The sequence below is a fragment of the Rhodococcus sp. 2H158 genome, assembly GCF_053764755.1.
Genome location: NZ_JBSNCE010000037.1, coordinates 1 through 55,506 on the forward strand (window position 1 = coordinate 1; position 55,506 = coordinate 55,506).

The window sequence follows — 55,506 nt, forward strand, 5'->3', positions numbered from 1 at the left end:
CCACCCACTCCCAGCTCACCGCCACCGAGCAACTCGCCGCCGGCGTCACCCCCGGCCAGGTCCGCCTCGCCGTGGGCATCGAAGGCATCGACGACATCCTCGCCGACATCACCACCGGCCTCGAGGCCGCCGGCGCTTGATCACGGCCGCACGCATCGATCCCGCCCCGGATGCCGGGGCGGGATCGCGCATTTCGGGACCGAGCGCTACCGCACGGCGGCCGGGGCGGACACTTCGCCGAGCGCCCGGAGCGCCGGCACCCCGACCGGTTCGGTCGCGAGCAGCGGCACGACCGCGTAGCGATCGGCGAGTTCGGTACGGACCTTGTCGATCTGCTCGAGCTCGGCGGCGGCGCGGCGGCGCAGCAGCGGCGCGGTGGGCGCGGCGGCGGCCACGGAGTTGTCGATCACCCACGCCCAGGGGTGAATACCGGCACGTTCGAGGTCGGCCTGGAGCCCGGCGGCCTCGAGCACGGGAGTGGTCTCGGCGAGGGTGATCAACAAGACCTTGGTCGAAGCCGGGTCCTGCAGGCGCATCATCGGGGTGACGGCGTGCAGGCCCGGGCCCAGCTGCCGGGTGACGTCGCGGTGGTAGGAGCCGGTGGCGTCGAGCAGCAGCAGGGTGTGGCCGGTGGGTGCGGTGTCGACGACGACGAACTTGCGCCGGGACTCCTGGATCACTCGCGAGAAGGCTTGGAAGACAGCCACTTCCTCGGTGCACGGGGAGCGCAGATCCTCGGCGAGGGTCGCACGGCCCTGCTCGTCGAGGTGTGCACCCTTGGTGGCCATCACCCGCTCGTGGTAGGCGCGAGTGGCCTCGGCGGGATCGATGCGCGAGACGTGGAGGTGTTCGACATCGCCGTGCAGGGTCTCGGTCAGGTGTGCGGCGGGGTCGGTGGTGGTCAGGTGGACCTCGTGCCCGCGTTCGGCCAGGGCCACGGCGACGGCCGCGGCGACCGTGGTCTTCCCGACCCCGCCCTTGCCCATGCACATCACGAGACCGTGCCCGTCCCGCTCGATCTCGTCGATCAGGGCGCGCAGCGGCGCATCCGCGACGTCCGACAGCGCGCCGGTCTCCGGCGGGGGGTCCGTGCGACCGTCGGCCGTCTCGAACAGCGTCCCGAGGGCATCGAGACCGATCATGTTCGCGGCCTTGAGCTCGATCAGGTCCAGCGGCAACGGCTTCAGCGCCGCCGGCATGCCCGCCAATGCGGCCTGTTCGCGACGGTGGATCGCGAGGGCGAGGGGGTCCGTGTCGCCGGACGGCGCCGGCAGGACGCCGTTGACGACGACGTGCTGGCGGCTCAGCCCGAGGGCGGCGAGTTCGCCGTGGGTGCGGTCGATCTCGGCGAGGGCGGAGCGGGTGGCGCGGGCGACGAGCACGAGCCGGGTGCGCTGCGGGTCCGCCAGTGCGCCGACCGCGGCGGCGTACATGGCCTTCTGCTTGTCGAGCCCGGCGAGCGGTCCGAGGCACGACGCGTCACCCTTGCCCGCCTCGAGGAACTCGGTCCAGTTCCCGGGCAGCTGCAGCAGCCGGATGGTGTGTCCGGTGGGGGCGGTGTCGAACAGCACGTGGTCGAACGAGGCGATCTCGCCGTCGGTGTCGGTCAGCAGCGAGGTGAACTCGTCGAAGGACGCGACCTCGGTGGTGCACGAACCGGAGAGCTGTTCGGTGATCGAGGCGATCTCCGCGTCGGGCAGCAAACCCCGCACCGGTCCGACGATGCGTTCACGATAGGCGTCGGCGGCCTGCTCGGGATCGATCTCGAGCGCCGACAGGCCCGGCACCGCGGGAATTGCGGTGAGGGCGTTGCCGATCGTGAGGCCGAAGACCTGGCCGACGTTCGAGGCGGGGTCCGTCGAGACCAGCAGCACCTTCTTCCCGGCGCGGGCGAGGCTCAGCGCGCTCGCACAGGCGATGGAGGTCTTGCCGACGCCGCCCTTGCCGGTGAAGAACACGAACCGCGGCGGGTCGGTCAGGAATGCGGGGGTGGTCATCCGGTGATCTCCTCGTCCTCGGGTCGACAGCTCAGCAGCAGGTGGAGTCGCCGGGTGTGCAGCAGGCATCGTCCGCGATATTCAGCATCGTCGCGCCGGCGGGCGCCTGCGCGGCATCGAGTCCCGCCCACGCGGCGAGCTGGGTCCGATCGGGGTAGCGGCCGGTGAGCACGGTGACGTCGTCGACGAGCACGAGCGGCAGACCGGCGGAGCCGGCGACCTCGAGGAACCGCTTGACGGCGGGATTGTGCGCGAAGGCCAGCGGATCGTTGGCGAGGTTGTGGCGGGTGATGGTGGCACCCTGATCCTTCAGCCACTGCATGTCGGCCGTGAAGGTGACGAGGTTCCGGTCCACGTCGTCGCCGCACACGCCGGTGTTGCAGCACAGGGCCGGCTCGAAGACTGCGATGGTGCTCATGAGTTTCTCCTGGATCGGTCGGATCAGCGGATGGGGGAAGCGGAGTCGAGCAGGCGGGCGGCGAGCGCGTCGACGCGGGCGGCGATGTCGTCCCGCACGAGGCGCATCCGTTCGATGCCGTCGATGCCACGCTCGGACGGCTCGTCGGTGTCCCAGTTCTCCACGTACGCCGCGTCGACACGGGCGTCGCGGCCGAGGGTGACGACGAGGTCGACCTCCCGCAGCAGCTGCGGATCGATCGGCTTGGGATACTCGCCGTCCACCGGTGCGCCGACCTCCTCGAGCGCCTGCACCGAGAGGGCGTTGAGCGCCGGACCCGGTGCCGTTCCGGCGGAATGCACGGCGATGCGGCCGCCGGCGGCCTTGCGCATCAGCGCGGCGGCCATCTGGGACTTGCCGCCGTTCTTCACGCAGACGAACAGCACCGAGGGTGTGCGCACGTGGGGGTTCCTTCCGACCGGACCGGCTGTCCGTTTGACGCCGTGTTTCGACAACCGTCAATATAGACGCATGCCGAATCAACCGCCGCGCGGGGACGAGCCCTGCTGCCCGCCGCTCAGCCGCGAGCCGCTCACCTCCGATTGGGCCGGTGACCTGGCCCGCATGTTCAAGGCCCTGGGCGATCCGGTGCGCTTGCGGATGCTGAGCCTGATCGCCAGCCACGAGGGTGGCGAGTGCTGCGTGTGCGACATCTCACCGTCCTTCGACCTGTCGCAACCGACCATCTCGCACCATCTGAAGGTGCTGCGGGAGGCCGGCCTCCTCGACTGCGAACGTCGCGGCACCTGGGTGCACTACCGGGTCGTCCCCTCCGCTCTGGCCCAGCTGTCCGCGGTGCTGTCCGTCGAATCCGGGATCGTCGCGAACTCGTCCTGCACGCCCGCCGTCACCCTCGAGGAGGTCGCCTCGTGACCACCACCAGCGACCACCCGGCCGTGGTCGGCAAGCTGTCCACTCTCGACCGGTTCCTGCCGGTGTGGATCGGCGTCGCCATGGTCGCCGGCCTGTTGCTCGGCCGCCTGATCCCGGGCCTAGGCGACATCATCTCCACCGTCGAGATCGACGGCATCTCGCTGCCGATCGCCCTCGGCCTGCTGATCATGATGTACCCGGTGCTCGCCAAGGTGCGCTACGACCGGCTCGACACCGTCACCGGCGACCGGCGGATGCTGATCGGCTCGCTGGTCCTGAACTGGATCGTCGGGCCGGCGTTGATGTTCGCCCTGGCCTGGCTGATGCTGCCCGACCTGCCCGAGTACCGCACCGGACTGATCATCGTCGGTCTGGCCCGCTGCATCGCCATGGTCATCATCTGGAACGACCTCGCCTGCGGCGACCGCGAGGCCGCCGCCGTGCTGGTCGCGCTGAACTCCGTCTTCCAGGTGATCATGTTCGCCGGCCTCGGCTGGTTCTATCTCTCGGTGCTGCCGGGCTGGCTCGGACTCGAGCAGACCACCCTCGACGTCTCGCCCTGGCAGATCGCCAAGTCGGTGCTCATCTTCCTCGGCATCCCGCTGCTCGCCGGCTTCCTCACCCGGCACTTCGGCGAGAAGGCCAAGGGCCGCACCTGGTACGAGCAGAAGTTCCTGCCCACGATCGGGCCGTGGGCCCTGTACGGGCTGCTGTTCACCATCGTGATGCTCTTCGCGCTGCAGGGCGAGCAGATCACCTCCCACCCATGGGACGTCGCCCGCATCGCCCTGCCGCTGCTGGCGTACTTCGCGATCATGTGGGGCGGCGGCTATCTCCTGGGCGCCGCGATGGGCCTGGGCTACGAGCGCACCACCACCCTCGCGTTCACCGCGGCCGGCAACAACTTCGAACTCGCCATCGCCGTGGCCATCGCCACCTTCGGCGTCACCTCCGGGCAGGCCCTCGCGGGCGTCGTCGGGCCGCTCATCGAGGTGCCCGTGCTCGTCGGCCTCGTCTACGTCTCGCTCGCCCTGCGCAAGCGCTTCACCCCCTCCGCCACCCCCGCTGCTTCGTGAAGCCCGAGAGCCAGGGAGACGACATGTCCGACCACTCCGACCGCCACCAGCCCGAACTGCTCATGCCGCAGGCGGTACTCCAGCGCGCCGCCGAGCACCTCGCCGACAAGTACGACGGAATCTTCTCCCCGCAGACCGTCGAACGGGTGGTGTTCGAGTCCTATGCGGCACTGCGCCGCACCGCCACCGTCTACACCCACCTGACCGCGCTCGCCCCGCGGTTCGCCGCCGAACGACTGACCGCCCTGGCACAGGCCGAAGGCGCCGTCGCCAAGGACGTTCCGGAGGTGCTGTTCGTCTGTGTGCACAACGCCGGCCGCTCCCAGATGGCTGCCGCCCTGCTCGACCACCACGCCGGTGGCCGCGTCCACGTCCGCTCCGCCGGCTCCGCGCCGATCGCGGCGATCAACCCGGTCGTGGTCGAGGCCATGGCCGAACTCGGACTCGATCTCGGCGCCGAGTTCCCCAAGCCGCTCACCGACGACGTCGTCGCCGCCGCGGACGTGGTCGTGACCATGGGCTGCGGCGACGCCTGCGCCGTCTACCCCGGCAAGCGCTACCTCGACTGGACCGTCCCCGACCCGGACGGACAATCCCTCGAGGTGGTCCGCACCCTCCGTGACGACCTCGACGCCCGGGTCCGCGCTCTGCTTGCCGACCTCACCGCCGTTCCCACCGTCTGACACCCGAAAGGTTCCCTCGATGACCACCACGCCGTCCGTGCTGTTCGTGTGCGTGCACAACGCCGGCCGCTCCCAGATGGCCGCCGGATTCCTCACCGCCCTCGCCGGCGACGCCGTCGAGGTCCGTTCCGCCGGCAGCGCCCCCGCCGATCAGGTCAACCCCGCCGCCGTCGAGGCCATGGCCGAGCTCGGCATCGACATCTCCACCCAATCCCCGAAGATCCTCACCACCGACGCCGTCGAAGCCTCCGACGTGGTGATCACCATGGGCTGCGGCGACACCTGCCCTGTCTTCCCCGGCAAGAGCTACCGCGACTGGGTGCTCGAGGACCCGGCCGGCAAGGGGGTCGACTCGGTCCGCCCCATCCGCGACGAGATCAAGACGCGGGTCGAGGCACTGATCGCCGAACTCGTCCCCGGCGCCGTCCGCAGCTGACCCGACCGCAGGGCGTGCCCCGGCCGGATCCGCCGGGACACGCCCTGCGGCCCGGCCGGGTCGGCCACACTGGAGCCCGGGGCGACTCCCACCTTCCCCGCGAACCGAGAAGGGGTGCGCGATGACGGCACTGCCCATCGTCTGGCAACGCCTGGTCAGCCAGGGCCAGACGTGCCGCCGCTGCGCCGGCACCGGTGAGCAGGTCCAGCACGCGGTCGGCACGCTCGAGCAGGTCCTGCGCCCGCTCGGCATCGCACCGCACCTCGAGGTCCGCGAACTCGACGACGCCGCCTTCGCCGCGAACCCGGCCGAATCCAACCGCATCTGGATCGCCGGCCGCCCGCTCGAGGACTGGCTCGACGCCGACGTCGGCAGCAGCCGCTGCTGCTCGGTGTGCGGCGACTCCCCGTGCCGGACCGTCGCACTCGGACCGGTCACGTTCGAGGAGATCCCCGAACGACTGATCGTCAAGGCCGCCCTGATCGCCGCGGCGAGCCTGCTCGACGCCCCGGCCATCCCTGACGGCTGAGATCGGCGATCCGCGCACGGCGGCGGGCCACGGGTGACGAGGGAGACGATGAGCGCGATCGAGGTGGACGTCGTGGTGATCGGGGGCGGGCAGGCCGGCCTGGCCGCCGGGTACTACCTGCGCCGGGCCGGGCACGAGTTCGTCATCCTCGACGACCGGTCCGCCCCGGGCGGCGCGTGGCCGCACACCTGGCCCTCGCTGCGGTTGTTCTCCCCGGCGGAGTACGCGTCGCTGCCGGGATGGCCGATGCCGCCGTGGCGGGACGGGTTCCCACCGGCTCGGCATGTGATCGAGTATCTGACCGCGTACGAGCGTCGCTACGGCCTGCCGGTGCGGCGGCCGGTGCGGGTGCGGGCGGTCACCCACGACGACGACCGGGAGCGGCTGCGGGTGGACACCGCGGAGCAGGTGTGGCGGGCGCGGCGGGTGATCAGTGCCACCGGCACCTGGCAGCAGCCGTTCTGGCCCGTCTATCCCGGGGCCCGCAGCTTCGCGGGCAGACAGTTGCACACCGTGCAGTACCGCACCCCGGGTGAATTCGCCGGTAAGGCGGTGGTGGTGGTCGGCGGCGGCAACTCCGGGGCCCAGCTGGTCGCCGAGATCTCGGAGGTCACCGGCACCACCTGGGTGACCACCCGGCCGCCGCGGTTCCTGCCGGACGACGTCGACGGACGCGTGTTGTTCGAGATGGCCTCGCGGCGAGCGATGGCGCTGGCGGCCGGGCGCCCCGATCCGGGCGGTATCACCGACCTCGGTGACATCGTGATGGTCCCGGAGGTCCTCGCGGCCCGGGACCGCGGCGCGCTGGATCCGCTGCCGATGTTCGACCGGCTGACCCGTGACGGCATCTTCTGGGACGACACCGGCGAGAGCCGGCGCGCGGAGGTAATCGTGTGGGCCACCGGTTTTCGACCCGCCCTGGCGCCTCTGCGGCCGCTGCACCTGCGTGGGCCAGACGGTTCGATCGCTGTGGCGGGCACCCAGGCGTTGAAGGAACCCAGGCTGCATCTGCTCGGCTACGGGGACTGGACCGGCCCCGGTTCGGCCACGCTGATCGGGGTCGGGCGCACCGCCAAGGCCGCCGTCGCCGGGCTGGCGATGGACCCCAGCTCCTGAGCCCCCGTCGTTGATTCGTATCGGATTCCCAACCGTTTCAGGACGTGACCCTGGTTTCGGAAATGGGCGTGTCGCCGACACCCTGGCTGCGCGCTGAGGACCGCGCCTTCGAGGCGATGCTGGACGGCTGACGAGCGCAGCAGTTGGCACGCGGGCTGACGGTGTCGCACATCGAGGCGTCGTGTCGATTGATCGGTCGGTCGCCTCGGTCACCGTGCGCACCACCGTGGCCAGGGACCCGGCCACGGTGCCGACGACCGGGGGCTGCGTGAGTCGAGCAGGGTCGGACCGAGCTGGGCGCCGACAGCATGCGCCCTACAGTCGGAATCAGACCTTCCGGCCCTGTCGAAGGAATAGCATCCCGCCCGCCCGGGTGTGGTGGACGACCGTCGACTCCGGTTCCGACCCGGGCCTCGCCGTCTCTTGTCACCGCCTACGACAGGCGTGGTGAGCGACGCACGAGAACGGCCCACCGCACCCGGACGCTGCTCGCGGTCCGCACCTCGCCGGTCTCGGTCACCGCGGGCGGTTCGGGTGTGCGCATCGGTTCTCGAGACTCCGGTGCACGGGGGTACGTCGCGTCGAGTGTGCGCGTGGCGGCCCGTTCGACCAGCAGGGGGACGAAGTCTCGGATGCGGCATCCGTCGAGCCGACCGAGCGTGGCCTCGATCAGGCCCCCGACCACCTCGGGGTCGAGGTCGGGGTAGCGCTGGCCGAGTCGGATTCGGACGACGTCGATGGCGTGCACTTCGCTGTCGTCCATGAGAAGTATTGTCCCGCAGAACAGGACGGGTAGGAACACGTTTCGATACCACTTCGATCTGCGCACCCGCGGCGGAATCAGGCCCCTCTGCACGAGGCCGGGGGGTTCTGTTCGGATCGTCGGCTGGCCCGAGGTCATGTCGAACGCCTGCGGCGGTGGGCACGGGCCGGCGGCGGGCCACTCGATGACGAGTCGATCGGGCCCGTCTCGTCGCTGTCGATAACGGCCATCGCAGAGCCTCTTCCACAGTGGTGAAACGCTCGAACCGACTCCCCCCGAGGCCCTATCCTCTGCACGGCGGGTCGTGTACGGGGCAGGAACCGGGTTCGTCGTTGACGGTGGCCCTGTGTGCCCACCTTCGGTGCGGTTTCCGCCCGGGGAAGGCACCTCGTGCAGCCGAGCGAAAGCACGTGAGACCATTTCCCGGACCACACCGTTCACCCCGGACGGTGAGGAAGATCAGCACTTTCCCCGAGGCGGGTGCGGGATCGGCGCATACTGCTGATGTCTCATCCAGCCGGTGAAGGGGACCGCCATGTCCGAGGATGTACGTCACGACCCGGGAAGCATCAGCGTCAAGCAGGGCATCGCGGCGGGCACGTCGGTGGGGGCGGCGGTCATCATGGCCACCGTCGGCATCGTCCAGTTGCTCCAGGGCATCGCCGCGGTGGCCGAGGACGAGTTGTTCGTCCAGGGCCAGGAGTACACGTTCAAGTTCGACTTCACCGCGTGGGGGTGGATCCACATCGTCCTCGGGGTGGTGTTGGTGGTCGTGGGCATCGCGTTGATCACCGGCGCAACGTGGGCGCGGGTAGCGGCGATCGTCGTCGCGGCACTGTCGATCCTGGCGAACTTCCTGTGGCTGCCGTACTACCCGTGGTGGTCGATCCTGATCATCGCCTTGGACGTGGTGGTCATCTGGGCGGTGTCGACCTGGAATCCGCGAGCCGACTACTAGGACGAACCGTGCCGTCGGACCGAGCTTCGCCCTCGGCAACGCGACGGCCGTCAGGCGCTGACGTCCTTCGGTCAGCCCCTGCAGGTCGATCAGATTTCGGAGGTTTGCACATGAGCAAGCACGAGCACGACATCCTGTACGTGAGCGCTGCGGCATACGACAGCGTCGACGACGCCGTAGCGGACTTCGAGGCACTCGAGCAGCTGTACCGCGAGATACGCACCTCCCACGACTTCGACGCGTCCGTCATCGCCAAGGACGAGAACGGGAAGGTCCACATCGTCAAGAAGCACGAACAACCCACCCGCCACGGGGCAGCGGTCGGCCTCGGCTGGGGACTGGCGGTGGGGGTGGTGGCGGCGCTGTTCCCGCCCGTGGGCATCGGTCTCGTCGGTGCCGCCGCCGGCGGGACGGCCCTCGGGGCCGTGGTGGGGCACGCCAGCGACCGGATGAAACGCAGCGACGTCAAAGAACTCGGTGAGACCCTCGACGAGGGCCAGGCCGGCGTGATCGTGGTGTACGAAACCAACCTCGCCGATCAGATCGTCGCAAACATCAAAGCCGCCAACCGGATCGTCTCCAGAGCTACCGACATGGCCGCCGACCAACTCGCCATCGACCTCAGGAACGCCGAGCAGAATCGATAACCTCCGGAACGCTCGCATCGCCCCCTGAGCGCGGCGTTCGAGCGCGTCCGCACACGGCCGCATACCTGCCGCTCAGGCCGGCCATCCCGGCGTCGTGCCCAGCCCGCGCCACTCGCTGTCCCAGGCCGCCCCTCGGCGATGCTCGGCCCACTGGTGCAGCCCGTACAGCCCCGCGCCTGCCGCCGCCGCCGTCACCGTCCACACCGTCAGGGCCCCGACGACGGCGGTGGCGGCACTGTCCGCCCCGCTCCGCGGAGGGGCGACCGGAGCGCCGGTCACATCGACCCATTCGATCCGGTCGTACCGGCGCATCAAGGGACTGTGGCTCCACGGGGCCCGACGCCACAGGCGAACGGTCCGGGACGGTCCGGTCTCCATCACCTTCACCCCGCACGTCTTCGGCCCGATGTCACGGCCGGCGCAGGCGGTCCCCGCACCGGCACCTCGTGCAGTCGCTCGTCAGCGACGGGGCATGCTGTCGCGGCCGGCGGTGCCCTGCCCGGCGGTATTCTGCCCCACCGCCTTGTCCTTGAGCTGCACGAACTCCGCGGGGGTGATCGCACCCGAGTCGAGCAGGGCCTTCGCGTCGGCGATCTGCCCGGCCGGAGATCTGCCGGCCGTCACCTGCCGGATGTACTCGTCGGTGGTCTGCCTGGCCGCGAGCTGCGCCTGCCCAGCCCGGATGGCCATCCCCTGGCCGCGCACCACGAGGTAGATCAAGGCGCTGAAGAACGGGACCACGATCAGCACCACCACCCAGAAGGCCTTGGCCACGCCGGAGACGGTGTGGTCCCGGAACAGATCGATCAGGATCTGGAACAGCACGATCAGATACGCCGCGAACACGAACACGACGATCGTGTACCACAGGAAATCCCAGAACGACTCCATGATGTGCACCTCCTCGACCGGACCTCCTCGACCGCCGCAGCGGCGTCGACGCCGCGGCTACGGCACCGCAAACTGCCCGGACTCGACCGGATCGAGCAGGCGCCGCCGGGCGAATCGTTCGACCAGCTCGGGGCAGGTCCGGCACCGGAACCCCCGCAAGTCCTCGACGCCGGCGCCACGACCGCCTCCACCCAATGCAGCGGGAGACGGCCGTCGAACTCGGCGACGAGGCGCTCCACCGCTCCGCGGTGGGGGGAACCGCACCCGCCTCGGTCATGCTCGTCTCGAATCACGCAGTCCCGGTGTGCTCCGCCGGAAAGGACTGCCTCGAGTGTATGTCCGGCCACCGCCCCAGCACCCGGGATCGCCCAGCCGACGGGAAGAAGTGCATCATTGCCCCGTACGACCGGCTGCCCGAGTGTCGGTGCCGACGTGCCGGCCGCCGACCTGCGCCGTCCAGGCGATCGTGTCGCCCCGGGCGGCCACGGGAAAGCGTCCGAGGTGGCCCGGCGTCATCCAACCGAACAACGAGGTGCCTGATCAATCGGTTGGTGACCAGCGCAATCCGCTTCCATCGGGTGAGGTGTTCGACCCCGACCTCGAGGTCCTCCCACGCCGCGCCGAGATCCCTCGGCTTCGAAGCGGTCGGCCGGCTCCACCCCTCCTCGGCCGGTCTGTCCCGCGGTCAGCCCCGGGATGCCGGGCGTCCCGGGTCATCCGCACCGGTCGGCGCGTCCTGCTTCGTCATCGCTGGGCGCGGTCCCGTCGAAAAATCCCGCCAGCCGACGAGCACCGTGTGCACGGCCTCGGCGCCGTGCAGCGGTTCGGGCGGGGCGGGCAGGTGGGCGGGGTAGACGAGAAACGGGGTGCTCTGCGGTCCGCCCATGCCGCCGTGCGAGCCGACCTGCTCCTCGAACGCCGCGACCTCGTCGGTGTCGGGCCAGTACGCGCCGCCGACCATGATGTCGGCAACGTTGTCGAAGGTGTCGGTGCGGCGCACCTTCGCCAGCGCGTCGGGGCCCATCACCGCCAGCGGGTTCCGGCCGGTGACTTTCCCCGTCGTCACGTCGACCTGACCGTGAGGCCCGAGCACCACGGACCCGCCGGGAGCGGCCACGAGCAGGAAGCCGATCCCGGGATGCTCGCGCAGCCCGGTGAGCAGACCGGGGTGGGCGGCCTCGATGGCGTGGACGTCGGCGCGTCCGGACATGTGCGGGAAGTAGACCAGGCCGAGGTTGCCCGAGCCGAGCACGATCGGCTCACCTGGGCAGGCGTGCGCCTCCTCGCCGGCGGCCGGCGAGTGCACGCTGGCCGCGGCGTAGGCGCGCCCCTCCGCCCCGGGCTGGGCGGAGACGTCGGATTCGCGCTCGTACCAGTGACGTTTCGCCGGTTCGCGCCGGGTGGCCAGCCGGATGACCAACTGCCCCAAGGTTTCCCCGTAGCGTTGCAGAAAGGTCGCGCCCTGACTCTGCCCGTGATCGGACAGCACGACGACGCGGTAGGGCCGATCGGCCTGCGCCACCACGGCGAGCAGCATCTCGACGACGTCGTCGAGTTTGGTCAGCACCGCGAGGGTCTCGGGCCGGGAGATGCCGGAGTGGTGCGACACCTCGTCGTAGCCGATCAGGTCGACGTAGACGACGCTGCGCCCCTTGATCAGATCGCCGACCACCGCCGCGACGGCGACGTCGGTGGCGAGCACGGTCGCGAACGCCCGCACGAACGGATAGAGCCCGCCCCGCGGCACCCGCGGCTGGATGTCCTTCCGCTTCTGCCGCAGCGACTGGCGTAGTTCTCGTTGCAGTTCCGCGAGCATCCGGATGAACGTGCGCAGCGCGCTCGCCGGGTCGGCGAAATAGTCGCTGTAGCCGGCACCGCCGCCGAGGCGGGCACCGCGCATGCGGCTGACGACGAGCACGTTGTCGTGCGCGCCGCCGGTGAACAGGTTGCCCCGGCTCGTACCGTCGTGCCCCAGCAGGCCGGGGATGTGGGTGCGTTCGAGTTCGCGTTGCTCGTTGTCGACCGGGTTGCTGAACACCGAGACGTGCTCGGTGGTCTTGTCGTACCAGCGGAACGCCGGCACGTTGTGGTTGGAGCCGTGCAGCACGCCCAGCTGGGTCGCACCGGTCTGACTGCTCCAGTCGGTGTGCCACGGCATCAGCCGGTGGGTCTCGCGCACCAACTTCGCCAGCGCCGGGGTCACACCGTCGGCGATCGCGCGACGCAGCACGTCGTAACCGAGGCCGTCGATCTGGATGCACAACAGCCCCGGGGACGCGTCCACGAGTGCGGTGTTGCGACGCAGCCGGAACCGCTGTCGGCGCACCTGCATCAGCCGGTACGCGGTATCGGAGCGGGACGCGATGGCGCCCGAGACGACGGAGGTGAACAGCGAGAGCAGCGCCGCGAGGTAGAACGCATCCCGGCGCTGGTCCACCGCCGCGACCGGTACCAGGTACAGCGTCAACAGCATGATCACACCGCCGGCCACAAACACCCCGACGAACAGCAGCACCGGGCCGATCCACGACATCAACCGCATCATCACCGGCCACAGCGCCGCGTTGAGCAGGCCGAACACCAACGCGAGCACCAGCGCGGCCGGAAGCGTGGGTAGCGGAGTGAAGCCCGACGGGTCCAGGGTGATGCCGCCGAGGATGCGGTCGAGCACGATGAGCGCGAGCGCCGACGACCCCCACAGCACGAGGAACTCGACAAGCACCCGCACCATGCCGCCCACCGTGCGCATCGCGGCCCCTTCCCTCGTCTGGAATCGTAAGGGTCGTGAGCGCGCTACCGGGTCCGGATGCCGCCACATCCGGTGTGCGCTGGCTCGGACATGCCAGCGCGCTGATCATGGACCGCGGGACGGTCGTCCTGACCGATCCGGTGCTGACCGACCGCGTCGCGCATCTGCGCCGCCGCCGGGGGCCCACCCCGAGCGGGCCGCACGTGCACAACCCGGACGCCGTCCTGCTCTCGCACCTGCACGCCGACCACACCCACCTGCCGTCGCTGCGGCTGCTCGACCCGGACGTTCCGATCGTGGCCCCGTGGCGGGCGATCGACGGCCTGCCCGCGCTGCGCCAGTTCGCCGACCGCCTGGTGCCGCTGCGGCCCGGCGACGAGACACGGATCGGCAAGCTCACCGTGCGCGCCGTGCCCGCCCAACACGACGGCCGGCGCTGGCGACGCGGCCCGGAGCTCGCCCCGGCGATCGGGTACGTCGTCGAGGGGGACCGGCGGACCTACTTCGCCGGCGACACCGACCTGTACCCGGACCTCGCCGACCACGTTGGCCCGGTGGACCTCGCGCTGCTACCCGTCGGCGGCTGGGGTCCGACCCTCGGCAACGGCCACCTCGACCCAGCGCGGGCCGCGGTCGTCGCGCGGCTGGTGGCGGCGGGCCTGGCAGTGCCTATCCACTACGGCACGCTGTGGCCGATCGGTCTCGACGCCGTGCGCCCCCGGTTGTTCTTCGGCCCCGGCGCCGAGTTCGTCCACCACGCCGAGCGCGAGGGGATCGTCGCGGTGGAATTGCCCCCGGGTGGCGCACTCGGCGCACCGGGCGCCGGCCCCGGTGCGCCGGGACCGTACCGCGTATGAATTCGGCCACCTCGGCTCACGGGATGCCGTAGGCGCGGTGGTCGGCCTCGCGCAGCGCGCTCACATAGTCGCCGCGTCCGCGGCCGGTCCCGTCCGCGCCGGGCGGCACGGCGAGCATCCCCCGGAACTCGTCGACGCTGCGATACCCCTTGCGGCGCATCCACTCGCACATACCGTCGAGCAGGACGGCGGCGTACTCGGGACCGTGGCGCAGCAACGCCGAGGCGGACTGCACGACGTCCGCGCCGGCGAGCAGGTACTTGATCACGTCGGTGGCGTCCTCGACGCCGGTGGTCGCGGCCAGGTCGGCACGCACCCGTCCACGCAGCAACGCGATCCAGGTCTGCGGCAGCCGGGTCTCCGCGGGGGTCGAGAGGGTCACGGCAGGCACCACGGTGAGGGTTTCGGGATCGATGTCGGGCTGCAGGAACCGATTGAACAGCACCAGCCCGTCGGCCCCGGCCTCGTCGAGGCGAAGCGCCATCTCGGCGATCGAACTGAACTGGGGGCTCACCTTGACCGCCACCGGCACGGTGACGGCGTCCGCGACCCGGGCCAGGACGTCGAGGTGCCGTTGTTCGACGTCCCGGCCGCTGATGTGCGGATCACCGGGCAGGTAGTAGATGTTCAGCTCGATCGCGGCCGCACCGGCGTCCTGCATCGACCGTGCGTAGCCCGCCCACCCGCCCGGGGTGACGCCGTTCAGGCTGCCGATCACCGGGACGGCGACCGCCTGCACGGCGCGTTCGAGCAGACTCAGGTAGCGGCGCGGTCCGTGGTCCTCGACGGCTTCCTCCGGAAAGTACGACAGGGACTCGGCGTAGCTCTGCGAACCGTGCTCGGTCAGTGCCGCATTGCGCTCCGCTTCGCGCAGCAGCTGCTCTTCGAACAGCGAATAGAGCACCACCGCACCGACGCCTGCCTCTGCGAGCCGTCGGACACCGTCGACCGTGCGTGACAGTGGGGAAGCCGCCGCCACCAGTGGGTTCGGCAGGGCCAGGCCCAGATACCGCGTCGACAGGTCCATCAGCTGTCCTTGCGGGCGTCTGCGGTGAAGTGGTGCGACCCTTGCGACGCCATGTCCTCGTACCGGTCCCAGCGCTGAGCGATCGCCTCCCCGGAGAGGCCGAGGAGCCGGTCGTATTCCGCCGGATCGGTGTTGGCGAGCGCGCGGTACCGCAGTTCGCGGCTGCGGTAGTCCTCGAGCGGAATCCTCGGCCGGTGCGAATCGAGCAGGAACGGATTCTGCCCGGCCGCCCGCAACACCGGGTCGTAGCGGATCAGCGGCCAGTGCCCGCTGGCCACCGCGCGGTACTGCTGGTCCATCCCGTGACGCATGTCGATGCCGTGCGCGATGCACTGACTGTAGGCGATCACGAGCGAGGGTCCCTCGTAGGCTTCGGCTTCCCGCATCGCCTGCAACGTGTGCTGCGGATCGGCGCCCATCGCGACCCGGGCGACGTAGACGTTGCCGTAGGCGATGGCCTGCAACGCGAGATCCTTCATCGGGACCGTCTTCCCGCCGGCGGCGAACTTCGCGACCGCCCCGAGCGGGGTGGCCTTGGACATCTGCCCCCCGGTGTTGGAATACACCTCGGTGTCGAGGACCAGGACATTGACGTTGCGGCCGCTGGCCAGGACGTGGTCGAGGCCCCCGGCACCGATGTCGTAGGCCCAGCCGTCGCCGCCGACGATCCACACGCTGCGCCGCACCAGGTGGTCGAGCACACTGCGCAGGTCGGCGGTCACGGCGGGATCCAGCTCTGCGAGAAGGGTTTCGAGTTCGGCCACCCGCTCCCGCTGGGCGCGCAGCTCGGACTCGCGCAGCTGCGGCGCCGTCAGGATGTCGTCGACGAGGTCGGCACCGATCGCCTCGCGCAGTTCGGTCAGGCGCCGCCGGGCGAGCCGGGTGTGCTCGTCGGCGGCCAGCCGGAACCCGAGCCCGAATTCGGCGTTGTCCTCGAACAGGGAGTTGGACCAGGCGGGGCCGCGTCCGTCCGCGTTGGTCGTCCAGGGGGTGGTGGGCAGATTGCCGCCGTAGATCGACGAGCAGCCCGTGGCGTTCGCGATCATCAACCGGTCGCCGAACAGCTGGGAGAGCAGCTTGAGATACGGGGTCTCCCCGCAGCCCGCGCAGGCGCCGGGAAACTCGAACAGCGGCTCGAGGAACTGCGTTCCGCGGACGGTGCCGAAGTCCACCCGGGCCCGGTCGGCCGTCGGCAGCGTCTCGAAGAAGGTGATGTTCTCGCGTTCGGGGGCCACCCGCGGTTCGCGGGGGGCGAGGTTGATGGCCTTGGTCACCGTCGCGCCGGGGGCCACGGCAGGACAGGCCTCGACGCACAGCCCGCATCCGGTGCAGTCCTCGGCGTAGACCTGCAGGGTGTACCGGGCATCCGGCAGGCCCACAGCGCCCAATGCCGCCGAGCCGAACTGCTCCGGGGCACCGTCCAAGTGGGACTTGTCGTAGAACTTGGTACGGATCACGCTGTGTGGACAGACGAAACTGCAGTTTCCGCACTGGATGCAGGTGTCCGGGTCCCACACCGCGACCAGTTCCGAAATGTTGCGCTTCTCGTAGGCGGTGGTGCCGCTCGGATAGGTGCCGTCCACGGGAAACGCGCTGACCGGCAAGGCGTCCCCGCGCCCGGCCATCATCTCCGCGGTGACGGTGCGGACGAACTCGGGCGCGTACTCGGGCACGATCGGCGCCGGCACCCGCGCGGTGGTCACCCGGTCGGGCACATCGATCCGGTGCAGCTCTTCCAATGCCCGGTCCACCGCGGCCAGTTCGCGCCGCAGCACGTCGGCTCCGCGGTTGCCGTAGGTCTTCTCCACCGACTTCTTGATCCGGGCGACGGCCTGCTCGCGCGGCAGCACATCCGAGATCGCGAAGAAGCAGGTCTGCAGCACGACATTGATCCGCCCGGCGAGCCCGACCTCACGAGCGATCCGGCCCGCGTCGACCGCATACAGCGTGATCCGTTTGTCGAGGATCTGTTCCTGGACCCGGCGGGGCAGCGCGTCCCAGACCTCGTCCGGCCGGTGTCTGCAGTTCAGCAGGAGGGTCGCTCCCGGCGCGGCCGGCCCCAGGACGTCGATCTTGTCGAGGAATCGGAACTGATGGCAGCCGACGAGGTCCGCGCGGCTCACCAGATACGGTGCGCGGATGGGCCGCGGCCCGAAGCGCAGGTGCGAGACGGTCTGCGAGCCGGACTTCTTCGAGTCGTAGACGAAGTAGCCCTGCGCGTGCAGGTGCTCCTCGTCGCCGAGGATCTTGATGGTGTTCTTGTTGGCCCCGACCGTGCCGTCCGAGCCCAGGCCGTAGAAGATCGCCCGCACGGTGTCGGAGGATTCGATGTCGAAGGACGGATCGTAGGTGATGCTGGTGCCGGACACGTCGTCGTCGATGCCGACGGTGAACCGGCGCCGGGGCCGCTCGCGGGCGAGCTCGGTGAAGACGCCGGCGACCATGCCGGGCGTGAATTCCTTCGACGACAGGCCGTAGCGTCCGCCGCAGACCCGGGGCATGACGGCCCGCTCACCGTCGGCATGTGCCTCGGCGAGGGCCGCGACGACGTCGAGATACAGCGGCTCGCCGAGCGAACCCGGTTCCTTGGTGCGGTCCAGCACGCCGATCGTGCGCACCGTCGCCGGCAGCGCAGCCGACAGCGCCTCGGCGGGGAAGGGCCGATACAGCCGCACCTGCACCACCCCGACCCGCTCACCGCGGGCGGTGAGCGCGGCAGCGGTTTCGGCCGCGGTGTGCGCACCGGATCCCATCAGCACCAGCACCCGTTCCGCCTCGGGATGCCCGGTGTACTCGACGATGCGCATATCGCGGCCGGTACGCTCCCCCAACCGCGCCATCAACTCGTCCACCACGGCCGGAACCCGGGCGTAGAACGGGTTGACCGTCTCACGCGCCTGGAAGTAGGTGTCCGGGTTCTGCGCGGTGCCCCGGATGAACGGCCGCTCCGGCGACAACGCGCGTCCGCGGTGCTCGCGGATCAGCTCCTCGGGCACCAGGGCCCGCAGGTCGTCGTCGGCCAGCGTCTCGATGGTGTTGAGCTCGTGCGAGGTGCGGAAGCCGTCGAAGAAGTGCACGAACGGCACCCGCGTCCGCAGGGTGGCGGCCTGCGCCACCAGCGCCAGATCGTGCGCCTCCTGCACCGAGGCCGAGGCGAGCAACGCGAACCCGGTCTGGCGCACCGCCATCACGTCCGAATGGTCACCGAAGATCGACAGTCCCTGCGCGGCCAGGGACCGGGCGGCGACGTGCATGACCGCCGAGGTCAGCTCGCCGGCGATCTTGTACATGTTCGGGATCATCAGCAGCAGCCCCTGCGACGCGGTGAACGTCGTCGCCAGTGCCCCGCCCTGCAGCGCGCCGTGCAGCGCGCCCGCCGCGCCGCCCTCGCTCTGCATCTCCACCACACTCGGCACGGTGCCCCACACGTTCGGCCGGTGCCGGCTGGACCATTCGTCGGCCAGTTCGGCCATCGCCGACGACGGGGTGATCGGATAGATGCAGCACACTTCGTTGAGCCGGTAGGCAACCGACACGGCCGCCTCGTTGCCGTCCACCGTGGCACGCGTCATGTCGGCTCCGGAAACATCTCGATGGCGTGGACCGGGCACTGCTCGAAGCACTCTGCGCAGCCGGTGCACTTGTCGTAGTCGTATCGGTAGCCGTGGCCGGCACCCAGCTTGACGATCGCGTCCTCCGGGCACGCGCCGAGACAGCCGTCGCACTCGAAGCAGTTGCCGCACGACAGGCACCGGCCCGCCTCGAATGTCGCCGCCTCGGCCGACACCCCGCCGACCACCTCGTCGAACCCGGAAACGCGCTGCTCGACGGGCAGTTCGGGCTGTACCCGCCGATCCGCGTCGGCGAAGTACCACAGGTGCAGCTGGTCGAACGTCGCGATCGGATGCTTGGCGGGCCGCTCGTCGGACACTCGGCGCAGCCAGGCGTCGATGTGGTGCGCCGCCTTCTTCCCGTGCCCCACCCCCACCGTCACGGTGCGCTCGCCGGGCACCATGTCGCCGCCTGCGAACACCCCGGGGCAACCGGTCATCAGCGACCCGTCTACCCGGACGCTGCCGTCGCGCTCGAACTCGACTCCGGGCAGCGTGCGCATGAACGCCGACTCGGTCTCCTGGCCGATCGCCATGATCAGCGTGTCCGCGGCCAGGGTCTCGAAACGTCCGGTCGGCCGCGGACGACCGGACTCGTCGAGTTCCATGACCTCGACCTGCAGTTCGGGACCGTCGAAGGCGGTGACCGTGCGCAGCCAGTTGATCCGTACGCCTTCGCGTTCGGCGTCCTCGGCTTCCTCCTCGTGGGCGGGCATCTGCTCGCGGGTGCGGCGATAGACGATGACCGCGTCCTCGGCCCCGAGCCGGCGGGCCACCCGGGCCGCGTCCATCGCCGTGTTGCCGCCGCCGTAGACGGCAACGTGCCGCCCGACGGCCGGGGGTTCCCCGGCGGCGACACCGCGCAGGAACGACACCGCGTCGATCATCGTGCCCGCGTCGCAGACCGGGATGTCGACCCGTTTGGCCAGATGCGCGCCGACCGCGACGAACACCGCGTCGAAACCACCCTCCGCGCGTTCCGCCGCGAGGTCCTCGACCCGGTGGTTGCAGGTCAGCTCCACGCCCAGCGCCGCGACCCGCTCCAGTTCCACCTCGAGCACGTCGCGCGGAAGCCGGTAGTTCGGGATGCCGTAACGCATCATCCCGCCGGGCTCGGCGCCGGCGTCACGAATCTCGACGTCGTGGCCGCGGCGAGCGAGGTGACAGGCAGCGGACAGCCCGCTCGGTCCGGCACCGATCACCAGTACCCGCTTGCCGCTGCGGGCGGGCGGCGGCTCGAACATCCAGCCCTGCTCGCGCGCCCGGTCCCCGAGAAACCGCTCCACCGAATGGATGGACACGGCGCTGTCCAGAGTGGCGCGATTGCAGACGGATTCGCAGGGGTGGTAGCACACCCGGCCGTGGATGGCGGCGAACGGATTGTCGGCGACCAGCTGCCGCCAGGCCTGCTCGTACCGGCCGGCCTTCGCGTGCGCCAGCCAGGCCTGGATGTTCTCCCCGGCGGGGCACCGGGCGTTGCACGGCGGCAACAGGTCCACATACACGGGCCGACGCCGGCGCACCGGCCCCGCGCGGGGACGGCCGTGCACCAGATCCGGCAGCGGCGTGAGCTCCTCCGACGGCCGGGCCGGACGCCCACCCGTCGCCCCGCCACTGCGCTCGTCGGCAGTCATCCCCTCACGATAGGGCTCCGGCCGGGTGTCCGGCACCGTATTGCGGCGGTACGGACATGCCGACGACGCGTCTCCGACGGATCGGGCCCGCTACGGACGAGCCTCCGAAGCGGGCCCGCGGGTGTCGCTCAGCAGCACGTCGTCGCGGCCGGCGCCTTCTCGGTGCCGGTCGCCGGTTCCTGCTCGGCGGCGGAGCCGCAGCACACTCCCTCCGAGTTCTCGCCCTGGTCGAGCAGCTTCGGGCTCGTGCCGAAGGTCTCGCTGTCGGCGAGGACGGTGTAGACCTCCCACTTCTCCCCCGCCGGTCCGGTGACCCACACCTTGTCCTGGGTGGCGAAGCAGCACGTGGTGCCGATCTCCTCGTCCGTGAACAGCCCTTCGTCCGTGAGGCGGGCGATCTCGGAGTGCACCTTCTCGCTCGACTCCACCTCCACCCCGAGGTGGTTGATCGAGCCGCCCTTGCCCGCGTTCTCGATCAGGACGAGCTTCAGCGGCGGCTCGGCGATCGCGAAGTTCGCGTAGCCGGGCTTCACCTTCGCCGGCTCGGTGCCGAACAGTTTCGAGTAGAACGTCACGGCCTCCTGCAGATCGTCGACGTTGAGGGCGAGCTGAACGCGGGACATGATGACCTCCACCTGTGAGACATACATCGAATTAGTACGCCCACTGTCACCCCCTTTTTGACATATGTCAAGAGGGGTGGATGATGGGGACATGCCCAAGGCGCTCCCGGTCATCGACGTCTCCGCCCCCATCTGCTGCGCGCCGGTCTCGGCCGCACCGATGAGCGAGGCAGCCGCCCTCGAGGTGGCGCTGCGGCTCAAGGCGCTCGCCGACCCGACCCGGATCCAGCTGATGTCGATCCTGCTCACCACGCGGGAGGACGACGTCTGCACGTGCGACCTGGCGTCGGCCGTGGGGCTGACGGAGTCGACCGTCAGTCACCACCTCGGCCAGCTCCGGAAGGCCGGGATGGTGCAGTCCACGCGCCGCGGCATGAACGTCCACCATCGCGCCTGCAACGAGGCCCTGCAGGCACTGCGTCTCGTCCTCGATCCCAACTGCTGCACGTGAGGGGGGCCGAATGTCACACCGGTTCGATCACATCGAACCGGTGTGACATTCGGCCAGACAGCCCCCGGCTCACACCGCGCCGAACAAGACCTGTGCGTTGTCCCAGCACACCGCGCGGACCCATTCGCTGCCGAGACCGAGCCGTTCGACCGCCTCGAGCTGATGGACGTACGGGTACGGGATGTTCGGGAAGTCGCTGCCGAACAGCACCTTCGAACCCAGTGCCTGCAGCCGCGGCAGCTCGTCCCCCGGGAACGGCATCGACTCCTGCGTGAAGTCGGTGAACGCCATGGTGGTGTCCAGGTGCACCCGCGGGTACTTCTCCGCCAGATCGAGGAACTGGCGGTACTCCGGCATGCCCATGTGCGCGACGATCAGCGCCAGCCGCGGGAACCGTTCCAGCAGCGCGGCGATCGGTCCGGGCCCGGTGTGCGCCCCCGGAGCCGGTCCCGATCCGCAGTGGATCACGATCGGCACGCCGGCATCCTCGAGCAGGCCCCACACCGGGTCGAGCAGCGGGTCGTTGGGGTCGTAGTCGCCGACCTGGATGTGCGACTTGAACACCCGTGCCCCGTGCTCGAGTGCCGCGGCCACGTAGCCGGCGGCGTCGGGTTCGGGATAGAACGTGGCGGTGTGCAGGCAATCGGGGGTGCGGGCCGCGAAGTCCACCGCCCACGCGTTCAGCCACGCGGCCATCGCGGGCTTGTGCGGATAGAGCATCGCCGTGAACCGGCGGACACCGAAACCCCGCAGCCGCTCGACGCGCTCCTCCTCGGCGTGCCGGTAGGTGATGGGCCACGCCCGGCCTACCAGCGGCCCGGCGGAGTCGAAGTAGCTCCACACCTTGTCCATCACGTTCGACGGCATGAAGTGGGTGTGCACGTCGATCAGGCCACTGAGGCCGTGCCGGGCCCGGAAGTCGGCCACCTGCTGCGCTTCGTCCATCACCCGAAGGTAGCGACCCCGTCGCCGGTGCGTCTTTTGGGCTGCCCCAGCCGCCCGAAGGACACACCGGCGCCGGAGGCGCCTCAGAAGTACACGGCGATGCGACGGCCGTCGATCTCGTGCACGGCGATGTCCATGTCGTACACCTTGCGCAGCACCTCGGGCTGCAGGATCTCGTCGACGTCCCCGTCCGCGACGACGGCGCCGTCGCGCATCGCGACGATGCGATCCGAGTGGCACGACGCGAAGTTGATGTCGTGGATCACCAGGATCACGGTCTTACCCATCTCGCGGGCCATGCGTCGCAACAGCTGCATCATGTGCTGCGAGTGCTTCATGTCCAGGTTGTTGAGCGGTTCGTCGAGCAGCACATAGTCGGTGTCCTGCGCGAGCACCATCGCGACGAACGCGCGCTGCCGCTGTCCGCCGGAGAGCTGGTCGAGGAAGCGGTGCTCGAACCCGCCCAGGCCGGTGTACTCGAGGGCGCGGTCGACCGCGTCGTGGCAGGCCGCCGAGAGCCGGCCCTTCGAATGCGGGAAGCGCCCGAACTCGACGAGTTCGCGCACCGACAACCGCACCGCGGTGGTGTTGTCCTGGCGCAGCACCGACAGCTTCTTCGCCAGCACGTCCGAGGGGGTGGCCCGCAGGTCGAGCCCGTCGATGCTGACCGATCCGGCGTCGGAGTCGAGCAGCCGCGCGACGATGGTCAGCAGTGTCGACTTGCCGGCGCCGTTGGCACCGATGATCGACGTGAGGCCGCCGCGCGGGACGTCGAGATCGACGGGCCCGAGCACGGTGGTGCCGGCGTAGTTCTTGGCGAGGTCCCGAACGGTGATCACAGGCGTGCACCCCTCACGAGCAGGGAGATGAAGTAGATGCCGCCGACGAAGTTGACGACGACGATGAGGCTCGAGTTGTAGTCGAGCAGCCGGGCGAGGACGAACTGCCCGCCGACCAGGGCGACGATCGCGACAAGCGTCGCGGCGGGCACCGTCCAGCGGTGCCGGAACGTGCCGACGAGTTCCCGGGCCAGGTTCGCCACCAGCAGCCCGAGGAACGTGATGGGCCCGACGAGCGCAGTGGACACCGACACCAGCACCGCGACGACGATCAGCGCGCGGGTGACGACGCGCCGGTGGTCGACGCCGAGGCCGATCGCGTGCTCGCGGCCCAGTGCGACGACGTCGAGCTGACGCAGCAGCGGCACCGAGAACGCCGTCGCCGCGACGACGAGCAGGGCCGACACGGCGAGCAGGTCGACCTGCACGTTGTTGAAGCTGGCGAACAGCACGTCCTGCAGGGTCATGAAGTCGTTGGGGTCGATCAGCCGCGACACCAGCGACGACAGCCCACCGAACAGGGCGCCGAGCACGATCCCGACGAGCACCAGCACGTACAGGTCGCGGGATCCGCGGTCGAAGAGCCATCGGAACAGCACGAGCGCGAAGCCGACCATGGCGAGCACCTCGACCCCGAACTTCAGGCGCGGATCCAGTGTCGCGAGGGCGCCCGCGCCGAACAGGAACACTACGAGGGTCTGCAGCAGCATGAACAGGCTGTCGAAACCCATCACGCCCGGGGTGAGGATGCGGTTGTTGGTGACCGTCTGGAAGATCACCGCGGCGAAGGCGGTGGCGTAGCCGACGAGCACCATCGACAGCACCTGCCGGCCGCGGATCTTCATGGCGAAGTCCCACGAGCCGGTGACGAAGAGGAACAGGTAGGCGCACACCGCCAGTGCGGCGACGACGGCGAGCACGACGAGCACGCGGGCAGGGTTCCGGCGACGGGTCGCGGGGGGTGCGGCGACGGCCGGGCTCATCGCACACCTCGCCGGGTGCGCAGGATCAGCGCGATGAACACGACGGCGCCGACGACGCTCGCGACGGTGCCGACCGGGATCTCGTACGGGTAGCGGATGACGCGGCCGACGACGTCGCACGCGAGCACGAATCCGGCGCCGGCGAGCGCGGTGATCGGCAGGACGCGGCGCAGGTTGTCGCCGAGCGCCAGGGTGACGAGGTTGGGCACGACGAGGCCGAGGAACGGGATGGCGCCGACGACGACGGTGACGACGGCGGTGGTGACGGCGACGACGACCATCCCGATGTTGATCACCAGCTGGTACGAGACGCCGAGGTTCTTCGCGAAGCCCTCGCCGAGGCCGGCCACGGTGAAGCGGTCGGCGTACAGATAGGCGACGGCCATGACGGCGACGACGACCCAGATGATCTCGTAGCGGCCGCGCAGGATGCCGGAGAAGTCGCCGCTGGTCCACGTGTTCAGGGCCTGCATCAGTTCGAGCCGGTAGGCGAAGAACGTGGTGACGGCCATGACGACGCCGCCGAACATGAGGCCGACGAGCGGCACGACGATCATGTCGGTGAACCGGACGCGGCGCAGGAGCCGCAGGAACAGGAAGGTGCCGACGAGGGAGAAGGCGACGGCGACGAGCATCTTGCCGAGCACGGACTGTCCGCCGAGGAACAGGGTGGCGACGAGGATGCCGAGCAGGGCCCATTCGACGGTGCCGGCGGTGTCCGGCGCCACGAACCGGTTGCGGGTCAGGTGCTGCATGATCAGGCCGGACACGCTCAGGGCGGCGCCGGCGAGCAGGATCGCGATCAGGCGGGGCACGCGCGAGACAAAGAACACCTCGAGGGTCGCGGTGTCGCCGCGCAGCAGGTCGGCGGGGGTGACGTCGGCGACGCCGACGAACAGGGACGCGAAGGCGGCGACGGCGAGCAGCGCCGCGCCGATCAGGACGGGACGCACACGCGCGGCGGGGCCGGCGGCCGCACGCGGGGTGCGGTCGCCGGCCCTGCCGGTCGTTACCGGGGAGCTCACGGGCGGGAGGAGGTCATGCCGCCGCGGCCTTGCCGACGGCCTGCCCGACGACGTCGATCTGCGACTGGACGGAGCTCAGCGCGCTCGGCGCCATGTACCAGGTGTACAGGTCGAGGTAGGTGATCCGGCCTTCCTTCGCGGCGGTGGTGCCGCCGACGAGCGGGTTGTCGAGGACTCGGGACGCGTTGGGGCCGGTGGTGTCGCCGAGGGGTGCCTCGCGGTCCTGGACGAACATCAGGTCGGGGTCTGCCTGGGCGATGTACTCGAAGGACACGGCGTCACCGTGGGCGACGTCGTCGGCGAAGGTCTCCGACACGGGCTTGACGCCGAGGTCGTGGATGATCCCGTACCGGGATCCGGGTCCGTACGCGGTGACCTCGGCGGCCTCGACGCGCGTGATGAGCCCGCGCAGGTTCGCCTGTGCGGCGGCCGCGGACACCGCGTCGAACGACGCCTCGATGCCGGCGAACTTCTCCTCGAACGCGCCCTCGGCGCCGAAGATGGTGGCGAGGTTGCGGTTCTGCTTCTCGACGCTGGCGAGGAAGTCCTTGGCGTCGACGGAGAGGTCGACGGTCGGGGCGATCTCGCTGAGCGCGTCGTAGCTGGTGGCCGACCGGGCGGCGACGATGATGAGGTCGGGCTCGAGGGCGTTGACGGCCTCGAAGTCGGGCTCGAACAGCGAGCCGACCTTGGCGACGTCGTCGCCCCGGTAACGCGCGAACGATTCGGGCCAATTCGTGAGCGCGGGGACGCCGACGGCGTCGGGCAGGTCGAGGTCGATCATGGACTGCAGCACGCTCTGGTCGAAGACCACGACCCGTTGGGGATCGACGGGCACCTCGGTATCGCCCTGGGCGTGACTGACGACGACGGTCTCGCCGGTTTCCGCCGCGGTGTCGGAGGAGGTGTCGGAGGAGCAGGCGGAAAGCCCGAGCGAGGCGGCCGCGACTAACGCGACGGCGGCGGACAACCGGATACGCATGGGCAATCTCCTTGAAAATTGAACTTCCGAGGTAGACGGAGCCACTCGTGCAGCCCCACCCACCGCCTCGAACTCAGCCAAGCATTGCCTAACTTAGCATGCCTTTACTTACCATTGGCAAGGGTCGTGTCGCCCCACGGACGAGCGCGCCGCCACTACGGTCGGACCCATGACCTCCACCACGTTCTCCGCCTGGGTCGCGCGCGAACGCGACGGCGCGGTCGACTTCGCCCCCGAGACCGTCGACGAGACGATGCTGCCCGACGACGGCATCACCGTCCGCGTCCTGCATTCGAGCGTCAACTACAAAGACGCCCTCGCCGTCGTCCCGCGCGGCGGCGTGGTCCGCAACTACCCGATCATTCCCGGCATCGACCTCGCCGGTGAGGTCGTCACCTCCGATCACCCCGACTTCGCGCCCGGGGACCGGGTCCTCGCGCACGGCTACGAGATCGGCACCGGCCGCCACGGCGGCTACGCCGAGTACGCCCGCGTCCCCGCCGACCAGCTCGTCCGGCTCGGCGAGCTCTCCACAGCCGACGCCGCCGCCATCGGCACCGCCGGCTTCACCGCGGCGCTGAGCGTGCAGGCCCTGCTGCGGCACGGCCTGACCCCGGACGACGGGCCCGTCGTCGTCACCGGCGCCTCCGGCGGCGTGGGCACCGTCAGCGTCGACCTGCTCGCCGCCGCCGGATTCGAGGTGGTCGCCTCGACCGGCAAGCCGGAAGCCCACGACCTGCTCACCGAACTGGGCGCCGCCTCGGTGATCGGGCGGCTGCCCGAGGACCCCGACGCGAAGCCGCGACCGCTCGGCAAGGCGATCTGGGCCGGGGCCGTGGATTGCGTCGGCGGCGCCACACTCGCCCACGTCCTCAGCACCGTCCAGTGGGGCGGCGCGGTCGCCGCCAGCGGACTCACCGGCGGCGCCGCCCTGCAGACCACGGTGATGCCCTTCATCCTGCGCAGCGTCGCACTGCTGGGCATCGACTCGGTGCAGCTGCCCATCGGTCCGCGCCGGGCGCTGTGGGAACGCCTCGCGGGCGACCTGCGGCCCCGGCACCTGGCCGACATCACCCGCCACATCCCCGCGCGAGAGCTGGTGCCCGCGCTCGACCTCGTGCGGGCCGGCAAGTTCACCGGCCGCGCGGTGATCGAGGTTGCCGGCGGATTCTGACGGCTCGTCAGAAGAGGGTGAACTCGACCTCCTCGACCACCTTCACCGTCCGGCGCACCGCCTTCTTCGCCCGCGCAGGCGCGGCGGTCGGCTCGGGCCGCGCAGACGCGGCGGTCGGCTCGGGCCCGGCCGGTTCGGGGACGGGCGGCTTCGGGGCGGGCGGGGCCGCCGCCTGCGCGCGCGCCGCCTCGCCCGCGAGGGTGTCGGCGAGTTCGTTGAAGTGGTTGCCGACGTGCCCGCGCACCCACCGGAACCGCACCGGCCCGGACCGCTCGGCGAGGACGCGGTCGATGGCCTGGACCAGGTCGAGGTTCTTCACCGGCGCGCCGGTCGCCGTCTTCCAGCCCTTGCGCTTCCAGCCGGGCAACCATTCCGAGGCGCACTTGATGGCGTACTGCGAGTCGGATTCGATGATCATCGGTTCCGGACCGGGATGAGCCTTCAGCGCCTCGAGCAGCGCCCGCAGCTCGGCGATCTGATTGGTGCCCGAGTGCTCCCCGCCCGAGCGGCTCGGCCCCTCGTGATTGACCCACGCCCATCCGATGGCGCCGCCCGGATTGCGAAGGCAGGAACCGTCGGTGCTCACGATGATCATGTGCCAGACCATATCCCGTGGCAGGGGCGACGTCGCGCCCGAGGCGCCGACGCGCCGCGGCTGTGCAGAAATCGCGGCGCCCATCGGCGTGTCGGCACGAGAAGCGCACGCTCGGCGGAGTCGCCGCCTTCGATCCGCACCTCGTCGCACGGTCACCTCGTCGCACGGTCACCTCGTCGCACAGTACGGTGGACCGGTGCCCGCCCCCGCTCCACCCAGCACCGGCGCGCTCGTCGTGCGCGCCGAGCTGCCCCGGCCGGTGGACGTCGCACTGACGCTGCAACCCCTACAGCGCGGGCCCTACGACCCTTGCCATCGCCGCGACGGGCAGGCCGTGTGGCGCACGTCCCGGTTGGCGTCGGGGCCGGTCACCTACCGGCTCGTGCAGGACGGTCCGCGCGGCGTGCGCTGCCACGCGTGGGGTGCCGGGGCCGAGGAACTGTCGGCACACCTTCCCACCCTTCTCGGTGCCGAGGACGACCCGACCGGGTTCCGGCCCGAGCATCCGAGCCTGGCCGAGGCCCATCGCCGCCTGCCGGCCCTGCGGATCCCGCGCACCGGCCGCGTGCTCGAGGCCCTGGTCCCGGCGATCCTCGAGCAGCGGGTGCACAGCGTCGCCGCGTTCGCGTCGTGGCGGCGGCTCGTCACGTGGTTCGGCGACGACGCGCCCGGTCCGGCTCCGGAGGGGATGCGGGTGCCCCCGGCCGCCGAGACATGGCGCCGCGTCCCGTCGTGGGAGTTCCACCGCGCCAACGTCGACCCCGGCCGGGCCCGGACCGTCGTGCGCTGCGCCCAGCTGGCCGACCGCCTCGAGCGGCTCGTCGACCTCGCGCCCGCCGAGGCGCAGCGGAAGCTGCGCTCGATCCCGGGCGTGGGCGTATGGACCGCCGCCGAGGTCGCGCAGCGCGCCTTCGGCGACGCGGACGCGCTGTCGGTGGGCGACTACCACCTCGCGACGATCGTCGGCTGGTCGCTGCTGGGCGCACCACTCGACGACGCCGGCATGGTGAAGTATTTGGAACCGCTTCGGCCGCACCGTTATCGAGCCGTGCGGCTGATCATGGCGACCGGCGGAGCGGGGCGGGTCCCGAGACGGGGACCCCGCACGCCGATCACCGATCACCGCGGGCACTGAGGCGCGTCGAACAAGGACCTGGCCACCCGGCTGGGTACGACGCCACATGCGTTGGACGGTGACGTTCCCGATTCCTCGAGCACCGGATCGCGGGCCTCGGGGACATGCCGCGGTCCAGTGGGCCGCAGTCGGTGACCGACGCTCAGTGGTGAGCAACTCGCTCCACACCACACCGAAGGACACGACGCACGGGTCTACGCGGGCGATGGCCGGTCGCAGTCGACGCGTCTCGCGGATCCGGCTGCAGGAGTCCGATCCCGCATCTCGGTCGGTCGCCACGAACGGGTGGACAATGATCGACGAGGAAGTCCGGTCCGGACGCCTCTGTGGAGACCTCTCCCGACGCCGAGGGGACGAGCAGCAGCATGACTGTGGAGCACCCGGGTCTGCCCGCACGACCCGTCTATCTGGACTACAACGCGACCACACCCGTGGATCCCCGAGTCGTCGAGGCCCTGCTACCGGCACTCCGGGAGAACTTCGGCAATCCCTCGAGCGACCACGCATTCGGCGCCGCCCCCAAGGCGGCACTGCGACTGGCACGCGAACAGGTCGCCGCGTTCGTGGGTTCTTCCCCACAGGAAATTGTCTTCACGGGCAGCGGCTCGGAGGCGGACGCCCTCGCCATCCGGGGCGTCGTCCTGGCCGCGATGACCGGCGGCCAGGACAAAGCGCACGTGATCACGCAGGTCACCGAGCACCCCGCGGTCCTCGCCGCGTGCCGGGCGCTGCACGATCTCCACGGTGTGGAGATCACGTACCTTCCTGTCGACGGCCACGGAATCCTCGACCCCACCGACGTCGAGGCGGCGATCACCTCTCGGACTGTCCTGGTCACGGTCATGCATGCGAACAACGAGACCGGCACGGTCCAGCCGATCCGGGAGATCGCTGACGTGACCAGGCGCCACGGAGTCTTCCTGCACTCCGACGCCGCCCAGAGTGCCGGGAAGATCACCCTCGATGTCGGGGCCTTCGGCGTCGACCTGCTCACCGTCGTCGGGCACAAGATGTACGCCCCGAAAGGAATTGCGGCCCTGTATGTTCGCGATGGAGTGTCGATGGTGCCGCTCATCGGCGGCGGGGGGCAAGAGCGCGGTGTGCGGGCCGGGACGGAGAACGTCGCGTTCGCCATGGCGCTCGGGATCGCCGGCGAGCTGGCCGCCACGGCATTGGTCGAGAGCGAGCCGCACCGGCTGGCGGTGCTGCGCGACCGCCTCGTCGCAATGCTGTCCGAGTCCCTGCCAGGCCGGGTTCATCTGCACGGTCATCCGAGCCGGCGCCTGCCCAACACCGCCAACCTGCGCATCGACGGCGCCGAGGGGCCCGCGGTCCTCGCCGCGGCACCGGACATCGCCGCGTCCACCGGGTCGGCCTGTCATTCCGGGACTCACGAACCCTCCCCCGTCCTGCGGGCGATGGGCATCGAGCACGACGCCGCGCTCGGCGCCATCCGGCTCTCCCTGGGCCGCTGGACGCGGGAGACGGACGTGGTGGTCGCTGCCGAAGCCATCTCCCGTGCATGCGCCACCGTGCGAAGAACCTCCGGGGGAGAGTGAACCGGTGAAGGAGAGTGGATCAGTGCTGCTCGCGGACGGTCGCCGCGCCGAGGTTCCGCGCCGGTCGCCGCCGCCTGGACCCGAGCCGCGATGGACGAGCTGACTGCCGCCCGGGCCCGGGGGTACGACCGGTGGTTCGACACGTCCTGGGGCGCTCATGCGTGGGCTGTGGAGCGGGCCGCGGTCGACGAGGCACTATCCGATCCCGCCGACCTGACGGTGGTCGAAGTCGGCTGCGGCACCGGCAGGCTCGTCCACCACCTGGCCGGTCGAGGGGCCAGAGTGCTCGGCGTGGACCGGTCGGCCGGGATGCTCGCGGTAGCGGCCGACCGTGCCGCCGGTCGACTCCTACGCGCCGACGCCTGCCGCCTGCCTCTGCCGGACGACATCGCGGACGCCGCCGTCACGATCGCGATGCTCGAGTTCACCGACCCCGGAGCGGTCCTGGCCGAGTTGGCGCGCATCACCCGTCCGGGCGGCCGCATCGTCGTGCTCACGCTCAACCCGACCAGCCCCTGGGGCCTGCTCGACAAACCCACCCACCGCGCACCGTTCTCGAGTGGCACCTACCTCACCCCGGGTGAGCTGCGGCGCCTCGGCCGCCGCCATGGGCGGGCAACCGTGCAGGGCCGGCTGTTCACCGCCGCGCACCCCTGGTTCCTACACCACTTCGAGCCCCTCGCAGCACTGCTGGGCCGCATCGTCCCACGTCTGGGCGCCGTCCAAGTCCTCATCGTCGACAGGCCGAGGTGAGCCCCTCGCACCCGCCCACGGTGGCATCAGCGTCGGCCGTGCCCCCACCACGCCGCTGTCCCATCCGGCCGGCCCGCACCATCGAAGGAACACGACACGAACGTCACCAACTACCCCGCCACCGGCATGACCTGCACGCATTGCGCCCCTGCCGGCATGCAGATACGAGCCCACACCACCGCCGGAACGATCGACAGGCTGTTGGCGTCCGCCCGACCGGGGCGCGAGAGTACGGACCGGTGCCGGAGTCGTCGGCCCGGTACGGCGGGAACTGTGCTGCCGCGGCGCCGACGGCTGACGCGGTTTTCCGGCCGTCGGACCGTACCCTGGTGGCATGTCCGACCCAGACATTTCGACCGCGCCCACGAGGCTCGAGCGGCTCCCGAGCTGGCTGCTGACCCAATCCGCCCGCCACGTGCACCGTGTGGTGGTCGACCGGCTCGGCCAGGCCGACGCCCGCGGCTACCACTACCGCGCGCTCGCGGCGCTCGAGGAGTACGGCTCGCTGTGTCAGACGGATCTCGGCCGTCGCGCGGGGATGGACCGCAGCGACATCGTCGCCACCGTCAACGAGCTCGCCGACCGGCGGCTCGTCGACCGCAGCCCCGATCCCACCGATCGGCGCCGCAACATCATCAGCGTCACCCGCCGCGGGCGGCAGCACCTGCGCACCCTCGACGACGTACTCGTCGCGGCGCAGGACGAGGCGTTCGCGCCGCTCGACCCGACCGAGCGCGACCAGCTCGCCGTCCTGCTCGCGAAAGTGCTGGCCCACCACACCCGGCAGGCCGGCAGGTGAAGGGTTCCTCGCGGGAACCCTCCACCCGGGGCGGGCTCAGAGGGAGCGGGCGATGATCTGCTTCATCACCTCGTTGGCGCCTGCGTAGATCCGCTGCACGCGGGCGTCCTCGTACATCCGCGCGATCAGGTACTCGCGCATGTAGCCGTAGCCGCCGTGCAGCTGCACGCAGCGGTCGATCACCTCGCACTGCTTGTCGGTCAGCCAGTACTTGACCATCGCGGCGTCCGCGTCGTCGAGTTCACCCTCGAGGTGCTGCTCGATGCAGTGATCCAGGAACACCTGGCACGTCCGGGCGATGGTCCGGCACTCCGCCAGCTCGAATGCGGTGTTCTGGAACTCGAACAGGCTGTGCCCGAACGCCTGCCGCTCCTTCGTGTAGCGGACGGTCTCCTCGACCGCGCGCTCCATCGCGCCGGCGGCCTGCGCGCCGATGATCAGCCGCTCCTGCACCAGCTGCGCCATCAGCTGCGCGAAGCCCTGCCCCTCGCTCTCGCCGAGCAGGTTCGACACCGGCACCCGCACGTCGGTGAACGACAGCTCGGAGGTGTCGGCGCCGTGCTGGCCGACCTTGTCCAGCACCCGCCCGACCGCGAAGCCGGGGCAGTCGCGCAGGTCGACGATGAGCAGGGACACGCCCTTGGCGCCGGCCTTGGGGTCGGTCTTGACGGCGAGCACGATGACGTCCGCCGACGAGCCGTTGGTGATGAAGGTCTTCGAGCCGTTGACCACGTACGTGTCGCCGTCGCGGATCGCGGTGGTCTTGATGGCCTTGAGGTCCGAACCGGCGCCCGGTTCGGTCATGCCGATCGCGCCGAGGATCTCCCCGGTTGCCATGCCGGGCAACCAGGTCCGCTTCTGCTCCTCGCTGCCGTACTCGAGGATGTAGTGCGCGACGATGCCGCTGTGCACCGAGATGCCCAGTGCAAGGTCACCCGAGTAGCCCTGCGCCTCGAAGACGGCCAGATCGTGGGCGAAGGTGCCGCCCCCGCCGCCGTACTCCTCCGGCACCGAGCACAGCAGCAGCCCGAGCTTGCCTGCGGCGAGCCACACGTCGCGATCGATGCGTCGCTGCGCGTCCCACTTCTCGGCGCGGGCCATCACCTCGCGCTCGAAGAAGTCGCGGGCGAGTTCGGAGACCGCCTGCACCTCGTCGTCGTGCCAGGACGGCACGTGCTTCTTGACCATCGGTGTCCTTCAGCCTTCCGTCGCGTGTGACCGAATGTCACACCGCTTCACTTCGATCGAACTCATGTGACATTCGGTCACGTGGTGCGCAGCTCGCGCTTGAGCAGCTTGCCACTCTGGTTGCGCGGCAACGTGTCCACGAACCGGACGAGCTTCGGCACCTTGAACGGCGCGAGCCGCTGCTTGACGTGGTCGATCAGCTCGCGCTCGTCGACATCCGCGCCGTCGCGCAGCACGACGACGGCGGTGACGGCCTCGATCCACTTCTCGTCGGGCGTGCCGATGACCGCCACCTCGGCGACGGCCTCGTGGGTGTAGAGCGCGTCCTCCACCTCGCGGGAGGCGACGAGGATGCCGCCGGTGTTGATGACGTCCTTGATGCGGTCGACGACGGTGATGTAGCCCTCGGCGTCGCGCGTGACGAGGTCGCCGGAGTGGAACCAGCCGTCGCGGAACGCTTCCGCGGTGGCCTCCGGGTTGTCCCAATACCCCAGGCACAGCTGCGGCGACCGGTACAGCACCTCGCCGGACTCACCGTCGGGCACGTCGTTGCCGTCGGCGTCGACGACGCGGGTCTCGACGAACAGCACCGCCTTCCCGCACGACGACGGCCGGTCCTCGTGCTCCTCCGGGCGCAGAACCGTTGCCAGCGGACCGATCTCGGATTGACCGAAACAGTTGTAGAACCCCAGGCCGGGGTAGCGCCCGCGGAGCCGGTTCAGCACGGTGACGGGCATGATCGACGCGCCGTACTGGGCCTTGCGCAGCGACGACAGATCGCGGGTCTCGAGGTCGGGGTGGTTCGCCAGCGGCACCCACACCGTGGGGGCGAGGAACAACGAGCCGATGCGCTCGGACTCGACGAGCCGGAGGATCTCCGGGATGTCGGGGGCGGGCAGCAGCGTGATCGTGGCGCCGACGGCCAGGTACGGCATCATGAACACGTGCATGCCGGCCGAGTGGTAGAGCGGCATGCAGACCAGCGGGTTGTCGTCCGCAGCCAGGTCCAGCGCGACGATCGACGAGGTGTACTCGTGCACCAGCGCCCGGTGGGGCATCATGGCGCCCTTGGGCTTCGACGTGGTGCCGGAGGTGTAGAGGAGCTGCACGAGGTCGGCGTCGGAGACGGTCACGTCGAGTTCCGGAACCTCGCCCGCGCACGCGGCGGTGAGCAGCGAGTCGTCGGCGTCGCGCAGCGGCAGGACGTGTTCGGCCGGGACGTCGGCGAGCACCTGCTCGAGGTTGCCGGCCAGGGCGGGGTCGACGAGGACGGCACGCGCCCCGGACTGACCGAGCAGGTAGCTCAGCTCTTCGCCGCGCAGCGCGTAGTTGATCGGCACGTGCACCAGGCCGGCCCGGGCGACGGCGAGGTACCCGACGACGTAGGCGTCGGAGTTGGTGCCGTACGCGGCGACGCGATCGCCCTGGTCCAGGCCCAGCGCGCGCAGCCGCGCGGCCGCCCGGGTAACCGCGTCGTCGAGTTCACGGTAGGTGAGGGTGCGGTCGCCGAACCGCAGGGCGGTGCGGTGGGGGAAGCGGGCGGCGCTGCGGTGCAGCACGCCGTCGACGGTGTTCGCGCGCGGGTCTGAGCTCATGATCGGACACGTTATAGGACGTCCAACCAATGGTCCAGACTGAACGCTCGATAAGCCTAGCGGCCCTGCCACACGGGCCGGCGCTTCTCCACGAACGCGGTCATGCCCTCCTGTGCGTCGCAGATCATCGCGTTGGTCGCCATGGTCTCGGCCATCGCCTCGTAGGCCTGCTCCTGCGGCAGCTCGATCTGCCGGTAGAAGGCCTCCTTGCCGATCCGCACCGTCGCCGGCGACGCCGAGACGATCTTCGCGGCCAGCGCGGCGGTCTCGGTTTCCAGCGCCGCCGGGTCGACGACGAAGTTGACCAGCCCCCAGTCCGCGGCCGTCTCCGCATCGATGGTTTCGCCCGTGAGCAGCATCTGCATGGCCCGCTTGCGCCCCACCGCGCGGCTGAGCGCGACCATCGGCGTGGAGCAGAACAGGCCGATCTTCACCCCCGGGGTCCCGAACACCGCGTCCGACGACGCGACCGCCAGGTCGCACGACGCCACCAGCTGGCACCCGGCCGCGACGGCCGCACCCTGCACCGACGCGATCACCGGCTGCGGCACCGACTGCACGGTCTGCATCATGTCGGTGCAGGTGTCGAAGATGACCCGCTCGTCCTCGAGGGTGCGGCCGATCATCTCGCGCAGGTCGTGACCGGCGGAGAACACCGGTCCCTCGGCGCGGATCACGATCACCCGGGTCGCGGACTCCGCGGACAGCGCGCGCAGTCCCATCGTGACTTCGCGCATCGCCGCCGCGGACAACGGGTTTCGCTGATCGGGACGGTTCAGGGTGAGCAGGCCGATGCCGGACGCCTCGTCGACGGCGATGAGAACGGCGGCGGGCTGGTCGGTGCGCGTGTCGGTCATGTGCTCCTGCCTACACGACCCCGACGGGGGTGGCCACCCCCCGAACGTGGGTGAGCAATCGCAGCAGCGCGGCCGCCACCTCGTCGGCGCGCTCGACGATGAGCGAGTGCCCCGCGCCGTCGACCCGCACCAGTTCGGCAGCCGGCAGCCGCGCGGCGATGGCCCGTGAATGCGCGAACGGGGTCAGCTCGTCGGCCGACCCGCCGACCACCAGGACCGGGATCGCCGCCAGCACGGCCAGCGCCGCCGACTCGTCCAGCACCGCGAACGCCGCCAGGAAACGCGAGAGCGTCACGATCGACGTCTCGTTCGTCAGGGTCGTCGCCAGCGAACGCGCCCACGAGTCCGTGGCGCCGCGACGGACCACCGGCGCGCACATCCGCCCGCCGACGCGCATCGATCCCTGCATCACCCGCGGCGCCCGTCGCACCGCGCGGTGCAGCACGGACACCGCCGGGTGCCGCAGGTAGCGGCCGAGCCCCAGGTCGGCCAAGCCGCTCGCCGCGGTCGCGACGAGCGCGGCGGCGACGACGCGGCTGCCGATCGTCTCCGGGTACAGCCGCGCGTAGGCCATCGCCACCATCCCGCCCATCGAGTGCCCCGCCAGCACCACGGGCCCGCGGGGCACGACGGTGCGCAGCACGGCGGCGAGGTCGTGGGCGAGCTGCTCGATGGTGTACGTCTCGGGAGCGCCGACCCCCGACCGGCCGTGACCGCGCTGGTCGTAGGCGACGATGCGGACCGCCGCGCCGGCCTGCCCGGCAAGCCGCTCGCGCACCGCCGACCAGCTGTCGGTGCGCAGGCAGTGCCCGTGCACCAGCACAACCGTGACGGGCGCGTCGGCGGGTCCGTGCACCCGCACAGACAGGGGTAGGCCGTCGTCGGCGGCGACGGTCACCCGACGCAGATCCGGTCCAGGCATCGCGGCCTCCCAGCGGTCGATCTGCCCGGAATGTCGTCGGTGCCCGACGGGCACGTTACCGCCGCGACCGAATCGTGACGATGCTCGGCGCCGAACCGATCGGCACGGAACAGCCGGACGGTTCCCGGACAGTGGCGCGCTCGATTCGCGGTCGACCGCCCGGCGCGGATCCGGCACTCAGCGTGGGGCGAGGGCCCGGATCATCTCCGTAGGATCGCCCGCGGTGGTCATCGCGATCACGGGGGTGGTCACACCCGCCTCGACGTACCGTTCGATGTGCTCCCGGCACGCCTCCGGCGGCCCGTGCACGACCAGCTGGTCCACCACGTGATCCGGGATCGCGGCGAGGGCCGCCGACCGCTCCCCCTCCCCCCACAACCGCCACATGCTCTCGAAATCCTCGCTGCGGCCCAGGAATTCATGGAAGGCGCGGTAGACGGGGACGTTCATGTAGGCGGCGATCATGCGACGGCCGATGCTGCGGGCGGTCTCGGGGTCGAAGCCGGGCAGCACGAAGATGCGGGCGACGATCTCCTTGCCCGCTCCGCCCTCGTGCACATACGGCGCGACGGTGCGCACGTCGTCGGCCGAGAGCCAGTTGACGATCGCACCATCGGCCTCCCGTCCGGCGAGCCGCAGCATGCCGGGCCGCAGGGCGGCGAGCAGCAGGGGCGGGGCGGGATCGGGGACGAGGCCGGCCCGGAACCCGCTGACCTCGAACGTGTCGTACTTGTGGGTGACCTTCTCACCGGCGAGCGCGGCGCGCAGGAACTGCAGCGTGTCGCGGGCCCGCTTGAACGGCTCCTCGAACGGGGTGCTGTTCCACTTCTCGACGATCACGTTGGACGAGGTGCCCACGCCGAGGACGAAGCGGCCCGGGGCGGCGGCGGCGAGGGTGGCCGCGGAGATCGCCAGGGTGGCCGGGCCGCGCGTGAACACCGGGACGATCGCGGTGCCCAGGCGCAGCGTCGGTGCCCACACGCTCGCCAGCGCCAGGGGTGTGAAGGCGTCGGCCACGCTGCTCTCGGACGACCACACGTCGGTGTAGCCGAGGTCGGGCAGTTCGGCGATCAGGTTTCGCTGATCCGGCAGGGAAATGCCGTCGAGGGGGATAGTCAGGCCCCAACGGCGCGGCGTCGCATCATCGCTCATACGCCACACCTTAGGCTGCGCCGGTGTGTCCTTCGGGCTGCCACGACCGCCCGAAGGACACACCGGTCCGTATGCTGGCCCGTTGTGCAGGTCTCTCAGCTCTGGCGTTACCCGGTCAAGTCGTTCGGCGGCGAGCAACTGCAGTCGGCGACAATCGAGTCCGACGGGCTGCGCGGCGACCACATGTGGGCGGTGATCGACGCCGAGACCGGCACCGTCGCGTCAGCGAAGAAGGTGCGGGCCTGGTCGCGGTTGCTCGAATGCCGTGCCCGCCTGCTCGACGACGCCGACCCGTCGGATCCGTCCGTCCTCGAGATCACGCTGCCCGACGGCCGGTGCACCCGCGGCGACGACCCGCGCACCCCCGGGCTGCTGTCCGAACTGACCGGGCGTGCGCTGACCCTGGAGGCCCGCCCCCGCACCTACGACGACGCGCCGCTGCACCTGCTGACGACGGCCGCCGTGGAGGCGCTCGGCACGGACGAGCCGGCGGGCGTCGCGCTGCGCCGCTTCCGGCCCAACGTCGTGGTCTCGACCGGCGGCACCGGGTTCGTCGAGGACGACTGGCTGGGCCGGCGTGTCGAGGCCGGTTCCGTCGCGCTCGTGCCGACCCAGCGCACGGCGCGGTGTGTGATGGTGACGCTGCCGCACCAGGAGGTGCCGGCCCGGCGCGACATGCTGCGCACCGTCACCGACCGCAACCGCGTCCCGAACCGGGCGGGCGGCAAGCCCGCCCCCTGCATCGGCGTCTACGCCGACGTGGCATCGGACGGCATTCTGTCCGTGGGTGACTCGTTGATCGTCCGCTGAAACGGATCCGCGCGCCGACCGGACGTCGACGCGCGGAATGCACCGCGCCGCTGTCGAACCGGCGCGCGGATCCGGGGAGAGTCGGCTCAGTGGCCGGCGTCCTTCGCGGGCAGGATGCGGGTGCGGACCTCGCCGAAGCCGATGCGGGTGCCGTCCGGACCCGGCGCGGTCGCGGAGATCGCGATCTCGTCGCCGTCCTCGAGGAAGGTGCGGGTCTCGTCGCCGACCTGAACCGGTTCCTTACCGCCCCAGGTGAGTTCGATGAACGCGCCGCGCTGGTCCTTCTCCGGCCCGGAGATGGTGCCGGAACCGAACAGGTCGCCGGTGCGGGTGGCGGCACCGTTGACGGACGTGTGCGCGAGCATCTGCGCCGGCGACCAGTACATCTGGGCGTACGGCGGACGCGAGACGACGTGGCCGTTCCATTCGACCTCGAGATCGATGTCCAGGCCCCACTTCTCGGTGCCCTTCAGGTACGGCAGCGGCTCCGGGTCCTGCACCGGGGTGTCGACGCGGGCGGCCTCGAGCGCGGCCAGCGGCACGACCCATGGGGAGATGGAGGTCGCGAAGGACTTGCCGAGGTTCGGGCCGAGCGGCACGTACTCCCACGCCTGGATGTCGCGGGCCGACCAGTCGTTGAGGATGACGGCCCCGAAGCAGTGGTCGGCGAACTCGTCCGGGGTGATCGACGATCCCATCGGCGAGCCGATACCGACGACGAAGCCCATCTCGGCCTCGATGTCGAGACGGATCGACGGACCGAAGACGGGCGCCGGGTCGTTCGGGCCCTTGCGCTGGCCACACGGGCGCACGATGTCCACGCCGGAAACGACGACGGTGCTCGACCGGCCGTGGTAGCCGACCGGCAGGTGCTTCCAGTTCGGCATCAGCGGCGACGGGTTGTCGGGCCGGAACAGCCGTCCGAGGTTCGACGCGTGGTTCTCCGACGCGTAGAAGTCGACGTAGTCGGCGACCTCGATCGGCAGGTGCAGCTCGACCTCCGCGACGGCGTGCACGGCCTCGGCGGGCACGTCCCCGGTGACCAGGCTCTGCAGCGCGGCGCGCACCTCGTCCCAGCGGGCGCGGCCCCGCGCCATGAAGGCGTTGAGGGTGGGCTCGGCGAAGGCGGGGTCGTCGAACACGACGGACAGATCGAGAACGGAGTCACCGACGCGCACACCGACGCGGGGCTGCGTTCCGGCCGTGGAGAACACACCGTAGGGCAGGTTGTTCGCGCCGAAGAGCGAACCTTCCGGGATGTCGATGACGGTCATGCAAGGGATCCTTCGGTGATCGGGGACATCGTCGACGGGGCCAGGCCGACCTCGACGAGATCGGCGAGCGGCTCCGCGATGCTGCAGGTTCCGAACGAGCGGAAGCGGTTGCGGACCTGGGTGATGCGCGCGGGGGTCAGCGAGCCCAGCCGTGCGGCGAGGCGGTCGCCGTCCCGGTCGGCGAGCACGGCCGCCAGGTCCGGGATGTCCGCACCGTCGAGCGCGGCGTCGACGGCGGCGAGCACGTTGAGGAATCCGTGCTGCTCGAATCCGGTCTGTGGGTCGGTGTTGCGGACCGCGTGGTGCAGACCGGCCGTGGCCTTGAACGGCACCTTCGTGCGCACCACGGTCGCGACGGCCTCGGCGAGTTCCTGCTCGTCGGGGTACGCCTCGGCGACCACACCGCCGGTGCGGAACTTCGCCGCGTAGCGCGATCCCACGAGACCCTGGAGGATCTCGGTGCGGCGCTCGTCGCGCGGAATCTCCACGAACAGAGCCACTCCCGGGTACTCGGCGGCGAGCACATCGAGGGCGACGAGAAGACCGGTGGGGGGCTCGTCGGCCGGAACGGCGATCTCGAGCGCCGCCACGGCGACGCCGTCGAGGCCGCGCAGGCTCTCCATCGCGGGAACGACCGCGGCGGGACCGCCGGGAACGGTCAGGCTCAGGGTCAGCTCACCGCCGAGCGGTCGCTGCCCGAGCGCCTCGAGCAGCTCCGGAATCCGCGGCGCCGGGAACACGAACGTGCCTACCAGCTCGGCGTGGTCGGCGACGCGGTGCGCGGCGTGGGCCGGCAGCGCGAGGTCGAGCGGGGCGTTGCCCGGTGGGAAGAGCGCCGCGTCGTCACACAGGCCGGCGAGCAGGAGTCCGAGGGTGCTCACTTGCCGAGGCCTCGATTCCAGCTACCGGCGTAGGCCGGGTCCTCGCACGCGAGCGCGCCCTCGCCGAGTTCGAGCGGGCGGAAGGTGTCCACCATGACGGCGAGCTCGTCGAAGAAGTCGACGCCGAGGCTCCGCTCGTAGGCACCGGGCTGCGGACCGTGGGCGTGGCCGCCGGGATGGACGGAGATCGAACCCTGGCCGATGCCGGAGCCCTTGCGGGCCTCGTAGTCGCCGCCGCAGTAGAACATGATCTCGTCGGAGTCGACATTGGAGTGGTAGTAGGGCACCGGGATCGCCAGCGGGTGGTAGTCCACCTTGCGGGGCACGAAGTTGCAGATGACGAAGTTGTTGCCCTCGAACGCCTGGTGCGCCGGCGGCGGCTGGTGGACCCGGCCGGTGATGGGCTCGTAGTCGTGGATGCTGAAGGTGTACGGGTACAGGCAGCCGTCCCAGCCGACGACGTCGAACGGGTGGTTGGGCACGAGGTAGCGGGTGCCGACGATCCCGTGCGAGGTGCGGTGCTTGACCAGGACCTCGACGTTGGTGTCCTCCACCTGGATCAGCTCGGTCGGGCCGTGCAGGTCGCGTTCGCAGAACGGCGCGTGCTCGAGGAACTGGCCGAACCGCGACAGGAAGCGCTTCGGCGGGACGATGTGACTGTTGGCCTCGATGACATAGGCGCGCAGCGGCTCGTCGCCGGTGGGGATCCAGCGGTGCGTGGTGGCCATCGGCAGCAGCACGTAGTCGCCGGCCTTGGCGTCGAGCACACCGAAGACGGTCTCGACGCGGGCGGTGCCCGATTCGACGTAGACCATCTCGTCGCCGACGACGTTGCGGTAGAGCGGCGACTCCTTCCTCGAGACGACGTAGGAGAGGCGCACGTCCGCGTTGCCCAGGATCAGCCGGCGGCCGGTGACGACGTCGGTCTCGGCCCAGACGGTCTCCGGGAACAGGTCGTGCAGCTTCAGGTGACGCGGCTTGAGCGGGTGGTTCGGGGTGGTGGCCTGCTCGGGCACCTTCCACTCGGTCGCGTCGACGATGGCCGACGGGATGTGGCGGTGGTAGAGCAGCGCCGAGTCCGAGGAGAAGCCCTCCTCGCCCATCAGCTCCTCGTAGAACAGTCCGCCGTCCTCGTTGCGGTGCTGCGTGTGCCGCTTCGGCGGGATGACGCCGAGCTGTCGGTAGAACGCCATGGGATTCCGCTCCTCGGGTTCTCGGTGGCTGATCCGCGGAGATCCCGCGGTGTTAGTAAATACCTTAACTAGTTTTCGGGCGTGAGCGCAACCACATCGGGAAGATCGGTCGTCAGTTGCGGTCGCGCATGTCGAATTGGCTCCGCCTGGTGATGAGTTTGTTGAGCAGCATGACGAGGATCTGCTGCTCCGCCTCGGTCAGCACATCGACCCAGGCGGCCTCGCGCTCGTTCTGGGCGCGGAACGTCTCCACGATCTCCCGCTCGCCGGCCTCGGTGAGCGACAAGCGGACCGACCGGCCGTCCTCCGGATCCGGGGTACGAGCCAGCAGACCGGCCTCGACCAGTGGTTTCGCGAGATTGGAGACGGCGGCGCGGCTCATGCCGGTGAGCTTGGCGGCCACCTTCGGCTCGATGGGGCCGGCCAGCCAGGTGACGAACATCAGGCGGTACGCCGACCACGACCGCCCCCTCGGGCGGTGCACGGCCGCCTCGAGGTCGTACGTGACGATGTCGGAAGCCCGGTTGAGGGTCAGCAGCACCTCGGTGGCCTGCTCGTGGTAGTCGCCGTATCGGCTGCTCAGGCGCCGGTTCGCGAGTTCGACGAAGGACCAGTAGTCGAGGTCGCGGGCGTCCGCTTCGGTCATGAGCGCCACCTTATCCGAGCGCGACTATTTAGTACATGCGTTAATCAGATCGACCAGGGCCTGGGCGGCACCCCGAAACTGGGCGGCGCCCGACTACCACCGCCCCAGGGCCGAGCGAATGTATCGCTCACTCGATCAGACCGACAGCACGATACATTCGCTCACTCGACCGCCCCACGAATCTCATCGATCAGCCCCCACGCAAGCGCACGTTGCGGGTCGAGCGAGCCGCCGGTGACGAAGAGGTGCAAGGCGCGCCACCGACGGTGCCGAGGTCATCGACGGCCGCGACGGCGCGCTGCTGCCGGGGCTGCACGATCATCACCTGCACCTGCACGCTGTGGCCGCCGACGCCTCCTCGGTGCGGAGCGGTCCCCCGCACGTGCGCACGCCCGATGCCCTCACGCGCGCTGGACGCCGCACCCGGCGACGGCTGGATCCGCGGGGCCGGCTACGTCGAGACCGTCGCCGGCCTGCTCGATGCCACATCCCTCGACCGGCTGCACGCGCGGCGACCCGTGCGGCTGAAGCACCGCAGCGGCGCGCTGTGGATGCTCAACTCGGCCGCCTCGGCGTTGGTCGAGCTGGACTCGGCCGAACACCCGGGTGTCGAGCGCGACGACGCCGGCCGCCCCGCCGGGGGAGTGTGGCGCGCGGACGCGTGGTTGCGCGAGCGGCTGCCCTCCACCGGCCCACCGCCGCTCGACACCGTCGGCGCGGACCTGGTCCGGTTCGGCATCACCGGGGTCACCGACGCCGCCCCGGACCTGCCGCCGGACTCCCTGGCAGCGCTGATCGACGCGCACACCACCGGCGCTCTCCCGCAGCGACTGCATCTGCTCGGCGCACCAGGGGGCGACGATCCGGCGTCCTGGCCGGCGACCGTGACGACCGGAACGTACAAGATCGAGCTCGCCGACTCGGGGCTGCCCGACATCGAGGCCCTGTCCGACACCGTCCGCCGCGCCCACACCCACGGCCGCCCCGTCGCCGTGCACTGCGTCAGCCGCGAGGCGCTGCTGCTGCTCGCGGTCTTCGACGACGTCGGCACCCTGGCGGGCGACCGGATCGAACACGGGGCACTGATCCCGGCCGCGTCGATCCCGGAGCTGCGCCGCCACCGGCTGTGCGTCATTACCCAGCCCGGATTCCTCGCGCACCGCGGCGACGACTACCTCGACCGCGTCGACCCGCGGGATCTGCCGGACCTCTACCGCTGCCGGTCGCTGCTCGACGCTGGTGTGCCCCTGGCGTTGTCCAGCGATGCCCCCTACGGACCGTTGGACCCGTGGGCAGTGATCGCCGCTGCGACCGACCGCCGTGCCTCCACCGGGCACGTCGTCGGCGAGCAGGAGACGATCACCACCACCGAGTCCCTCGACCGATACCTCACCCCGCTCGACCGACCCGGCGACCGACCCCGGACCGTGACGCCCGACGCTCCCGCAGATCTCGTGCTGCTCGATCGACCGCTCACCGATGCGATTCTCACCCCGAAATCGGAACCGTTGCGCTGCAACATCGTCCGAGGCGAGGTTCGTTTCCATCGCTGAACCGCGGATCGTCGATGTGCATCAGATCCCGCCGTGCCGGCCGCTCCCGCCCTCAGCAGGCCAGAACTCGGCGCGACAGCAGCGCCACGCTCACCCATCCGAGGGCCGCCGACTCGCCCCGCACGAAACGGGCGTAGAGCTGCTGCAGGATGACCACGGTTCTCCAGCGCCCGAAGGCCCGGTACCAGTCGATTGCACCGACAACCAGCGAGCTGATCGGTGCGTAGCGTTCCACCACTGCGGCTCGAGGCGGCAACCCGAGGGCTTGCATGCCGGTACGGCGGCGAACGCCGCGTCCGAACCAGGTTCGGCCGTGACATCGGTCCAGTAGTTCAGCAGCGTCCCCAGATTACGAGCGTATCGCCGACGGTGGCCATGTCCCAGCCGGAGGGAACTGAAGCACGGAGAATTGACCGTCCAGGTCCGGAAGGTGCTGTCGCAAGTATGTTTCCAAGCTCTCCCAGTCGAACCCTCCTCCGGCTCGCACGGGCGCCAGGTCCACCTGCAACTCTGCCGCACCTCCAAGTGTCACTGCGCCTCCCCTGGATTCCACCTGGGCAGGACAGTCGGATTCCCCTCGGCATCCGACCCCAGGTCTTCGAAATCGGCGTGGAGGACCGTGTTCTCGTCCACCTCGGCCCGTCCCGGCAGGTAGCCGATCATGCGGACACCGGGACTGTCTTCGATGTCGATGAGAACCACGGTGTACGGCGTGGGAAACCACGGGTGCACCTGATGCTCGACGACGGTCCACGAACGCACCCGGCCGCGAGGTGGGACCTCACGCCATTCCAGCGCATCGGCGTCACAATGCACACAGTAGGGACGAGGCAGGTGGGTGTGACCACCGCATCGGGTACAGGTGAGCACGGTGAGTCGACCCTCTGCCGCCGCCGCGAAGAAGCCTCTCGACGCGGGATCGACAACGGTCGGGGCCAGGCGGGGGCTCATGCCGCCACCAGGATCAGTGCCGAGGTCGACGGCGGTGGGGCCGAGGTCACCAGGGACACCGAGGCTCCCGGGACCTGGTTGCTCGAGGTTCCCCGAATCTGGCGGACCCCCTCCGCGATGTGGTTCATCCCATGGATGTAGCCCTCGGACATGTGTCCTCCGCTGGTATTGAACGGTATCGCTCCACCGATTTCGAGCTCGCCCGCTGCGGCGAACTCCCCGGCTTCCCCCCGGTCGCAGAACCCGTAGTCCTCGACCTGGAGCAGGGCCGTGATCGTAAAGCAGTCGTACAGTTGAGCCGAATCGACCTCCTCGGGCCCCAGACCGGCTCGGCGGTACAGGGTTTCCGCGCAGTACCGCGACGGCATGTCCAACGGGTCGTCGCGCATCAGCACCGGATACATCTGCCCCGGCTGAGGACGTGGACCGCTGGCCATGGCGGCGGCCCGGATCACAGCCGGCTTCTGACGCAGATCGCGGGCGCGCTCGGTGCTGGTCACCACCACCGCGGCAGCGCCGTCAGTTTCGAGGCAGTAGTCGAACAACCGTAACGGTGAGGACAACATCCGCGAGTTGAGATAGTCGTCGAGTGTCATCTTCCGGTCGTACATCTGCGCCCGCGGATTGTTGTTGGCGTGTCGGCGAGCCGCGAGTGCGATGTGCCCCAGTTGCTCGGATGTAGTGCCGGTCTTGCGCATGTACTCCTGGGCGAGGAGCGCGAAGAACTGACCCGGGGAGAGCAGGCCGTAGGGGCCGAAGAACTCGGTCATCGACTCCCCTCCCCCCGTGGACGTCGCCAGCTCAGAGGAGAGCCCGAACCGGTTTCCGGACCGGCCGTTGAGGGAACGGAATACGACGACGGTGCTCGCCTGGCCGCTCATGATTGCGCCGACGGCCTGGGCCACCATGGCCGCGGGACCCGACCCACCCGGTCCCGCCTCGCCGAAGTATGTCAAGTTGCGGGCCCCGATGGCGTCGGCCAGCGCCGCGCACGAGACCAGATCCATGTCGTTGCGGATGACCCCGTCGACATCGGCGGGGTCGATGCCCGCGTCGGCCAGCGCCGCCCGAGATGCCGCGGCAGCGAGGGCGGTCACGCTGGTTCCCGAGTTCTTCGAGTAGTCGGATTCGCCGACGCCGACGATGGCGCACACGTCCTGCTGCCACAGGTCAGTCATGGGCGAGCACCTCCTCGGTGTGCTCCCCGAGCATGGGTGGGCGATGGGGGTCGCCGTAGCCGTTCGAGAACCGGTAGGGCGCACCGGGGAAGGTGGTCGTGCTGCCGTCCGCCATGGTCACGTCGACGAAGAAGTTCCGGGCCGCGAGATGCTCGTCGCGCAGCACCTCCTCGGGTGCGCGCAGCGGTCCGATCGGCAGCCCCCACTTCTGGCCGTCCCGGTAGACCGTTTCCGAATCCTGGATCATGAAGAACGCTTCGAGCAGGCCCTGGATGTGCGCGAAGTTCTCCTGCCGATAGGCCAAGGAGTCGAATGCTTCCTCGGCGAGGTCGGCGACGAGTCCGATCTCGTCCATCCAGGAGGTGAGGGCTTTCCACGCGAACTGATCGGCGAGGATGAGGGCGAAGTAGACCCACACCCCGTCGGCGCACTGAAACAGCGCGGGCTGGGTCGGCGACGGCTGTGCGTGCCGGCAGGTTTGCCGTTTGACCACCGCCTTCGGGTAGAACCAGTAGGGATTGGCGAGTTCGCCAGTGACCGCGATTGATTCGTGCATTGACACATCGATCAGTTGGCCGCGTCCTGTCTGCTGTCGCTCGATGAGGGCGAGCACCACCCCGCACAGCGCGAAGCTGGCTGCCGTCATGTAGCCCTGATTGCCACCCGGCCGGATCGGCGGGATGGAGTGGTCGTCGTATCCACAGCTGTTGAGAAGCCCCCCGGCGGCCAGCCCGACCAGGTCGGAACTCAGATAGTTCGCCCACGGACCCGTGAGCCCGAACGGGGAGATCGACAGGGCGATCAACGTGCTGCGCTGGGCGCACAGGGCCTCGAGATCGAGACCGGCCGCGGCGAGATCGACAGGTCGGCCGGTGGTCAGCACGATGTCCGCCTCCGCGATGAGCGCGGCACGGGCGGCGCGGCCCTGATCGTCGTCGGCCAGAACCACCGACTGTTTGGACGTGTTGTAGGTCCAGAAGTTCAGGCTGTGGTCGGGGTCCTCCGTCCCGTGGGCCCACGGTCCGATGCGCCGGCTGGCGGCACCGCCGATCGGTTCCACCTTCACCACCGTGGCGCCCTGATCGGCCAGCAACTTGCCGGCGTATTCCCCGGCCGGGTCGTCGGCGATCTCGACGACCCGCAGCCCGCTGAATGCCAGTTCCATCAGATCACACCTTCCGCGGTCAGCTCGGCGATCTCCGCGTGATCCAGGCCCAGGATGTCGCCGAACACGTACTCGTTGTCTTCGCCCAGCAGGGGGGCAGAGCGCCAGTTCTGTTGCACGGTTCTGGTGAACCGCATCGGAGTGCCCTCGAATTTCGCGACGCCGATGACCGGATGATCGAGCTCGAAGAAGGTGCCGCGATACGCGATCTGCGGGTCCGATTCCGCCAGATCCCGGGAGTTCTGCACCGCTGCCGCGGGCACTCCGGCCTGCTGCAGCAGGTGCATGGTCTCGTGAGCCGGCCGCAGCGCCGTCCACTGCGACAGGTGCGCATCGAGTTCGTCCTGGCGCGCGTACCGGCTACGCGCGTCCGCGAACTGCGAAGCCGTCGCCCAGTCGGGTCGGCCGAGGACCGTGACGAGTCGCTCCCACTGGTCGTCGTCGAAGACCGCGATGGCAACCCAGGTGTCCTCGCCCTGCGCCGGATACACGCCATGCGGTGCCGCGGCCGGGTGGACGAGCCGATTGCCCGTCGGGTACTCGGGACGTCGCGTGACCACGCCGTTGACGGCGACATCGAGCAGATCCGGGCCGATCAGATTGATCCCGGCTTCGACGGCGGAGACGTCGATCTCCTGGCCCTTGCCGGTGACGGCGCGCTGCATGATCGCCATGAGAACCGCAGCGGAATTGTAGTACGCCGCCTGGTTGTCCATGTACGACAATCCCCACCCGGACGGTTCACGCCCCGGCAGTCCCGAGATGAACGACAGACCGGACACCGCCTGCACGACGGGACCGTAACTCTTGAACCTGTGGTGGGGTCCGCTGTGCCCGTACCCGCTCATTCGGGCGAGGATCACATCGGGAGTGATCTCTTTCAGCGCGTCGTAGGTCAGCCCCCACTTCTCCATGACACCGGGCGCGAAGTTCTCGGTAACCACCGAGCTCGCACCGATGAGTTGCCGGACGAGTTGCTGACCGCGCTCGGTCTTCATGTTGATGGTGACGCCGAGCTTGTTCCGGCTGTAGTTGTTGAACAAACCGCCCTTGTCGGGGTCCGGGTTGGGGTCTTCCTCGCCGTACGAGCGGACCTCGTCCTTGTAGATCGGCAGGCGCCGCGGCATGTCGAGGCGATCACGTGATTCGATCTTGATGACTTCGGCCCCGAAGTCGGCGAGCATCCGCGTCGCCACGGCCCCGACCCCCATCCAGCAGAAGTCGGCCACTCGTACCCCCGCCAGTGGACCCACCCGCGGCCCTGGGCGGCGCCCGATCGTCGTCGGCGTGGGATCTTCGATTGCAGTCACCACGTGCCTCCTGTTCCAGAATCGTCTCGAGAGATGGGGCCGGGTACGGCTCCGCGGAGTCCACCGACGTGTCTCACGTCACCCCCGACCCCGAGCTTAAACATCATGATGAAATAACACAAGCGGCGACGCGAAAGAACCCCGCACGCAGGAACCGTGCGGGGTCCGATTGCGCCGCAGTCGTTCCTGGGTCGACGATCCCTCCGTCAGCCCACCGCCAACCGAGCGCCGCCTACGGGCGCGATGCTCAATAGAGCGACTCACCGCCGTCGACGATGTGGTTGACACCGGTGACGAAGCCCGCGGCCGGACTGCTCAGATACACCGCGGCCGCACCCATGTCCTCGACAGTGCCGGCCCGACCCATCGGGACGGTCGCCGACATCCTGGCAAACGTTTCCGGGTTGCGTTCGATCGCCATCGGGGTTGCGGTGATGCCCGGTGAGAGCGCGTTCACCCGGACTCCGGCTCCGGCGAGCTCGTACGCGGCGACACGAACGAACTGGTTGAGTCCAGCCTTCGTCGTGGCGTAGTGAATCGTGCCGGGCCGGGTCCCCAGCGCTCTAATGGACGAGACGACGAGAATGACGGCATTCTGCTGCTTGTCGGCGCGCGCCGTCATCCGGGTCGCGGCCTGGTGACAACACCGGAAGGTGCCGCTGAGGTTCAGCTCGAGCGTGGACTGCCAGATTTCCTCGGTCATCTCGAGGAACGGGACCATCGACCCGCTTCCTGCGTTCGCGACGAAGATGTTGAGGTCGCCGAACTCCGCGTCGACCCGTTCGAACATCGCGGCGACCGATTCCGGTTGCCGGATGTCGACCTCGGTGACGTCGACGCGCTGACCCGAACGGGCCACGTTCTGCAGTTCCTTCTGCGCCGTTTCGAGTCGGTCTCGACGGCGGGCGGCAATCATCACGTCCGCTCCGGCACGGACCAGGGCCTCGGCAATCCCGAGGCCGATGCCCTCGCTGGCTCCGGTGATCAGCGCCCGCTGTCCGTCGAGTGCCGCTCCGGTGTGGTGTTCGTTGCTCATCCGGTCTTCCTTCCCATGGCGCACGGCGCCGGGTGTCGTCATACGTCCAATACGAGACGGGCCGATCTGGCGCGTGACACGCAAGGCATCATCGTGGCGCAGGAGGCCTGTTCCTCCTGGGTGAGCACCGAATCGCGATGGTCGGGAACGCCCTCCAGTACGGGCGTTTCACACGTTCCGCAGGTGCCCTCGCTGCACGAGGAGATGATGTCGACCCCGTACTCCCCCGCCACCTCGAGGATCGACCGCCCCACCGGCACCGTCACCGTGACGCCACTCTGGGCGAACTCCACCTCGAACCCGTGGTCGGGCTCCGTGGGTTCGACGAGCTTCGGGACGAACCGCTCGACGCGTAACCGACGCGGGGGTGCCGCCTCGGCGCAGCAGGTCTCCAGCGCGGACAGCATGCTCTCGGGTCCGCACGAATACACCACGGTGTCGATCGCCGTCTCCGCCACGAGCAAGCCGAGATCCGGAATGCCGAACTCGTCGTCGGGCCGGATGAGCACCCGATCGCCGAACTTGGCCAGTTCGTCGAGGTACGCCATGCTCGTTCGGGACCGACCGCAGTAGAACAAGTCCCACGGAGTCCCGGCCGCCTCGAGCTGCCTGATCATGGGCAGGATCGGGGTGATTCCGATTCCACCGGCAACGAACAGCACTCGTGGCGCCTCCGGCTCGAGCCCGAAGTGATTGCGCGGCAGCGAGACGCGTACCGACGACCTTTCGGGCAGGCGCTCGTGCGCGTAGCGGGATCCACCGCGACCGTCCCGCTCCCGAAGGATGGACACGACCCAGCGATCGTCTCGGATCTCGAGACCGGTCAGGGAGTACTGCCTGAGCATGCCGCCGAGTTCTAGGTCGACGTGCGCACCTGCATCCCAACGTGGGAGAGCACAGCCGTCCGGGTGCACCAAGGTCAGCTCGACGATGCCGTCGGCAACTGAGCGGCGCTGGAAGACATGTAGTTCGAGGTCCATTGTTCACTTCCGAGTCGATCGGGCCGAGGGGAAGGTGCCTGGCGCAGCGGGATGCCACGCCAGGCACCTACGGCAGTCATCCGTAGTCACACCACTCGGTCAGGCGACCGTTCTCGAACGTCATGATCGACAGGACGTTCAGCTTGCAGAACTCGCCCGCGTTGCCGAAACCGGGAACGTCGGCGGTGGCGGTACCCTGCCAGGCGGTCTCCCGCATGACGGAATTGCCGGTCGTCGCCCACCGGGTGGTCTCCCCGATCGCCCGGTCCGGGAAGACCGCGCTCATCTGTTCCACCGTCTGCAACATCAGGTCGCGCCCCTTGGCCGCGACTCCGCGGTTCTGGTGCACCACAACGACATTCTCGTCGACGAGCTCCCGCAGGGCATCGAGGTCGAGACGGTTCCACGCATCGACCACACCGTGGGCGAGGTCCAGCAGTTCTTGGGAATTCGTGTTGCTCATGGTCCTGTCCTTCGAGAGGAGGGGTCTACTGCTGAACGGTGAGAGTGAATTCGTGAATTCCGCGGGTGGGCATCGAGTGGTACTGCACCGCCTGCTCCTCGGCGAGCGCGAAACGCGGGATCTTCTCCACCATGCGCTCGAGAACCCGGGTCATCATCACGCGGGCGAAGTTCGACCCCAGGCACCGGTGCGGCCCGATACTGAAGGCGAGGTGGTTCTTGTCCTTGCGGTGCAAATCCCAGGTGTGCGGATCCGGGAACTTCGCAGGATCTCGATTGGCGCCGTTGTACGAGGTCCAGATCTTGGCGTCGGCTCCGAGTTCGGTCCGGCCGACGGTGACCGGACAGGTCGTCGTACGCTGCAGGACTGTCACGTTGGCGAACATGCGCAGTCCCTCCTCCACCGCCTCCGGGATCAGCGACGGATCGGCAACGAGCTCGGCGAGGTCGTCCGGATGGGTCGCGAGATGGTGGATCGTCCCACCCAGCACGGTGCCGGTCGATTCCAGACCCGCGATGGACAGCGGGAGGACCACGGCGATGCGCTCGGCGAGAGTGGGTTCGCGACCGTCGATCTCCTCGACCTGGCACACCAGGCTGACGAGGTCGTCCTCGATCGGGTGCGCCATGCGTTCACGAACGAGCGCATCGATTGCGGTGTAGAGGCTGACGAAGGCGGTTTCCGCCTCCTCGGCCGTTTCGCCGACAAAGATGTCGTGAGCCCACTTCATCCAGTCGTCGATGCGGTCGCCCTCGAGATTGAGTAGATTGGAGAAGACCGCGCGAAGCTGCGAGGGGCGCAGGAAGTCCTCCATGACTCGGAAGCTCCCGGCCGCGATGCCCGCGTCGAGGAAAGAGTCGATATCCTTGGTGATCGCCGGCAGAAACCGGCGCATCTTCTCCTCCGTCAGCTCAGGATTGAGGAGCTTGCGCCAGCCGGTCTGGGCGGGCGGGTCGAGATCCTCTGGCAGAAAACGCCCTTCGTTCTTCGGCGGCTCGGAGCGATTATCGTGTCCGAGGATCGCCACGCCGCCCTCCGAGGAGAACCGCTTCCAATCCCGCAGGACCTTGAACACGTCCTCGTAGCGGGTGGCGACGTAGCAGGGCGTCTCACCCTGGGTATGCACGGACAGTTCGTCGCTGGCCTGCATACGGTTGATTTCGGGCCAGAAGTTCTCGTTGAACTGCTCGGACCACAGGTCGACGGGGCATCCCGACGACGTCGCCGGCCGGGACTGCGTTTGCTCGGTCATTGTCAACTCTTCCTTTTCACGACACCGTGATAGCAGCTTCTGGACAGGCACCGGTGATCTGGGACTCCTCGATCGTGCCGGGGAGCGTTCCATCACCCTTCACCACGGCTTTGCCTTCTTCGTCCGCGTCGAACAGCGCGGGGAATCGCGCATAGCAGCGGCCGTGCGCCTGGCAGTAGTCGTGATCGATCGAAATCTTCGCCATTGTGTTCTCCTAGGCTCGCGCCAGCTGACCACCGTCAACGGGGATGGCGACCCCGTGAATGAATCGGGCCTCGTCGGACGCAAGCCAGGCGACCGCGTTGCTGACGTCCTCGGGCTCGACCCACGGAATCGGCAGTAGCGTCAGTTCGGCGAACAGCTCGGCAGCGTCGTCGGCGGTCGGGTTCTCGAGATGCGGAAGAAACATCTTCAGCAGGCTCTCGTTGATGGCCATCGGGGTGTTGACCGCACCCGGATTGACGGAGTTGACCCGGATATTGTGCGGACCTACTTCGTTCGCAAGGGAAAGCATCAGGCCCTGGAGCCCGTGCTTCGAGGCGGCATAGTGGGATTGCCCCGGTGCGCCGCGCAGTCCGACAGTCGAACTGACGAAGATCACCGAGCCGCCCTCGCCGCGCTCGATCATCGACGGCAGCACCGCCCGGCACACGTGCCATGCACCGACGAGGTTGGTATCGAGGATGTCCGACCACTGCCGATCGGTGAGGCCGACGACGGCCCCTTGGTTGGAGATGCCGGCATTGGACACCAGGATGTCGATGCGTCCGAACTCGCTGAGCGCTTCGTCGACAACCTCCTGGACTCGGGTGAGGTCGCGGACGTCGGCAGCGCGGGCGATGATCCGCTGCCCCTCCTTCTCGACCAGGCGGACCGTCTCCGCCAGGTCGTCCGGGGTTCCCTGCGAGTAGTCGAGGTTTTCCTGCTGCCGGCAGAGATCGATCGCAACGATGTCGGCACCATCCTCGGCCAGCCGTACAGCATGTGTACGACCTTGGCCGCGTGCGGCTCCGGTGATGAATGCGACCTTGCCGCTCAACCGCTTCATGGGGCCTCCTGGCTCAGTTTCTGTGGGTGTCGTCGACCGCGAGGGAGAGAACGTCCGCGCAGGTCTCGTGTAGTCGAAAGCGTCCCGCTACAGGGCGGGGACGGCGCGGCGATCATCGTGTGATGGCCATCACCGAGTCGCTGGAAGAACATATTGCTCATGATGGACCCGGAAGTCAAGGGGCTTCCGCTCCATTCTTCATGAGAAATAGAGATTTGTGTTCGTGTGTGGAGGGAGAAGGGGAGAGCTGAACGGTGTTGTGCAGGTTCAGCGAAGCCGGCGGGACACAGGTGTCTCGCCGGCTTCCACAGTCCGGGTGTGCCGAATGAACGTGCGGGAGCTACAACCACTCGACCGGCGAGTTCAGCGGCACGGCCAAACGAGAGCGACAGTAGTCGACAACCCCACGCAGATGGTTCTCCATGAGCCCGCGAACCTGCCGGCACCGCCCCGCAACCACCGCCTTTGCGATGTGCTGATGGTCGTCGGTCAGCACGGCGCGCAGCTTCCGCGGATCGTCCAGGACGGCGACATGGTGCGTGACGATCTGTCCGTAGGTTTCGAGACTGAGCGACAGAACACGGTTACCCGCAAGGGTGGCGACGGCACGATGAAAACCTGCATGTTCCTCGAGATACGGGGCGAGTTCGACCTCGGAGTGCTCATGCTGCTGCAGAAACGGTTCCATGCGGGTTGCTCGCAGTGCACCGTCGGGGTTTCGAGCCGCACGCTCGGCAAGTTCCGTCTCGGCCCAGACCCAGGCATCGAACAGTTCCTCGTACGTGGCACCCGCCATGTTGTAGAACAGTGCCGACACCCTGCCCAGATGGGCCGCGTCCACCGATCCGACGATGGGACCGCCGCCCGGTCCCCGGCGAATGGTGATCATTCCCTGGACCTCGAGGAGACGCAGACCCTCTCGAAGGGACTCGCGACTGACACCGTAATGTTCGAGCATCGTCGCCTCTGAGGGCAAGCTCGTCCCCGGTGGCAGGCTCTGGCTCTGAATCTCGCCGACGATCGTGCGCGCGACGGTCTCTGCGGCCTTCAGCGGCCGCAGCAGCGAGACTTCACCGCGCGCGGTGGACCCGCTTCCGTTCACGTCGCTTCGACGCGTATTTCGTGGCAACTCATCCCCCTGACAGGACCGCCGACGCGGATTCCGGACGTCGTTCGGACACTCTTACTTTCGCCTTCCAGTCCCGCACGTTCACAACCGACCCGCGCAACACGTGCCAGGATCGACAACAAGAATCTGCACGGATACGACATCAGCTACCCCGAGGCTCCGGTTCGGAGGCCGAGTTCGTCGGCGATCGCGGCAAGCCGGTCACGGCGCTCCTGGTGGGTGCGTCCGCGCCACACGGTGTCCGCCCAGATAACCAGGTCGCCCATACCGTGCTCGCGGTAGCGCTCGAACTCCGCGACGTTCACCTCCGGTACCCGGACGTAACAGGTGAATTCGCCGCTCTTCCCCAGCCCCTCTCGACGCCGGTGGACCTCGCGTACCATTTCCGAGGATTCGTCGAAGGTGGGCGTCCCGGATGTGAACCACCCATCGCCCAGCCGCGCCGCCCGGGCCAGCGCGGCCGGACTGTTTCCCCCGAGGATGACGGGAATCTCGACAGGCCTGGGGTGCACCTGCACCTCATCGAAGCGAAAATGCTTGCCTTCGTGCGAGAAGGCAGTTCCCGACCATGCCTTGCGAAGAATCTCCAGGCATTCCTCTGTCCTCGACATGCGCGTACGGAATGGTATTCCGAACGCGTCGAACTCCTCCTCGAGCCAGCCAGCGCCCACCCCGAAAAGTGCACGTCCGCCGCTCATCTCCTGGACGGTGATCGTGGTGCGCGCCGTATGGAGGGGATGCCGCAGTGGCGCCAGA

56 protein-coding genes and 1 pseudogene (1 of these 57 only partly in view) are annotated in these 55,506 nt (G+C 69.5%); 18 read left to right on the forward strand and 39 right to left on the reverse strand.

The genetic code is table 11. The features are described 5' to 3' along the window. Positions 1-140, forward strand: a 140-nt coding sequence (locus tag ACWPOB_RS25740) for a PLP-dependent transferase (protein ID WP_206531416.1), incomplete at its 5' end; no start/stop codon positions are given. Between the two features lie 66 nt (positions 141-206). Here the strand turns inward: ACWPOB_RS25740 and arsA are convergent. From arsA to ACWPOB_RS25755, 3 genes are read right to left on the reverse strand one after another with little or no spacing between them, the layout of a single operon-like run. After that, positions 207-1,997, reverse strand: a complete 1,791-nt coding sequence (arsA, locus tag ACWPOB_RS25745; RefSeq protein ID WP_455402560.1) for an arsenical pump-driving ATPase — start codon at positions 1,995-1,997, stop codon at positions 207-209. Between the two features lie 31 nt (positions 1,998-2,028). Further along, on the reverse strand, positions 2,029-2,415 hold the full coding sequence (gene arsD, locus ACWPOB_RS25750) for an arsenite efflux transporter metallochaperone ArsD (RefSeq protein ID WP_100055796.1): 387 nt from the start codon (positions 2,413-2,415) through the stop codon (positions 2,029-2,031). A gap of 23 nt (positions 2,416-2,438) precedes the next feature. Then, positions 2,439-2,855 (reverse strand): arsenate-mycothiol transferase ArsC, encoded by a 417-nt coding sequence (locus ACWPOB_RS25755; RefSeq protein ID WP_100055797.1) that lies wholly within the window; start codon positions 2,853-2,855, stop codon positions 2,439-2,441. Positions 2,856-2,925: 70 nt separating this feature from the next. On the opposite strand from ACWPOB_RS25755, the gene ACWPOB_RS25760 reads away from it, so the two are divergent. The 6 genes from ACWPOB_RS25760 (at position 2,926) to ACWPOB_RS25785 (ending at position 7,167) form a co-directional block, all read left to right on the forward strand. Further along, positions 2,926-3,327 carry an ArsR/SmtB family transcription factor gene (locus tag ACWPOB_RS25760; RefSeq protein ID WP_043797947.1) on the forward strand — a complete coding sequence of 134 codons (402 nt, stop codon included), beginning with the start codon at positions 2,926-2,928 and terminating at the stop codon, positions 3,325-3,327. Then, entirely contained in the window at positions 3,324-4,403 is a 1,080-nt protein-coding gene (gene arsB, locus ACWPOB_RS25765; RefSeq protein ID WP_100055798.1) for an ACR3 family arsenite efflux transporter, read from the forward strand. Before ACWPOB_RS25760 ends, arsB begins: the two co-directional genes overlap by 4 nt. Before the next feature lie 23 nt (positions 4,404-4,426). Then, complete coding sequence (locus tag ACWPOB_RS25770) at positions 4,427-5,086, forward strand: arsenate reductase ArsC (protein ID WP_100055799.1); 660 nt, start codon at positions 4,427-4,429, stop codon at positions 5,084-5,086. 19 nt (positions 5,087-5,105) lie between these two features. Further along, the gene (locus ACWPOB_RS25775; protein WP_100055800.1) at positions 5,106-5,522 is read left to right on the forward strand and encodes an arsenate reductase ArsC; all 417 of its coding nucleotides are present in this window, start codon (positions 5,106-5,108) and stop codon (positions 5,520-5,522) included. A 121-nt stretch (positions 5,523-5,643) separates the two neighbouring features. Continuing rightward, positions 5,644-6,051 carry a DUF2703 domain-containing protein gene (locus tag ACWPOB_RS25780; protein ID WP_100055801.1) on the forward strand — a complete coding sequence of 136 codons (408 nt, stop codon included), beginning with the start codon at positions 5,644-5,646 and terminating at the stop codon, positions 6,049-6,051. Positions 6,052-6,099: 48 nt separating this feature from the next. Beyond that, entirely contained in the window at positions 6,100-7,167 is a 1,068-nt protein-coding gene (locus ACWPOB_RS25785) for an ArsO family NAD(P)H-dependent flavin-containing monooxygenase (protein ID WP_455402561.1), read from the forward strand. A 433-nt stretch (positions 7,168-7,600) separates the two neighbouring features. Here the strand turns inward: ACWPOB_RS25785 and ACWPOB_RS25790 are convergent, their stop codons facing one another. Continuing rightward, positions 7,601-7,930 carry a three-helix bundle dimerization domain-containing protein gene (locus tag ACWPOB_RS25790; protein WP_100055802.1) on the reverse strand — a complete coding sequence of 110 codons (330 nt, stop codon included), beginning with the start codon at positions 7,928-7,930 and terminating at the stop codon, positions 7,601-7,603. 535 nt (positions 7,931-8,465) lie between these two features. Between ACWPOB_RS25790 and ACWPOB_RS25795 the strand changes: the two genes are divergently transcribed. Together ACWPOB_RS25795 and ACWPOB_RS25800 are read left to right on the forward strand one after the other, a co-directional pair. Then, positions 8,466-8,888: a DUF7144 family membrane protein gene (locus ACWPOB_RS25795; RefSeq protein ID WP_006945066.1), complete on the forward strand. Its 423-nt coding sequence runs from the start codon at positions 8,466-8,468 to the stop codon at positions 8,886-8,888. Between the two features lie 110 nt (positions 8,889-8,998). After that, positions 8,999-9,535, forward strand: a complete 537-nt coding sequence (locus ACWPOB_RS25800) for a DUF1269 domain-containing protein (RefSeq protein WP_100055803.1) — start codon at positions 8,999-9,001, stop codon at positions 9,533-9,535. A gap of 72 nt (positions 9,536-9,607) precedes the next feature. On the opposite strand, the gene ACWPOB_RS25805 is transcribed toward ACWPOB_RS25800, so the two are convergent. From ACWPOB_RS25805 to ACWPOB_RS25815, 3 genes are all read right to left on the reverse strand, one after another. Then, positions 9,608-9,847 carry a hypothetical protein gene (locus tag ACWPOB_RS25805; protein ID WP_100055804.1) on the reverse strand — a complete coding sequence of 80 codons (240 nt, stop codon included), beginning with the start codon at positions 9,845-9,847 and terminating at the stop codon, positions 9,608-9,610. Positions 9,848-9,994: 147 nt separating this feature from the next. Further along, the gene (locus tag ACWPOB_RS25810) at positions 9,995-10,426 is read right to left on the reverse strand and encodes an SHOCT domain-containing protein (RefSeq protein WP_100055805.1); all 432 of its coding nucleotides are present in this window, start codon (positions 10,424-10,426) and stop codon (positions 9,995-9,997) included. A 685-nt stretch (positions 10,427-11,111) separates the two neighbouring features. Next, positions 11,112-13,175, reverse strand: coding sequence for an alkaline phosphatase family protein (locus ACWPOB_RS25815; RefSeq protein WP_455402562.1), 2,064 nt, complete (start codon positions 13,173-13,175; stop codon positions 11,112-11,114). Between the two features lie 35 nt (positions 13,176-13,210). Here ACWPOB_RS25815 and ACWPOB_RS25820 point away from each other — a divergent pair, with 35 nt between their 5' ends. Next, a complete protein-coding gene (locus ACWPOB_RS25820; protein WP_100055807.1) occupies positions 13,211-14,032 on the forward strand; it encodes an MBL fold metallo-hydrolase in 822 nt (273 codons plus the stop codon). A gap of 16 nt (positions 14,033-14,048) precedes the next feature. Here the strand turns inward: ACWPOB_RS25820 and ACWPOB_RS25825 are convergent, their stop codons facing one another. The 4 genes from ACWPOB_RS25825 to ACWPOB_RS25840 form a co-directional block, all read right to left on the reverse strand. Beyond that, the gene (locus tag ACWPOB_RS25825) at positions 14,049-15,059 is read right to left on the reverse strand and encodes a dihydroorotate dehydrogenase-like protein (RefSeq protein ID WP_455402563.1); all 1,011 of its coding nucleotides are present in this window, start codon (positions 15,057-15,059) and stop codon (positions 14,049-14,051) included. After that, positions 15,059-18,631, reverse strand: coding sequence for a pyruvate:ferredoxin (flavodoxin) oxidoreductase (nifJ, locus tag ACWPOB_RS25830; protein WP_455402564.1), 3,573 nt, complete (start codon positions 18,629-18,631; stop codon positions 15,059-15,061). Before nifJ ends, ACWPOB_RS25825 begins: the two co-directional genes overlap by 1 nt. Further along, complete coding sequence (locus ACWPOB_RS25835; RefSeq protein WP_455402565.1) at positions 18,628-20,304, reverse strand: NAD(P)-binding protein; 1,677 nt, start codon at positions 20,302-20,304, stop codon at positions 18,628-18,630. Before ACWPOB_RS25835 ends, nifJ begins: the two co-directional genes overlap by 4 nt. A 128-nt stretch (positions 20,305-20,432) precedes the next feature. Continuing rightward, positions 20,433-20,927 carry an ArsI/CadI family heavy metal resistance metalloenzyme gene (locus tag ACWPOB_RS25840; protein WP_100055815.1) on the reverse strand — a complete coding sequence of 165 codons (495 nt, stop codon included), beginning with the start codon at positions 20,925-20,927 and terminating at the stop codon, positions 20,433-20,435. A 91-nt stretch (positions 20,928-21,018) separates the two neighbouring features. On the opposite strand from ACWPOB_RS25840, the gene ACWPOB_RS25845 reads away from it, so the two are divergent. After that, on the forward strand, positions 21,019-21,378 hold the full coding sequence (locus ACWPOB_RS25845) for an Rv2640c family ArsR-like transcriptional regulator (RefSeq protein ID WP_006935749.1): 360 nt from the start codon (positions 21,019-21,021) through the stop codon (positions 21,376-21,378). Between the two features lie 69 nt (positions 21,379-21,447). Here the strand turns inward: ACWPOB_RS25845 and ACWPOB_RS25850 are convergent, their stop codons facing one another. The 5 genes from ACWPOB_RS25850 to ACWPOB_RS25870 all read right to left on the reverse strand — a co-directional run bounded on the left by ACWPOB_RS25850 (position 21,448) and on the right by ACWPOB_RS25870 (position 26,152). Then, positions 21,448-22,323 carry an amidohydrolase family protein gene (locus ACWPOB_RS25850; RefSeq protein ID WP_455402566.1) on the reverse strand — a complete coding sequence of 292 codons (876 nt, stop codon included), beginning with the start codon at positions 22,321-22,323 and terminating at the stop codon, positions 21,448-21,450. Between the two features lie 83 nt (positions 22,324-22,406). Beyond that, positions 22,407-23,162: an iron ABC transporter ATP-binding protein gene (locus ACWPOB_RS25855; RefSeq protein WP_455402567.1), complete on the reverse strand. Its 756-nt coding sequence runs from the start codon at positions 23,160-23,162 to the stop codon at positions 22,407-22,409. After that, a complete protein-coding gene (locus ACWPOB_RS25860) occupies positions 23,159-24,145 on the reverse strand; it encodes an iron chelate uptake ABC transporter family permease subunit (protein ID WP_455402568.1) in 987 nt (328 codons plus the stop codon). The genes ACWPOB_RS25855 and ACWPOB_RS25860 overlap by 4 nt, the downstream gene beginning before the upstream one ends. Then, the gene (locus tag ACWPOB_RS25865; protein ID WP_455402569.1) at positions 24,142-25,170 is read right to left on the reverse strand and encodes an ABC transporter permease; all 1,029 of its coding nucleotides are present in this window, start codon (positions 25,168-25,170) and stop codon (positions 24,142-24,144) included. The genes ACWPOB_RS25860 and ACWPOB_RS25865 overlap by 4 nt, the downstream gene beginning before the upstream one ends. A gap of 13 nt (positions 25,171-25,183) precedes the next feature. Continuing rightward, a complete protein-coding gene (locus ACWPOB_RS25870) occupies positions 25,184-26,152 on the reverse strand; it encodes a siderophore ABC transporter substrate-binding protein (protein ID WP_455402570.1) in 969 nt (322 codons plus the stop codon). 169 nt (positions 26,153-26,321) lie between these two features. Between ACWPOB_RS25870 and ACWPOB_RS25875 the strand changes: the two genes are divergently transcribed. Further along, a complete protein-coding gene (locus ACWPOB_RS25875) occupies positions 26,322-27,326 on the forward strand; it encodes an acrylyl-CoA reductase family protein (protein ID WP_455402571.1) in 1,005 nt (334 codons plus the stop codon). Positions 27,327-27,333: 7 nt separating this feature from the next. On the opposite strand, the gene ACWPOB_RS25880 is transcribed toward ACWPOB_RS25875, so the two are convergent. Then, positions 27,334-27,921, reverse strand: coding sequence for a ribonuclease H family protein (locus tag ACWPOB_RS25880; RefSeq protein WP_455402572.1), 588 nt, complete (start codon positions 27,919-27,921; stop codon positions 27,334-27,336). Between the two features lie 196 nt (positions 27,922-28,117). Between ACWPOB_RS25880 and ACWPOB_RS25885 the strand changes: the two genes are divergently transcribed. From ACWPOB_RS25885 to ACWPOB_RS25900, 4 genes are all read left to right on the forward strand, one after another. Then, positions 28,118-29,056 carry a DNA-3-methyladenine glycosylase family protein gene (locus tag ACWPOB_RS25885; protein ID WP_455402573.1) on the forward strand — a complete coding sequence of 313 codons (939 nt, stop codon included), beginning with the start codon at positions 28,118-28,120 and terminating at the stop codon, positions 29,054-29,056. Between the two features lie 365 nt (positions 29,057-29,421). Beyond that, positions 29,422-30,615, forward strand: coding sequence for a cysteine desulfurase family protein (locus ACWPOB_RS25890; RefSeq protein ID WP_455402574.1), 1,194 nt, complete (start codon positions 29,422-29,424; stop codon positions 30,613-30,615). 90 nt (positions 30,616-30,705) lie between these two features. Beyond that, entirely contained in the window at positions 30,706-31,368 is a 663-nt protein-coding gene (locus ACWPOB_RS25895; protein WP_455402575.1) for a class I SAM-dependent methyltransferase, read from the forward strand. 334 nt (positions 31,369-31,702) lie between these two features. Further along, the gene (locus ACWPOB_RS25900) at positions 31,703-32,167 is read left to right on the forward strand and encodes a MarR family winged helix-turn-helix transcriptional regulator (protein ID WP_006939806.1); all 465 of its coding nucleotides are present in this window, start codon (positions 31,703-31,705) and stop codon (positions 32,165-32,167) included. A gap of 36 nt (positions 32,168-32,203) precedes the next feature. On the opposite strand, the gene ACWPOB_RS25905 is transcribed toward ACWPOB_RS25900, so the two are convergent. From ACWPOB_RS25905 to ACWPOB_RS25925, 5 genes are all read right to left on the reverse strand, one after another. Further along, positions 32,204-33,355, reverse strand: a complete 1,152-nt coding sequence (locus ACWPOB_RS25905; protein ID WP_455402576.1) for an acyl-CoA dehydrogenase family protein — start codon at positions 33,353-33,355, stop codon at positions 32,204-32,206. A 77-nt stretch (positions 33,356-33,432) separates the two neighbouring features. Further along, positions 33,433-34,950 carry an acyl-CoA synthetase gene (locus ACWPOB_RS25910; RefSeq protein WP_455402577.1) on the reverse strand — a complete coding sequence of 506 codons (1,518 nt, stop codon included), beginning with the start codon at positions 34,948-34,950 and terminating at the stop codon, positions 33,433-33,435. Between the two features lie 56 nt (positions 34,951-35,006). Then, a complete protein-coding gene (locus tag ACWPOB_RS25915) occupies positions 35,007-35,807 on the reverse strand; it encodes an enoyl-CoA hydratase (protein WP_100057636.1) in 801 nt (266 codons plus the stop codon). A 10-nt stretch (positions 35,808-35,817) separates the two neighbouring features. Further along, entirely contained in the window at positions 35,818-36,705 is an 888-nt protein-coding gene (locus tag ACWPOB_RS25920; protein ID WP_455402595.1) for an alpha/beta fold hydrolase, read from the reverse strand. A gap of 201 nt (positions 36,706-36,906) precedes the next feature. Continuing rightward, complete coding sequence (locus tag ACWPOB_RS25925) at positions 36,907-37,881, reverse strand: LLM class F420-dependent oxidoreductase (protein ID WP_455402578.1); 975 nt, start codon at positions 37,879-37,881, stop codon at positions 36,907-36,909. An 84-nt stretch (positions 37,882-37,965) separates the two neighbouring features. On the opposite strand from ACWPOB_RS25925, the gene ACWPOB_RS25930 reads away from it, so the two are divergent. After that, positions 37,966-38,691, forward strand: a complete 726-nt coding sequence (locus ACWPOB_RS25930) for an MOSC domain-containing protein (protein WP_100055249.1) — start codon at positions 37,966-37,968, stop codon at positions 38,689-38,691. 86 nt (positions 38,692-38,777) lie between these two features. Here the strand turns inward: ACWPOB_RS25930 and fahA are convergent, their stop codons facing one another. The 4 genes from fahA to ACWPOB_RS25950 form a co-directional block, all read right to left on the reverse strand. Beyond that, positions 38,778-39,965: a fumarylacetoacetase gene (fahA, locus tag ACWPOB_RS25935; protein WP_455402579.1), complete on the reverse strand. Its 1,188-nt coding sequence runs from the start codon at positions 39,963-39,965 to the stop codon at positions 38,778-38,780. Next, a complete protein-coding gene (locus ACWPOB_RS25940) occupies positions 39,962-40,846 on the reverse strand; it encodes a hypothetical protein (protein ID WP_455402580.1) in 885 nt (294 codons plus the stop codon). Before ACWPOB_RS25940 ends, fahA begins: the two co-directional genes overlap by 4 nt. Beyond that, the gene (locus ACWPOB_RS25945; RefSeq protein ID WP_100055252.1) at positions 40,843-42,039 is read right to left on the reverse strand and encodes a homogentisate 1,2-dioxygenase; all 1,197 of its coding nucleotides are present in this window, start codon (positions 42,037-42,039) and stop codon (positions 40,843-40,845) included. The genes ACWPOB_RS25940 and ACWPOB_RS25945 overlap by 4 nt, the downstream gene beginning before the upstream one ends. Before the next feature lie 112 nt (positions 42,040-42,151). Next, a complete protein-coding gene (locus ACWPOB_RS25950; protein WP_100055253.1) occupies positions 42,152-42,685 on the reverse strand; it encodes a MarR family winged helix-turn-helix transcriptional regulator in 534 nt (177 codons plus the stop codon). A gap of 244 nt (positions 42,686-42,929) precedes the next feature. Here ACWPOB_RS25950 and ACWPOB_RS25955 point away from each other — a divergent pair. Continuing rightward, a pseudogene (locus ACWPOB_RS25955) lies at positions 42,930-44,238 on the forward strand (amidohydrolase family protein); the annotation flags it as partial. Positions 44,239-44,290: 52 nt separating this feature from the next. Here ACWPOB_RS25955 and ACWPOB_RS25960 read toward each other — a convergent pair. The 13 genes from ACWPOB_RS25960 to ACWPOB_RS26020 form a co-directional block, all read right to left on the reverse strand. Then, positions 44,291-44,476 (reverse strand): hypothetical protein, encoded by a 186-nt coding sequence (locus ACWPOB_RS25960; RefSeq protein WP_455402581.1) that lies wholly within the window; start codon positions 44,474-44,476, stop codon positions 44,291-44,293. 290 nt (positions 44,477-44,766) lie between these two features. Beyond that, on the reverse strand, positions 44,767-45,189 hold the full coding sequence (locus ACWPOB_RS25965) for a Zn-ribbon domain-containing OB-fold protein (RefSeq protein WP_455402582.1): 423 nt from the start codon (positions 45,187-45,189) through the stop codon (positions 44,767-44,769). Continuing rightward, positions 45,186-46,367 carry a thiolase C-terminal domain-containing protein gene (locus tag ACWPOB_RS25970; protein WP_455402583.1) on the reverse strand — a complete coding sequence of 394 codons (1,182 nt, stop codon included), beginning with the start codon at positions 46,365-46,367 and terminating at the stop codon, positions 45,186-45,188. The genes ACWPOB_RS25965 and ACWPOB_RS25970 overlap by 4 nt, the downstream gene beginning before the upstream one ends. Beyond that, positions 46,360-47,532, reverse strand: coding sequence for a CaiB/BaiF CoA transferase family protein (locus tag ACWPOB_RS25975; RefSeq protein WP_455402584.1), 1,173 nt, complete (start codon positions 47,530-47,532; stop codon positions 46,360-46,362). The genes ACWPOB_RS25970 and ACWPOB_RS25975 overlap by 8 nt, the downstream gene beginning before the upstream one ends. Next, positions 47,532-48,842, reverse strand: coding sequence for a CaiB/BaiF CoA transferase family protein (locus tag ACWPOB_RS25980; RefSeq protein WP_455402585.1), 1,311 nt, complete (start codon positions 48,840-48,842; stop codon positions 47,532-47,534). The genes ACWPOB_RS25975 and ACWPOB_RS25980 overlap by 1 nt, the downstream gene beginning before the upstream one ends. 247 nt (positions 48,843-49,089) lie before the next feature. Next, positions 49,090-49,878, reverse strand: a complete 789-nt coding sequence (locus ACWPOB_RS25985; RefSeq protein ID WP_455402586.1) for an SDR family NAD(P)-dependent oxidoreductase — start codon at positions 49,876-49,878, stop codon at positions 49,090-49,092. Positions 49,879-49,916: 38 nt separating this feature from the next. Then, positions 49,917-50,858 carry a PDR/VanB family oxidoreductase gene (locus ACWPOB_RS25990; protein WP_455402587.1) on the reverse strand — a complete coding sequence of 314 codons (942 nt, stop codon included), beginning with the start codon at positions 50,856-50,858 and terminating at the stop codon, positions 49,917-49,919. A gap of 76 nt (positions 50,859-50,934) precedes the next feature. Then, positions 50,935-51,321: an ester cyclase gene (locus ACWPOB_RS25995; protein ID WP_455402588.1), complete on the reverse strand. Its 387-nt coding sequence runs from the start codon at positions 51,319-51,321 to the stop codon at positions 50,935-50,937. A 25-nt stretch (positions 51,322-51,346) separates the two neighbouring features. Next, entirely contained in the window at positions 51,347-52,666 is a 1,320-nt protein-coding gene (locus tag ACWPOB_RS26000) for a cytochrome P450 (protein WP_455402589.1), read from the reverse strand. Beyond that, positions 52,590-52,778 carry a ferredoxin gene (locus ACWPOB_RS26005; protein WP_455402590.1) on the reverse strand — a complete coding sequence of 63 codons (189 nt, stop codon included), beginning with the start codon at positions 52,776-52,778 and terminating at the stop codon, positions 52,590-52,592. The genes ACWPOB_RS26000 and ACWPOB_RS26005 overlap by 77 nt, the downstream gene beginning before the upstream one ends. A 9-nt stretch (positions 52,779-52,787) precedes the next feature. Beyond that, positions 52,788-53,621, reverse strand: coding sequence for a mycofactocin-coupled SDR family oxidoreductase (locus ACWPOB_RS26010; protein ID WP_455402591.1), 834 nt, complete (start codon positions 53,619-53,621; stop codon positions 52,788-52,790). A 340-nt stretch (positions 53,622-53,961) separates the two neighbouring features. Then, entirely contained in the window at positions 53,962-54,723 is a 762-nt protein-coding gene (locus ACWPOB_RS26015; RefSeq protein WP_455402592.1) for a FadR/GntR family transcriptional regulator, read from the reverse strand. Positions 54,724-54,896: 173 nt separating this feature from the next. Continuing rightward, on the reverse strand, positions 54,897-55,506 hold the 3' portion of the coding sequence (locus ACWPOB_RS26020; protein WP_455402593.1) for a TIGR03619 family F420-dependent LLM class oxidoreductase. It continues 272 nt past the right edge of the window; only the last 610 of its 882 coding nucleotides appear in the window; its start codon lies beyond the right edge, outside the window — the gene reads right to left on this strand; its stop codon occupies positions 54,897-54,899.

What these genes read in the sequence shown, in the direction of transcription:
- ACWPOB_RS25800 (WP_100055803.1), top strand. Translation starts at nt 8,999, where the DNA reads ATGAGCAAGCACGAGCACGACATCCTGTACGTGAGCGCTGCGGCATAC.
- ACWPOB_RS26005 (WP_455402590.1), bottom strand. Translation starts at nt 52,778, where the DNA reads ATGGCGAAGATTTCGATCGATCACGACTACTGCCAGGCGCACGGCCGC.
- ACWPOB_RS25985 (WP_455402586.1), bottom strand. Translation starts at nt 49,878, where the DNA reads ATGAGCAACGAACACCACACCGGAGCGGCACTCGACGGACAGCGGGCG.
- ACWPOB_RS25805 (WP_100055804.1), bottom strand. Translation starts at nt 9,847, where the DNA reads ATGCGCCGGTACGACCGGATCGAATGGGTCGATGTGACCGGCGCTCCG.
- ACWPOB_RS25760 (WP_043797947.1), top strand. Translation starts at nt 2,926, where the DNA reads ATGCCGAATCAACCGCCGCGCGGGGACGAGCCCTGCTGCCCGCCGCTC.
- ACWPOB_RS25890 (WP_455402574.1), top strand. Translation starts at nt 29,422, where the DNA reads ATGACTGTGGAGCACCCGGGTCTGCCCGCACGACCCGTCTATCTGGAC.
- ACWPOB_RS25840 (WP_100055815.1), bottom strand. Translation starts at nt 20,927, where the DNA reads ATGTCCCGCGTTCAGCTCGCCCTCAACGTCGACGATCTGCAGGAGGCC.
- ACWPOB_RS25810 (WP_100055805.1), bottom strand. Translation starts at nt 10,426, where the DNA reads ATGGAGTCGTTCTGGGATTTCCTGTGGTACACGATCGTCGTGTTCGTG.
- ACWPOB_RS26000 (WP_455402589.1), bottom strand. Translation starts at nt 52,666, where the DNA reads ATGGAACGCTCCCCGGCACGATCGAGGAGTCCCAGATCACCGGTGCCT.
- ACWPOB_RS25915 (WP_100057636.1), bottom strand. Translation starts at nt 35,807, where the DNA reads ATGACCGACACGCGCACCGACCAGCCCGCCGCCGTTCTCATCGCCGTC.
- ACWPOB_RS25970 (WP_455402583.1), bottom strand. Translation starts at nt 46,367, where the DNA reads ATGACTGACCTGTGGCAGCAGGACGTGTGCGCCATCGTCGGCGTCGGC.
- ACWPOB_RS25880 (WP_455402572.1), bottom strand. Translation starts at nt 27,921, where the DNA reads ATGATCATCGTGAGCACCGACGGTTCCTGCCTTCGCAATCCGGGCGGC.
- ACWPOB_RS25990 (WP_455402587.1), bottom strand. Translation starts at nt 50,858, where the DNA reads ATGGACCTCGAACTACATGTCTTCCAGCGCCGCTCAGTTGCCGACGGC.
- ACWPOB_RS25950 (WP_100055253.1), bottom strand. Translation starts at nt 42,685, where the DNA reads ATGACCGAAGCGGACGCCCGCGACCTCGACTACTGGTCCTTCGTCGAA.
- ACWPOB_RS25785 (WP_455402561.1), top strand. Translation starts at nt 6,100, where the DNA reads ATGAGCGCGATCGAGGTGGACGTCGTGGTGATCGGGGGCGGGCAGGCC.
- ACWPOB_RS25795 (WP_006945066.1), top strand. Translation starts at nt 8,466, where the DNA reads ATGTCCGAGGATGTACGTCACGACCCGGGAAGCATCAGCGTCAAGCAG.
- ACWPOB_RS25845 (WP_006935749.1), top strand. Translation starts at nt 21,019, where the DNA reads ATGCCCAAGGCGCTCCCGGTCATCGACGTCTCCGCCCCCATCTGCTGC.
- ACWPOB_RS25775 (WP_100055800.1), top strand. Translation starts at nt 5,106, where the DNA reads ATGACCACCACGCCGTCCGTGCTGTTCGTGTGCGTGCACAACGCCGGC.
- ACWPOB_RS25790 (WP_100055802.1), bottom strand. Translation starts at nt 7,930, where the DNA reads ATGGACGACAGCGAAGTGCACGCCATCGACGTCGTCCGAATCCGACTC.
- ACWPOB_RS25910 (WP_455402577.1), bottom strand. Translation starts at nt 34,950, where the DNA reads ATGAGCTCAGACCCGCGCGCGAACACCGTCGACGGCGTGCTGCACCGC.
- ACWPOB_RS25975 (WP_455402584.1), bottom strand. Translation starts at nt 47,532, where the DNA reads ATGGAACTGGCATTCAGCGGGCTGCGGGTCGTCGAGATCGCCGACGAC.
- ACWPOB_RS25835 (WP_455402565.1), bottom strand. Translation starts at nt 20,304, where the DNA reads ATGACTGCCGACGAGCGCAGTGGCGGGGCGACGGGTGGGCGTCCGGCC.
- ACWPOB_RS25875 (WP_455402571.1), top strand. Translation starts at nt 26,322, where the DNA reads ATGACCTCCACCACGTTCTCCGCCTGGGTCGCGCGCGAACGCGACGGC.
- ACWPOB_RS25850 (WP_455402566.1), bottom strand. Translation starts at nt 22,323, where the DNA reads ATGGACGAAGCGCAGCAGGTGGCCGACTTCCGGGCCCGGCACGGCCTC.
- ACWPOB_RS25825 (WP_455402563.1), bottom strand. Translation starts at nt 15,059, where the DNA reads ATGGACCTGTCGACGCGGTATCTGGGCCTGGCCCTGCCGAACCCACTG.
- ACWPOB_RS25995 (WP_455402588.1), bottom strand. Translation starts at nt 51,321, where the DNA reads ATGAGCAACACGAATTCCCAAGAACTGCTGGACCTCGCCCACGGTGTG.
- ACWPOB_RS25945 (WP_100055252.1), bottom strand. Translation starts at nt 42,039, where the DNA reads ATGGCGTTCTACCGACAGCTCGGCGTCATCCCGCCGAAGCGGCACACG.
- fahA (WP_455402579.1), bottom strand. Translation starts at nt 39,965, where the DNA reads ATGACCGTCATCGACATCCCGGAAGGTTCGCTCTTCGGCGCGAACAAC.
- ACWPOB_RS25780 (WP_100055801.1), top strand. Translation starts at nt 5,644, where the DNA reads ATGACGGCACTGCCCATCGTCTGGCAACGCCTGGTCAGCCAGGGCCAG.
- ACWPOB_RS25965 (WP_455402582.1), bottom strand. Translation starts at nt 45,189, where the DNA reads ATGAGCCCCCGCCTGGCCCCGACCGTTGTCGATCCCGCGTCGAGAGGC.
- ACWPOB_RS26010 (WP_455402591.1), bottom strand. Translation starts at nt 53,621, where the DNA reads ATGAAGCGGTTGAGCGGCAAGGTCGCATTCATCACCGGAGCCGCACGC.
- ACWPOB_RS25925 (WP_455402578.1), bottom strand. Translation starts at nt 37,881, where the DNA reads ATGAGCGATGATGCGACGCCGCGCCGTTGGGGCCTGACTATCCCCCTC.
- nifJ (WP_455402564.1), bottom strand. Translation starts at nt 18,631, where the DNA reads ATGACGCGTGCCACGGTGGACGGCAACGAGGCGGCCGTGTCGGTTGCC.
- ACWPOB_RS25860 (WP_455402568.1), bottom strand. Translation starts at nt 24,145, where the DNA reads ATGAGCCCGGCCGTCGCCGCACCCCCCGCGACCCGTCGCCGGAACCCT.
- ACWPOB_RS25905 (WP_455402576.1), bottom strand. Translation starts at nt 33,355, where the DNA reads ATGGTCAAGAAGCACGTGCCGTCCTGGCACGACGACGAGGTGCAGGCG.
- arsA (WP_455402560.1), bottom strand. Translation starts at nt 1,997, where the DNA reads ATGACCACCCCCGCATTCCTGACCGACCCGCCGCGGTTCGTGTTCTTC.
- arsD (WP_100055796.1), bottom strand. Translation starts at nt 2,415, where the DNA reads ATGAGCACCATCGCAGTCTTCGAGCCGGCCCTGTGCTGCAACACCGGC.
- ACWPOB_RS25900 (WP_006939806.1), top strand. Translation starts at nt 31,703, where the DNA reads ATGTCCGACCCAGACATTTCGACCGCGCCCACGAGGCTCGAGCGGCTC.
- ACWPOB_RS25895 (WP_455402575.1), top strand. Translation starts at nt 30,706, where the DNA reads ATGGACGAGCTGACTGCCGCCCGGGCCCGGGGGTACGACCGGTGGTTC.
- ACWPOB_RS25770 (WP_100055799.1), top strand. Translation starts at nt 4,427, where the DNA reads ATGTCCGACCACTCCGACCGCCACCAGCCCGAACTGCTCATGCCGCAG.
- ACWPOB_RS25870 (WP_455402570.1), bottom strand. Translation starts at nt 26,152, where the DNA reads ATGCGTATCCGGTTGTCCGCCGCCGTCGCGTTAGTCGCGGCCGCCTCG.
- ACWPOB_RS25815 (WP_455402562.1), bottom strand. Translation starts at nt 13,175, where the DNA reads ATGCGCACGGTGGGCGGCATGGTGCGGGTGCTTGTCGAGTTCCTCGTG.